General features: G+C 63.5%; 46 protein-coding genes and 2 pseudogenes (2 of these 48 cut by a window edge). 30 read left to right on the plus strand and 18 right to left on the minus strand.

Going from position 1 to position 57,671, the window contains the following annotated elements:
• The 11 genes from GWG65_RS01290 to GWG65_RS01340 form a co-directional block, all read left to right on the plus strand.
• Positions 1-466 carry the 3' portion of an altronate dehydratase family protein gene (locus tag GWG65_RS01290; protein WP_275193475.1) on the plus strand. 1,058 nt of this gene lie to the left of the window's left edge, so only the last 466 of its 1,524 coding nucleotides appear in the window; its start codon lies off the left edge, out of view; the stop codon is at positions 464-466.
• A gap of 225 nt (positions 467-691) precedes the next feature.
• On the plus strand, positions 692-1,213 hold the full coding sequence (locus GWG65_RS01295) for a PAS domain-containing protein (protein WP_275193476.1): 522 nt from the start codon (positions 692-694) through the stop codon (positions 1,211-1,213).
• Positions 1,191-2,495, plus strand: coding sequence for a methyl-accepting chemotaxis protein (locus tag GWG65_RS01300; RefSeq protein ID WP_275193477.1), 1,305 nt, complete (start codon positions 1,191-1,193; stop codon positions 2,493-2,495). The genes GWG65_RS01295 and GWG65_RS01300 overlap by 23 nt, the downstream gene beginning before the upstream one ends.
• Positions 2,496-2,781: 286 nt before the next feature.
• The gene (locus GWG65_RS01305) at positions 2,782-6,057 is read left to right on the plus strand and encodes a transglutaminase family protein (protein ID WP_275193478.1); all 3,276 of its coding nucleotides are present in this window, start codon (positions 2,782-2,784) and stop codon (positions 6,055-6,057) included.
• Positions 6,058-6,084: 27 nt separating this feature from the next.
• Positions 6,085-8,598, plus strand: coding sequence for a circularly permuted type 2 ATP-grasp protein (locus GWG65_RS01310; protein ID WP_275193479.1), 2,514 nt, complete (start codon positions 6,085-6,087; stop codon positions 8,596-8,598).
• Positions 8,595-9,473: a transglutaminase family protein gene (locus GWG65_RS01315; RefSeq protein ID WP_275193480.1), complete on the plus strand. Its 879-nt coding sequence runs from the start codon at positions 8,595-8,597 to the stop codon at positions 9,471-9,473. The genes GWG65_RS01310 and GWG65_RS01315 overlap by 4 nt, the downstream gene beginning before the upstream one ends.
• A 215-nt stretch (positions 9,474-9,688) precedes the next feature.
• Positions 9,689-10,516 carry a metal-dependent phosphohydrolase gene (locus GWG65_RS01320; RefSeq protein ID WP_275193481.1) on the plus strand — a complete coding sequence of 276 codons (828 nt, stop codon included), beginning with the start codon at positions 9,689-9,691 and terminating at the stop codon, positions 10,514-10,516.
• A 184-nt stretch (positions 10,517-10,700) separates the two neighbouring features.
• Positions 10,701-12,224, plus strand: coding sequence for an FAD-dependent oxidoreductase (locus tag GWG65_RS01325; RefSeq protein ID WP_275193482.1), 1,524 nt, complete (start codon positions 10,701-10,703; stop codon positions 12,222-12,224).
• A 121-nt stretch (positions 12,225-12,345) separates the two neighbouring features.
• Positions 12,346-12,921, plus strand: a complete 576-nt coding sequence (locus GWG65_RS01330; protein WP_275193483.1) for an HdeD family acid-resistance protein — start codon at positions 12,346-12,348, stop codon at positions 12,919-12,921.
• A 217-nt stretch (positions 12,922-13,138) separates the two neighbouring features.
• The gene (locus GWG65_RS01335; protein WP_275193484.1) at positions 13,139-14,350 is read left to right on the plus strand and encodes an ABC transporter substrate-binding protein; all 1,212 of its coding nucleotides are present in this window, start codon (positions 13,139-13,141) and stop codon (positions 14,348-14,350) included.
• 285 nt (positions 14,351-14,635) lie between these two features.
• Positions 14,636-15,868, plus strand: coding sequence for an acyl-CoA dehydrogenase family protein (locus GWG65_RS01340; protein ID WP_275193485.1), 1,233 nt, complete (start codon positions 14,636-14,638; stop codon positions 15,866-15,868).
• Here GWG65_RS01340 and GWG65_RS01345 read toward each other — a convergent pair.
• The gene (locus GWG65_RS01345) at positions 15,840-16,937 is read right to left on the minus strand and encodes an acyltransferase (RefSeq protein ID WP_275193563.1); all 1,098 of its coding nucleotides are present in this window, start codon (positions 16,935-16,937) and stop codon (positions 15,840-15,842) included. The two genes, GWG65_RS01340 and GWG65_RS01345, sit on opposite strands and share 29 nt — an antisense overlap.
• Before the next feature lie 429 nt (positions 16,938-17,366).
• On the opposite strand from GWG65_RS01345, the gene GWG65_RS01350 reads away from it, so the two are divergent.
• Positions 17,367-17,981: a TetR/AcrR family transcriptional regulator gene (locus tag GWG65_RS01350; protein WP_275193486.1), complete on the plus strand. Its 615-nt coding sequence runs from the start codon at positions 17,367-17,369 to the stop codon at positions 17,979-17,981.
• A gap of 71 nt (positions 17,982-18,052) precedes the next feature.
• Entirely contained in the window at positions 18,053-18,913 is an 861-nt protein-coding gene (locus tag GWG65_RS01355) for an EamA family transporter (RefSeq protein WP_275193487.1), read from the plus strand.
• Positions 18,914-19,589: 676 nt separating this feature from the next.
• Here the strand turns inward: GWG65_RS01355 and GWG65_RS01360 are convergent.
• Entirely contained in the window at positions 19,590-20,429 is an 840-nt protein-coding gene (locus GWG65_RS01360) for a Crp/Fnr family transcriptional regulator (RefSeq protein WP_275193488.1), read from the minus strand.
• A gap of 247 nt (positions 20,430-20,676) precedes the next feature.
• Here GWG65_RS01360 and GWG65_RS01365 point away from each other — a divergent pair.
• A pseudogene (locus GWG65_RS01365) lies at positions 20,677-21,138 on the plus strand (acyl-CoA dehydrogenase family protein); the annotation flags it as partial.
• 121 nt (positions 21,139-21,259) lie between these two features.
• Here the strand turns inward: GWG65_RS01365 and GWG65_RS01370 are convergent.
• Both GWG65_RS01370 and GWG65_RS01375 read right to left on the minus strand, forming a co-directional pair.
• Positions 21,260-21,541 carry a hypothetical protein gene (locus GWG65_RS01370; protein ID WP_275193489.1) on the minus strand — a complete coding sequence of 94 codons (282 nt, stop codon included), beginning with the start codon at positions 21,539-21,541 and terminating at the stop codon, positions 21,260-21,262.
• A gap of 126 nt (positions 21,542-21,667) precedes the next feature.
• Complete coding sequence (locus GWG65_RS01375) at positions 21,668-21,973, minus strand: hypothetical protein (protein ID WP_275193490.1); 306 nt, start codon at positions 21,971-21,973, stop codon at positions 21,668-21,670.
• 375 nt (positions 21,974-22,348) lie between these two features.
• On the opposite strand from GWG65_RS01375, the gene GWG65_RS01380 reads away from it, so the two are divergent.
• Both GWG65_RS01380 and GWG65_RS01385 read left to right on the plus strand, forming a co-directional pair.
• Positions 22,349-22,702 carry a hypothetical protein gene (locus tag GWG65_RS01380; RefSeq protein WP_275193491.1) on the plus strand — a complete coding sequence of 118 codons (354 nt, stop codon included), beginning with the start codon at positions 22,349-22,351 and terminating at the stop codon, positions 22,700-22,702.
• 763 nt (positions 22,703-23,465) lie between these two features.
• Positions 23,466-24,158, plus strand: a complete 693-nt coding sequence (locus tag GWG65_RS01385; RefSeq protein WP_275193492.1) for a Clp protease N-terminal domain-containing protein — start codon at positions 23,466-23,468, stop codon at positions 24,156-24,158.
• 95 nt (positions 24,159-24,253) lie between these two features.
• Here GWG65_RS01385 and GWG65_RS01390 read toward each other — a convergent pair.
• The 3 genes and pseudogenes from GWG65_RS01390 to GWG65_RS01400 form a co-directional block, all read right to left on the minus strand.
• Positions 24,254-24,532, minus strand: a pseudogene (locus tag GWG65_RS01390) (tyrosine-type recombinase/integrase); the annotation flags it as partial.
• Between the two features lie 160 nt (positions 24,533-24,692).
• Entirely contained in the window at positions 24,693-24,842 is a 150-nt protein-coding gene (locus tag GWG65_RS01395) for a hypothetical protein (RefSeq protein ID WP_275193493.1), read from the minus strand.
• A 263-nt stretch (positions 24,843-25,105) separates the two neighbouring features.
• A complete protein-coding gene (locus GWG65_RS01400; RefSeq protein ID WP_275193494.1) occupies positions 25,106-25,870 on the minus strand; it encodes a C13 family peptidase in 765 nt (254 codons plus the stop codon).
• Between the two features lie 802 nt (positions 25,871-26,672).
• On the opposite strand from GWG65_RS01400, the gene GWG65_RS01405 reads away from it, so the two are divergent.
• The gene (locus tag GWG65_RS01405; RefSeq protein ID WP_275193495.1) at positions 26,673-27,653 is read left to right on the plus strand and encodes an ABC transporter substrate-binding protein; all 981 of its coding nucleotides are present in this window, start codon (positions 26,673-26,675) and stop codon (positions 27,651-27,653) included.
• A 353-nt stretch (positions 27,654-28,006) separates the two neighbouring features.
• On the opposite strand, the gene GWG65_RS01410 is transcribed toward GWG65_RS01405, so the two are convergent.
• Entirely contained in the window at positions 28,007-29,737 is a 1,731-nt protein-coding gene (locus GWG65_RS01410; protein WP_275193496.1) for a methyl-accepting chemotaxis protein, read from the minus strand.
• A 317-nt stretch (positions 29,738-30,054) separates the two neighbouring features.
• Between GWG65_RS01410 and GWG65_RS01415 the strand changes: the two genes are divergently transcribed.
• The 4 genes from GWG65_RS01415 (at position 30,055) to GWG65_RS01430 (ending at position 36,561) form a co-directional block, all read left to right on the plus strand.
• On the plus strand, positions 30,055-31,437 hold the full coding sequence (locus tag GWG65_RS01415; RefSeq protein WP_275193497.1) for an ethanolamine ammonia-lyase subunit EutB: 1,383 nt from the start codon (positions 30,055-30,057) through the stop codon (positions 31,435-31,437).
• A 180-nt stretch (positions 31,438-31,617) separates the two neighbouring features.
• Positions 31,618-33,204, plus strand: coding sequence for a B12-binding domain-containing radical SAM protein (locus tag GWG65_RS01420; protein WP_275193498.1), 1,587 nt, complete (start codon positions 31,618-31,620; stop codon positions 33,202-33,204).
• On the plus strand, positions 33,201-33,986 hold the full coding sequence (eutC, locus tag GWG65_RS01425; protein WP_275193499.1) for an ethanolamine ammonia-lyase subunit EutC: 786 nt from the start codon (positions 33,201-33,203) through the stop codon (positions 33,984-33,986). Before GWG65_RS01420 ends, eutC begins: the two co-directional genes overlap by 4 nt.
• 208 nt (positions 33,987-34,194) lie before the next feature.
• On the plus strand, positions 34,195-36,561 hold the full coding sequence (locus GWG65_RS01430; protein ID WP_275193500.1) for an MMPL family transporter: 2,367 nt from the start codon (positions 34,195-34,197) through the stop codon (positions 36,559-36,561).
• Positions 36,562-36,661: 100 nt separating this feature from the next.
• On the opposite strand, the gene GWG65_RS01435 is transcribed toward GWG65_RS01430, so the two are convergent.
• Positions 36,662-37,159 carry a hypothetical protein gene (locus tag GWG65_RS01435; protein ID WP_275193501.1) on the minus strand — a complete coding sequence of 166 codons (498 nt, stop codon included), beginning with the start codon at positions 37,157-37,159 and terminating at the stop codon, positions 36,662-36,664.
• A 443-nt stretch (positions 37,160-37,602) separates the two neighbouring features.
• Here GWG65_RS01435 and GWG65_RS01440 point away from each other — a divergent pair, with 443 nt between their 5' ends.
• From GWG65_RS01440 to GWG65_RS01465, 6 genes are all read left to right on the plus strand, one after another.
• Positions 37,603-37,836, plus strand: a complete 234-nt coding sequence (locus GWG65_RS01440) for a hypothetical protein (RefSeq protein ID WP_275193502.1) — start codon at positions 37,603-37,605, stop codon at positions 37,834-37,836.
• Between the two features lie 183 nt (positions 37,837-38,019).
• On the plus strand, positions 38,020-38,904 hold the full coding sequence (hpnC, locus tag GWG65_RS01445; RefSeq protein ID WP_275193503.1) for a squalene synthase HpnC: 885 nt from the start codon (positions 38,020-38,022) through the stop codon (positions 38,902-38,904).
• Complete coding sequence (gene hpnD, locus GWG65_RS01450) at positions 38,894-39,733, plus strand: presqualene diphosphate synthase HpnD (protein WP_275193504.1); 840 nt, start codon at positions 38,894-38,896, stop codon at positions 39,731-39,733. Before hpnC ends, hpnD begins: the two co-directional genes overlap by 11 nt.
• On the plus strand, positions 39,733-41,001 hold the full coding sequence (gene hpnE / locus GWG65_RS01455) for a hydroxysqualene dehydroxylase HpnE (protein ID WP_275193505.1): 1,269 nt from the start codon (positions 39,733-39,735) through the stop codon (positions 40,999-41,001). The genes hpnD and hpnE overlap by 1 nt, the downstream gene beginning before the upstream one ends.
• A 65-nt stretch (positions 41,002-41,066) precedes the next feature.
• On the plus strand, positions 41,067-43,034 hold the full coding sequence (gene shc / locus GWG65_RS01460) for a squalene--hopene cyclase (RefSeq protein WP_275193506.1): 1,968 nt from the start codon (positions 41,067-41,069) through the stop codon (positions 43,032-43,034).
• The gene (locus tag GWG65_RS01465; RefSeq protein ID WP_275193507.1) at positions 43,031-43,780 is read left to right on the plus strand and encodes a phosphorylase; all 750 of its coding nucleotides are present in this window, start codon (positions 43,031-43,033) and stop codon (positions 43,778-43,780) included. The genes shc and GWG65_RS01465 overlap by 4 nt, the downstream gene beginning before the upstream one ends.
• A 76-nt stretch (positions 43,781-43,856) precedes the next feature.
• On the opposite strand, the gene hpnH is transcribed toward GWG65_RS01465, so the two are convergent.
• On the minus strand, positions 43,857-45,017 hold the full coding sequence (hpnH, locus tag GWG65_RS01470; protein WP_275193508.1) for an adenosyl-hopene transferase HpnH: 1,161 nt from the start codon (positions 45,015-45,017) through the stop codon (positions 43,857-43,859).
• A 35-nt stretch (positions 45,018-45,052) separates the two neighbouring features.
• A complete protein-coding gene (ispH, locus tag GWG65_RS01475) occupies positions 45,053-45,979 on the minus strand; it encodes a 4-hydroxy-3-methylbut-2-enyl diphosphate reductase (RefSeq protein ID WP_275193509.1) in 927 nt (308 codons plus the stop codon).
• Positions 45,980-46,441: 462 nt separating this feature from the next.
• Here ispH and GWG65_RS01480 point away from each other — a divergent pair, with 462 nt between their 5' ends.
• Positions 46,442-49,030: an MMPL family transporter gene (locus GWG65_RS01480; RefSeq protein ID WP_275193510.1), complete on the plus strand. Its 2,589-nt coding sequence runs from the start codon at positions 46,442-46,444 to the stop codon at positions 49,028-49,030.
• Here the strand turns inward: GWG65_RS01480 and GWG65_RS01485 are convergent.
• Positions 48,998-49,633 (minus strand): DUF2147 domain-containing protein, encoded by a 636-nt coding sequence (locus tag GWG65_RS01485; RefSeq protein WP_275193511.1) that lies wholly within the window; start codon positions 49,631-49,633, stop codon positions 48,998-49,000. The genes GWG65_RS01480 and GWG65_RS01485 overlap by 33 nt on opposite strands.
• Positions 49,634-49,775: 142 nt before the next feature.
• On the opposite strand from GWG65_RS01485, the gene hpnO reads away from it, so the two are divergent.
• The gene (hpnO, locus tag GWG65_RS01490) at positions 49,776-51,167 is read left to right on the plus strand and encodes an aminobacteriohopanetriol synthase HpnO (RefSeq protein WP_275193512.1); all 1,392 of its coding nucleotides are present in this window, start codon (positions 49,776-49,778) and stop codon (positions 51,165-51,167) included.
• A 152-nt stretch (positions 51,168-51,319) separates the two neighbouring features.
• Here hpnO and GWG65_RS01495 read toward each other — a convergent pair whose 3' ends face one another.
• The 5 genes from GWG65_RS01495 to GWG65_RS01515 all read right to left on the minus strand — a co-directional run bounded on the left by GWG65_RS01495 (position 51,320) and on the right by GWG65_RS01515 (position 55,848).
• Positions 51,320-52,084, minus strand: a complete 765-nt coding sequence (locus GWG65_RS01495) for an anti-sigma factor (protein ID WP_275193513.1) — start codon at positions 52,082-52,084, stop codon at positions 51,320-51,322.
• Positions 52,081-52,629, minus strand: coding sequence for a sigma-70 family RNA polymerase sigma factor (locus GWG65_RS01500; RefSeq protein WP_275193514.1), 549 nt, complete (start codon positions 52,627-52,629; stop codon positions 52,081-52,083). The genes GWG65_RS01495 and GWG65_RS01500 overlap by 4 nt, the downstream gene beginning before the upstream one ends.
• Before the next feature lie 115 nt (positions 52,630-52,744).
• Positions 52,745-53,071, minus strand: a complete 327-nt coding sequence (locus GWG65_RS01505; RefSeq protein ID WP_275193515.1) for a cupredoxin family copper-binding protein — start codon at positions 53,069-53,071, stop codon at positions 52,745-52,747.
• A gap of 24 nt (positions 53,072-53,095) precedes the next feature.
• Positions 53,096-54,040 carry a metallophosphoesterase gene (locus GWG65_RS01510; RefSeq protein WP_275193516.1) on the minus strand — a complete coding sequence of 315 codons (945 nt, stop codon included), beginning with the start codon at positions 54,038-54,040 and terminating at the stop codon, positions 53,096-53,098.
• A gap of 188 nt (positions 54,041-54,228) precedes the next feature.
• Positions 54,229-55,848 (minus strand): GMC family oxidoreductase N-terminal domain-containing protein, encoded by a 1,620-nt coding sequence (locus GWG65_RS01515; RefSeq protein ID WP_275193517.1) that lies wholly within the window; start codon positions 55,846-55,848, stop codon positions 54,229-54,231.
• A 177-nt stretch (positions 55,849-56,025) separates the two neighbouring features.
• Between GWG65_RS01515 and GWG65_RS01520 the strand changes: the two genes are divergently transcribed.
• Complete coding sequence (locus GWG65_RS01520) at positions 56,026-57,198, plus strand: M20 aminoacylase family protein (RefSeq protein WP_275193518.1); 1,173 nt, start codon at positions 56,026-56,028, stop codon at positions 57,196-57,198.
• Between the two features lie 72 nt (positions 57,199-57,270).
• On the opposite strand, the gene GWG65_RS01525 is transcribed toward GWG65_RS01520, so the two are convergent.
• On the minus strand, positions 57,271-57,671 hold the end of the coding sequence (locus GWG65_RS01525; RefSeq protein WP_275193519.1) for an inorganic phosphate transporter. It continues 1,228 nt past the right edge of the window; 401 of the gene's 1,629 nt are visible here — the last part of the coding sequence; its start codon lies off the right edge, out of view; the stop codon is at positions 57,271-57,273.

Genomic DNA, 57,671 nt, shown 5'->3' on the forward strand with positions numbered 1-57,671 from the left:
CGGCAACAAGGCCGGCGGTCTCACCACCATTCTCGAAAAGTCGCTCGGCGCGATGGCGAAGGCCGGCACCACCAATCTCGTCGACGTGCTGCGCTACGCCGAGCCGGTGACCAAGAAGGGTTTTGTCTTCATGGACACGCCCGGCTACGACCCGGTCGCTGCGACCGGGCAGGTCGCCGGCGGCGCCAACCTCGTCTGCTTCACCACAGGCCGCGGCAGCGTGTTCGGCTGCAAGCCGGCACCGTCGATCAAGCTCGCCACCAACACGCCCATGTACAAGCGCATGGAAGACGACATGGACGTAAATTGCGGCACCATCCTCGAAGGTGCGGAGAGCGTCGAGCAATGCGGCCAGCGCATCTTCGAGCTCATCCTGAAGACCGCCTCCGGCCAGCCGACCAAGAGCGAGAGCTTTGATTTCGGCGGCGCTGAGTTCGCGCCCTGGGTGCTTGGCGCGACCATGTGATCGCGCTTTCCGCGCGGCGGCGCATCGGTACAACCAGAGGCCGTCAAAAATCGGTAACCGAGGGATGCGCTGCTGCGGCGAATGCAGGCGACTACGTAATGTTACGGAGGCGAGATACTCCCACGAAAATTCCCTGGCTCATGCCTGATTAACAATGTTGCCCTAAGCAGGAGACGATGCGGCTCCACAGTGCGGTGGGGCCGAGCGTTGAAGGATCGGAGCAAGATGGTGCACGCGATACGTCCCACCGGGGTGGAAAGTCTCCTCGGTGAGGAAGAGTTGATCGTGTCGAAGACCGATCTCAAGGGCCGGATTACCTACGCCAACGACGTCTTCATTCGCATGGCGAAATACTCCTATGCCGAGCTGATGGGCGCGCCCCACAGCCTGATCCGCCATCCCGACATGCCGCGCTGTGTCTTCAAGCTGCTCTGGGACACCCTAGGGGCCGGGCAGGAGATCTTCGCCTATGTCGTCAACCTGGCGAAGGATGGCAGCCACTATTGGGTGTTCGCTCACGTCACGCCGACCATCGACGAAGTCGGCAAGGTCGTCGGTTATCACTCCAATCGCCGCAAGCCCGATCTCGCGCAGATCGAGCGCATCAAGCCGATCTACAAGACGCTGTGCGCCGAAGAGGCGCGCCACGCCAACGCCAAGGACGGCATGCGTGCGAGCTTCGAGATAATGGTCGGCCTGCTCAAGCAACAAGGTGTCGGTTACGATGAATTTGTGCTCTCTCTCTAAGGCGCAGGGAGCGACCGCACTTGCGTGCCTTCTCGCCACCATCGCGTTCGTCTTCTCCTTTGTCGGCCTGACCGGATTTCCTGCCGCTGCCCTGCCTGGCGCGACCGTGCTGCTGCTAGGCTACGCCGTGTGGTGCCAGCGCCGCACGGCCGTCGCCGTCGATGAGGTGGCCGAAGTGTGCCGCGGGGCTGCGCGTGGCGATCTCGAAGTGCGCATCCTCAGCGACCGGCAAGCCGGACGGATCGGGGCGGTTCAGAAGTCGGTCAACGATATGCTCGACATCACGGACGCCTTCGTCCGCGAGGCATCGGCGTCGATGGACTACGCCAGCCGGGGCAAGCATTTCCGCAAGATTCTTGCGCGGGGGCTTCCCGGCTCCTTTCGCCGTTCGGCGGGCGTCATCAATTCCGGCACCGAGAGCCTTGGTCATCGCGTCGTCGAGATCGGCGACCTTGCCAGGACATTCGGCACGCATCTGGACCAGATCGCAGGTGGCCTGATGAGCGCGGCGACGGATCTCGAGGGCGACGCCGGCCGGATGGCGGCGGCGGCCGAGAAGACCAGCCGCCAGACCTCCGGCGTGCGCAGCGCGTCCGACCAGGCATCGAGCAACGTTGCGACGGTCGCGAGCGCGGCCGAACAGCTCGCGGCCTCAATCGCCGAGATCAGCCGTCAGGTTGCCAGTTCGACCGAGAGCACGGGGCGTGCCGTGATCGAAGCCAATCGCGCCGGCAGCGAGATCCGCACGCTTGCCGATGCGGCGATGCGGATCGGCGACGCTGTCAAGCTGATCAGCGAAATCGCCGAGCAAACCAACCTTCTCGCGCTCAACGCCACCATCGAGGCGGCCCGCGCCGGCGAAGCCGGTCGCGGCTTCGCTGTAGTGGCTTCCGAGGTCAAGAGCCTCGCCAACCAGACTGCGAAGGCGACCGAGGAGATCAGCGCCAAGGTGGGCGAGATGCAGCAATCGACGACCACTTCGGTCACCGCCGTCGAGGCTATCGCGCAGACCATCGGCGAAATCGACGGGATCACCGCCTCGATTGCGGCCTCCATCGAGCAGCAGGGTGCCGCGACCCGCGAAATTGCCCGCAATGTGCAGGAGGCCTCGGCCGGCACCTCGCAGGTGTCCTCCAATGTCACGGGCATCAGCGAAGCCGCCGCCGATACGGGGCGCGTCGCGAGCCGCGTCAACTGCGCCTCCGAACGCGTCCATGGCGAAGTCGAGACGCTGCGGCGCGAGGTGACGCAGTTCCTGCAACGGCTGACGTCGGCGGCGTAATATTGCCCCACCCAACGCTGTCGTCCCGGACAAGTGCGCCTTAAGCGCGCGCCGATCCGGGACCGCAGCGCGAGCGCTTGCGCTCGTCGCGATAACCACAGGATTGAATTTGGCGAAGACAGGTTAACCCAGGTCTGGCGCCACAACTCATCCCGGTGGTTATGGATGCCGGCTTTCGCCCGGACGACGAAGTGATACTTCGTAGGCACGTGCTGCCCGTTGTTAGTGCTTGATCGCGATCACCAGCGGTGTTCTGCTCAAAAAAGCTGCTGGAGTACCGCAACCCGTGTCGATCTACGTCGCATTACACCACGTCACACACTACAAATACGACCGTCCGATCGATCTTGGCCCGCAGACCATCCGGCTGCGGCCGGCGCCGCACACGCGCACGCCGATCCTGAGCTATTCGCTCAAGGTCACGCCATCAAATCATTTCGTGAACTGGCAGCAGGATCCGCAAGGCAACTGGCTGGCGCGCTACGTCTTCCCGGAGAAGACCACCGAACTGAAAATCGAGGTCGATTTCACGGCGCAAATGACCGTGGTCAATCCGTTCGACTTCTTCGTCGAGCCCTATGCCGACAGCTTTCCGTTCGAATATCCGCAGGACCTGAAGACGGAGCTCGCGCCTTATCTCGAGACCATCAAGCCCGACCGCCTGTTCGCAAAATATCTTGACTCGCTCCCGCACGAAGCTCCGAACACCGTCAACTTCCTGGTCGATCTCAACAGGGAGCTACGCGAGAGAATTCGCTACGTCATCCGTATGGAGCCGGGCGTGCAGACGCCCGAGGAGACGCTGTCGTCCTCTGCCGGCTCATGCCGCGACTCCGCCTGGCTGCTGATCCAGGCCTTCCGCCATCTCGGGCTCGCTGCCCGTTTCGTCTCCGGCTACCTGATCCAGATCCGTCCCGACATCGATCCGATCGAGGGACCGCCGGAGGTCGAGAACGACTTCACCGATTTGCACGCCTGGGCCGAGGTCTACCTGCCCGGCGCAGGCTGGATCGGATTCGACGCCACCTCCGGCATGCTCGCGGGCGAGGGGCACATCCCGGTCGCCGCGACGCCGCACTACCGCTCCGCAGCCCCGATCTCGGGCGGCGCCGGCTTTGCCGAGGTCGAGTTTGCCTTCGACATGAGCGTCCGGCGCATCCGTGAGGCGCCACGCATCACAAAGCCGTTCTCCGACGAATCCTGGACCCGGCTCAACGATCTCGGCGAGCAGGTCGACGGCGATCTCGCCGCGCAGGATGTGCGGCTCACCATGGGCGGCGAGCCGACCTTCGTCTCGGTCGATGATCTGGAAGCGGCGGAATGGAACACCGAGGCGGTCGGTCCGACCAAGCGCGCGCTTGCCGATGATCTGATCCGCCGCCTGCGCACGCGCTTTGCGCCCGGCGGCCTGCTGCACTACGGCCAGGGCAAATGGTATCCCGGCGAAAGCCTGCCGCGCTGGGCGTTCGGTCTGTACTGGCGCAAGGACGGCGTGCCGATCTGGAAGAATGCCGATCTGATCGCCAAGATCGAAAATCCGCGGCGCGCCGGCGTCAAGGACGCCGAAGCGTTCATGCAAGGCACGGTGGCACGGCTCGGGCTCGATCCCGGCTACATCATGCCGGCCTATGAAGATCCAGCCTACTGGTTGCAGAAGGAGGGGGAGCTTCCGGTCAACGTCGATCCCTCCGACTCCAAGCTGTCCGATCCGGAAGCGCGCGCGCGTATGGCGCGAGTGTTCGACGAGGGGCTGAACACGCCAAAGGGCTTCGTGCTGCCGGTGCAGCGCTGGAACGCGGAGGCGCCGCGCTGGCGCAGCGAGCGCTGGAATCTGCGTCGCAACCATCTGTTCCTGATGCCCGGCGATTCCCCGCTCGGCCTGCGATTGCCGCTCGCCGCGCTCGAATATGTGCCGCCCAATCGCTATCCCTACATCGTCGAACAGGATCCGATGGAGCCGCGGACCAAGCTGCCGGTATTCGGCCGCATGCAGCGCCTGGAAGCGCCGGCATCACGGCTCGCGCCGGAAACTCCCGATGCGCCGGAGCCGGTCCGCACCGCGATATCGGTCGAAGTCCGCGACGGTGTGCTCTGCGCCTTCATGCCGCCGGTCGAGCGGATCGAGGATTATCTCGAGCTGGTCGCAGCCCTCGAAGCCACCGCCGAGGAGATGCAGCTCCAGGTCCATGTCGAAGGCTATCCACCGCCGTTTGATCCGCGCATCGACGTCATCAAGGTGACGCCTGACCCCGGCGTGATCGAGGTCAACGTCCAACCGGCAAAGAACTGGCACGAGGCGGTCGACATCACCGTTGGGCTCTACGAGGATGCCGCCAAAAATCGTCTCGGCGCCAACCGCTTCCTGGTAGACGGCCGCCACACCGGCACCGGCGGTGGCAATCACGTCGTGGTCGGCGGCTCCAGCCCGCAGGATTCTCCGTTCCTGCGCCGCCCTGATCTGCTCAAGAGCCTGGTCCTGTACTGGCAGCGTCATCCGTCGCTGTCCTATTTCTTCTCCGGCCTGTTCATCGGTCCGACCAGCCAGGCGCCGCGCATCGACGAAGCCCGCCACGACAGCATCTACGAGCTCGAGGTCGCGCTCTCGCACGTGCCGCCGCCGGGTTACCAGGCGCCACTGTGGCTGGTGGACCGGCTGTTCCGGCACCTGCTCGTCGACATCACCGGCAATACCCACCGCGCCGAGATCTGCATCGACAAGCTCTATTCGCCGGACGGCCCCACGGGGCGGCTCGGCCTCGTTGAATTCCGCGCGCTCGAAATGCCGCCCGATCCGCGGATGTCGCTGGCCCAGCAGCTCCTGATCCGCGCACTGATCGCAAAGCTGTGGCGCGAGCCGCAAGCCGGCAAGTTCGTGCGCTGGGGCACCGCGCTGCATGACCGCTTCATGCTGCCGCACTTCATCTGGGAAGACTTTCTGGACGTGCTGTCGGAGCTGCAGCAGTCCGGCTATCCGTTCGAGCCGGAATGGTATCTGGCCCAGCTCGAATTCCGCTTCCCCGCCTTCGGCCGCGTCCATCATGGCGGCGTGACGCTGGAATTGCGCCAGGCGCTGGAGCCCTGGCACGTGCTCGGCGAGGAGGGCTCGGCCGGCGGCACGGTGCGCTACGTCGATAGCTCGGTCGAACGGCTCCAGGTCAAGGCGGAAGGCTTCGTCGAGGGCCGCCATGTCATAACCTGCAATGGCCGGCGCCTGCCGATGGCCTCGACCGGCCGCTCGGGCGAAGCCGTCGCCGGCGTCCGTTTCAAGGCCTGGCAGCCGGCCTCCGGCCTGCACCCGACCATTCCGGTTCATGCGCCCTTGACCTTTGATCTGATCGACACCTGGAACGGCCGCTCGCTCGGCGGCTGCGTCTATCACGTCGCCCATCCCGGCGGCCGCAGCTACGACACCAAGCCCGTCAACACCTACGAGGCCGAGGCGCGGCGGCTGGCGCGCTTCCAGGACCATGGCCATACGCCGGGCCCAATCCGGCCGCCGCCGGAGGAACGCACAAATGAGTTTCCGCTGACCCTCGACTTGCGAACGCCGCTCCTGCAATGAGTATGGGGGTAGGGCAAGGAGACTCGCATGGGCGAGGGCGCAGCCGAAGAGAACGATCAGGCGGGCAGGGCGTCCGGCCAGCGCCGCGTCGCGCAATGGGTCCGCGACTATAGCCCTCTGCCCGGCATCCCCGACGAGTTCCTCGGCCCCGACGGGGCCCCGCGCGCGGTCTGGAGCCGCTTCCTCGATCCCTTCGGCGCGCTCGCGCCCGACGAGATCGAACGGCGCTTCGCCATGGCCGATCGGCATTTGCGCGAGGCGGGCGTTACTTACCGCGCACCGGGCGATACCGCCGACCGAATCTGGCCGCTCAGCCATCTGCCGCTGCTGATCGACGAGGCCGACTGGCGCCAGCTCACCGCCGGCATTAAGCAGCGCGCCGAGCTGCTTGAGCTGGTGCTGCGGGACATCTATGGCGAGGGACGGCTGGTTGCCGAAGGCGCGCTGCCCGCGGCCGCGATCGCCGGCAGTGCCGAATACCTGCGGCCCGTCTGCGGCGTCCCGCCGCCCGGCGGGCGTTATCTCTCGATCTATGCCGCCGATGTCGGCCGCGGGCCCGACGGCCGCTGGTGGGTGCTCGGCGACCGCACGCAGGCGCCGTCGGGTGCGGGCTATGCGCTGGAAAACCGCCTGGTGCTCTCGCGCGCCTTCTCCGATCTTTACAAGTCGATGAACGTGCCGCGCGTGGCGTCGTTCTTCGAGGCATTTCGCGACTCGCTTCGCGCCAGCGCGGACCGCGACGAGCCGCGCATCGGCGTGCTCTCGCCCGGCAGCTTCAGCGAGACCTATTTCGAGCATGCGACGCTGGCGCGCTATCTCGGCTTCCTGCTGGTCGAGGGCGACGATCTTGCCGTCAGCGACAACCGCGTTCACATCCGCACTGTCGCAGGGCTCAAGCGGCTCGACGTGCTCTTGCGCCGCGTCGATTCCAACTCGCTCGATCCGCTTGAGCTCGATGCCTCCTCGCGGCTGGGTGTGCCCGGCCTGATCGATGTGCTGCGCAAGGACGGGGTCGTCGTCGCCAACATGCCCGGCTCCGGTGTGCTGGAGGCCCGCGCGCTGCTCGGCTTCCTGCCGGCCCTGAGTCGCCGCCTGCTTGGCGAAGAGCTGAAGATGCCGCATATCGCGACCTGGTGGTGCGGCCAGCGCTCGGCGCGCGAGGAGGTGCTGTCGCGGCTCGACGAGGTCGCGATTGAAGGCGCCTATCGGCGCGGCGTTCCCGGCTTCGATACCAGCGGGCCGGTGCTTGCGAGTGAGCTCGATGCAAGCGGCCGCCGGCGCCTGGTCGATTCCATCAATGCGCGCGGCATGGACTATGTCGGCCAGGAGGTGGTGCGGCTCTCGACCATGCCGGTCTGGGAGCACGGGCAGCTCACGCCGCGCCCGTTCGTGCTGCGCGTGTTCGCGGCCGCGACGGCCGATGGCTGGACCATCATGCCCGGCGGCTTCTGCCGGATCGCCGAACAGGCCGATGCGCGCGCGGTGTCGATGGGCGACGGCGCGCGCGCCGCCGATGTCTGGGTCGTCTCTGATAAGCGGGTCTCGACCGCGACGCTGCTGCCGACGACCGACAAGGTCCGGATCCGCCGCATCGCGGGCGTGCTGCCGAGCCGGGCGGCCGACAATCTGTTCTGGCTCGGCCGCTATCTCGAACGCGCCGAGGCGACGCTGCGGCTGGTGCGCGCCTTGAGCTCGCCAAGCGGGCCCAACAAGGGCACCTCGGCCACGATGCAGTCGATCGAACGCATCCAGCGCATGCTGGTGCCGTGGGGCGCGATCTCGCAAGCCTCGCGCGCGGCAGCGGGGCGCATCGCCGCCGAAGCGCTGCAGAGCGCCGAGCGTCCCGGCTCGGCGTTGTCGCTGGTGCGCGCGGCACAGCGTACGGCGACTTCCTTGCGCGAGCGGCTGTCGCCGGATGCCTGGCAGGTCATTACCGAAATGGCCGAGCGGCTGGCTTACGAGGTCGAGGACGACGACAGCGTGCTGAGCGCCGCGGAGCTGACCTTGCAGGAGCTTGCGAGCTTTGCCGGCCTTGCGCAGGAGAACATGAACCGAGCCGCAGGCTGGCGCTTCCTCGATATCGGCCGCCGCGCCGAGCGCGCTATCAACACGACGCGCTTCGCCCGCCAGTTCGCCTATGACGAGGCCGGCGACGAGGATCTCGATATCCTGCTGACGCTGGTGGATTCACAGATCACTTACCGCTCGCGCTATCTGCTGGCACCGATCCTGGCTCCGGTGCGCGACCTTGCGGTGCTCGATGGCTACAACCCGCGTTCGGTCGCGTTCCAGGTGACGATGCTGAACGAGCACATCGCGGCGCTGCCGAGCCTGAAGGAACACGGCCTGATCGAGCGGCCGCAGCGGCTCGCGGTCGCGGTGCAGGCGATGCTGGCGACCGCCGAGGCCGAGAAGCTCGAGGTCAAGACGCTGTTCGCGCTGGAGCAGGACCTGCTCAGCCTTGCCGAGGCGATCGGGCTGCACTATTTCCCGCACGGTCCCAATGCCAGCCGTCCGGAAAAGCTGACGGGGCTGGCGTGATCTACGATATCCGTCACGTCACCACCTACGAATATGAGAATCCGGTCAGCTTCGCGCGCTGCACGTTGCGGCTGGAGCCGAGGAGCGGCGGCGGCCAGGAGCTGATCTCGCACAATGTCGAGATCCGGCCGCGCCCGGCGGAGCGCAACGTTCGGCGCGATTTCTTCGGCACGCTGACCGAGAGCGTGGTGATCGAGGCCGCGCATCGGACCTTGCGGATCGACTCGCGCTCGCGCGTCTCGGTGTCGCGCCAGACGCCGCCGCGTGACGCCGCGAGCCCGTCCTGGGAGAGCATCCGCGACCTGGCCTTCGAGGCGACGAGCCTCGGGCCGTCCTCGCCGGTCGGCTATGTCTTTGCGAGTCCCCTTGTGCCGGTGCTGCGGCCCGTCAGCGCCTATGCGGAGGCGAGCTTCGCGCCCGAGACGGGCATTCTCGCCGGCGCCGCCGATCTCATGCATCGCATCCGCACCGAGTTTCGCTACGATCCCAAGGCGACGGTGATCTCGACGCCGCTCGACGAGGTCTTCGACAAGCGCCACGGCGTCTGCCAGGACTTTGCCCACGTGATGATTGCGGGCTTGCGCGGGCTCGGCCTGCCCGCGGCCTATGTCAGCGGCTATTTGCGCACTATTCCGGCGCCGGGCCGGCCGCGCCTGCAAGGCGCCGACGCCACCCACGCCTGGGTGTCGCTGTGGTGCGGAGCGGAGCTCGGCTGGGTCAACTTCGATCCGACCAACGATCTGCTGGTCGCCAACGATCATATCGTGCTCGCCGTCGGCCGCGATTTCTCCGACGTCTCCCCGGTCGACGGCATCATCGTCGGCTCGCCGAAGCAGAAGCTCGGCGTGGCCGTCGACGTGCAGCTGGTGGAGTGACCGCGGTTCACCGTCCCCGGGGCGGGCCCACCGCAGGGTGTATTGAACTGTGACAGCAACCTTGATGTTGCGAAGCGGCACAGCAACATATTTCGGTATTTTCGTCCCCGGGTTTGGTCAGTTCCCCAAGATGGGCTATGCTGGCTCTTGCGTCGAGGACGCGAACGAGACGTCGGGAGTTGGCCTGCGACACGACCGACAACGGGGCTGCATCCATGATCACGTTGCCGAGACTAGCGGCCGAATCCCTGGAGAAGTTGCTGGGCACGTTCATGCGTCGCCGGTTCGATGAGACTTCCGCAAGTATCGTCGAGAGCGCGACCCGCACCGCGATGGAATGCATCGGCAACAGCGATGCGCTCTATCACAATATTGAGCATACCATGCTGGTGACGCTGGCCGGCCATTCCATCCTCAGCGGCCGCAGTCTCCACACCCACCTGTCGGCCGAGGACTACGTCCATGTCCTGATCGCCTGCCTCGCCCACGACATCGGCTATGTGCGTGGCCTGTTCGAAGAGGATGATGAAGACGGCTTCGTGATCGATGCGACCGACACCAAGATCTCATTGCCGCGCGGTGCATCGGACGCGAGCTTGATGATGTATCACGTCGATCGCTCGAAGCTCTACGTGACGCGACGGCTGCGACATATTCCTGGACTCGATCCGGAACGCATCGCTCGCGCCATCGAGGGCACGCGGTTTCCGGCCCGCGAGGGCCAGGACTATGACGACGATGCCTCGATCCTGCGCGCCGCCGACTTCATCGGACAGCTCGGCGATCCCAATTATCTGCGCAAGGCCAACGCGCTCTACTACGAATTCGAAGAGATCGGCATGAACCGCCAGCTCGGTTACGACTCGCCCGCCGACATCGTCAACCGCTATCCACAATTCTATTGGAACAGCGTCGCACCGCACATCCAGACCGAGATCGGCTATCTCAACAAGACCGAGATCGGCCGGCAATGGATCGCCAACCTCTACAGTAACGTGTTCCGCGCGGAACGCGAGATCTCGCTGTCAGGGCCGCAAAAATAGGTCGGGTCGTCTCGAACTTGTTCGGAGCCGGCCACAAACTGCCGCAGGAGCGTCCCCGCCGAGTGGGCGCAGGCCGTGCCTGATGTTCGCAACGCGGCCGGTTGACCTGATTTTTGGTGTCGTGCGGAACTTTTGGCAGAGAGCGCCGTCCAGATCCTGAGCGAGAGTTGCGAAGGAGGCGACCATGACCGAGGAAAGCAAGCCGAGCGGGCCCGACCTGACCAAGGGCGTCTCGCTGACCGAATTCAAGGACGGCAAGCTGCTCGGCCATGTCGGTGCGGAGGACGTCTTGCTGGTGCAGGCGGGCAGTGAGATCTTCGCGATCGAGCCGGCTTGCAGCCACTACCACGGGCCGCTCGCCGAAGGGCTCGTGGTCGACGACACTATCCGCTGTCCCTGGCATCACGCCTGCTTCTCCTTGCGCACCGGTGAGCCCACGCGCCCGCCGGCGCTGAACGCGCTGGCAGTGTGGGAGGTGATGCGCGACCGGGACCGGATCCTGGTTCAGCGCAAGCGTGAGATGCCGGCGCCCCCGGCGCCTCATCGTGCGGCGCCGATGCCGGAAAAATTCGTCATCGTCGGTGGCGGCGCGGCCGGATTCGCGGCGGCCGAGATGCTCCGGCGCGAAGGCTTTGCCGGCGCCATCACCATGCTGAGCGACGACGGCGCGATGCCGGTCGACCGGCCGAACCTCTCCAAGGACTATCTCGCCGGCAACGCGCCGGAAGATTGGCTGCCGTTGAGGGGCGAGGATTATTTTCGGGATGCAGGCATCGACCTCAGGCTCAACACCAACGTGTCCGCGATCGATCCGAAGGCAGGCCGCGTGATGCTGGGCAACGGCGACAGATTGCCGTTCGACCGGCTGTTGCTGGCGACCGGTGCCGAGCCTGTGAAATTGCAGAGTCCTGGCGCCGACCAGCCGCATGTCCATACCTTGCGCTCCGTCGCCGACAGCCGCGCCATCATCAAGGCGGCAGGCGGGGCGAGGCGCGCGCTCGTGATCGGCGCCAGCTTCATCGGCCTCGAAGTCGCAGCCTCCTTGCGGGCGCGAAAAGTCGAAGTCCACGTCGTCGCGCCCGAGGAGCGACCCATGCAGCGTGTGCTGGGGCCCGAGATGGGCGACTTCGTTCGTGCGCTGCATGAAGAGAATGGCGTCAACTTCCACCTCGAGGACACCGTGGAGAAGATCGACGGCACGCGCGCTACCTTGAAGAGCGGTGCGGTCATCGAGGCGGACCTCGTCGTGGTCGGAATCGGCGTCAAGCCGCGCCTTGCGCTGGCCGAGCAGGCGGGACTCGCGATCGATCGCGGCGTCAGCGTCAGCGAATATCTCGAAACCAGCGTATCTGGCATCTTCGCCGCCGGCGACATCGCGCGCTGGCCCGATCCACACTCGAAGCGAAACATCCGCGTCGAACACTGGGTGGTGGCGGAGCGGCAGGGCCAGACCGCGGCGCGCAACATGCTCGGCCGGCGCCAACGCTTCGATGCCGTGCCATTCTTCTGGAGCCAGCATTATGATGTGCCGATCAACTATGTCGGCCATGCCGAGAGCTTTGACGACATCGCGATCGACGGCAGCATCGCCGGCAAGGACTGCCTGCTGAAATACCGCAAGGGCGGCCGCGTGCTGGCGGTCGCTTCAATTTATCGCGATCTAGACAATCTCAAGGCTGAGCTCGCGATGGAGCGGTCGCGGGCGTGAGCCGATCTTGATTTGCGTCAATGTTGTCTCCGTCGGGCGCTGCTCTGCTGGCTGTCGTACAGGTCCGGACCGTGCTCCTCTGGCGCGTGTCTCCGGGCTTCGCATGCAAGGAGTAACCGCCATGACAAGCGCTTCGGATACGTCGCACCATTCCAGCCTCGGCTCGGGCATCGCGGCGCTGCATGCCAAATGGGGATGGATCGTCGCGCTCGGCGTGGTCTATCTCGTCGCCGGATTTGTCGCGCTCGGCAGCATGGTGATGGCGACGGTTGCGAGCGTGATCGTGGTCGGCGCGATGATGATCGTCGCCGGCGTGACAGAAGTCATCGGCGCGTTCCAGATGAAGAGCTGGGGCAAGTTCGTGGTCTGGGCCTTGCTCGGCGTGCTCTACGTCCTCGCAGGCTTGCTCACCTTCGAGAACCCGTTGTTCGCTGCGGCGTTGTTGACCCTGTTCCTCGGCGCCTCACTGCTCGCCTCCGGCGCCGTCAGGCTGTTTCTCGCCTTCAGCATGAAGCGCGAAAGTCCGTGGGTCTGGGTGGCGCTCTCGGCCGTCATTACGCTGTTGCTGGGTTGCCTGATCCTGGCGCGCTGGCCGGTCAACAGCGTCTACATTCTCGGACTGTTCCTCGGCATCGACCTGATCATGGCGGGCGCGGGCTGGGTCAGCCTGGGCTTCAGCCTGCGGCGGCGCCACTAGAGCATGATCCGGAAAAGTGCGGAGCGGTTTTCCGAAAAAGATCGTGCTCAGACAATGACCTAAAGCGCGATGGCGGTTCATCCGAACGTCATCGCGCTTTAGCTACCAGCAACTCGACGCAAGACCGTCTTGCCGAACTCCGCTGATCTGACGCGCTGACCAAAAGCAGCACGCCGTGCGTTCGCCTCGCGCGGACGATCATCATCGGGGAGAAACCATGAAAGCCGCTCTGGTCCTGGCCGCAGCGCTGGCTGCCGCCGGTCTGTCCACACCCGTCTCCGCGCAAAAATCCTACGGTCCCGGCGTCAGCGACACCGAGATCAAGATCGGCAACACCATGCCCTATAGCGGGCCGGCGTCGCCGCTCAGCATCACCGGCAAGGTGATCGCGGGCTATTTCGACGAGGTCAACGAGACGGGCGGCGTCAACGGGCGCAAGCTCAATTTGATCTCGCTGGACGACGCGTTCTCGCCGCCCAAGACCATGGAAGCGGCACGGCGGCTGGTCGAGAGCGATGGCGTTGCCTTCATCTTCGCGACCATGGGCACGGCGCCGAGCTCGGCGATCGCAAAGTATCTCAACAGCAGCAAGGTGCCGCAGCTGTTTTTGATCAGCTCGGCCTCGAAGTGGAACGATCCGGCCAACATGCCCTGGTCGATGGCGCTGCCCTGGGCGCCGAACTACACCAGCGAGGCCGCGATCGACGTTGCCTATGCCCGCGCCAAGAATCCGAATGCGCGCTTTGCAGTGCTCTACCAGAACGATGACGCCGGCAAGGAATATTTGCGCGGCGTCAAGGAGGCGCTCGGCCCTGATGCCGACAAGGCAATCGCGATGGCCTCGAGCTTCGAGGTTGCCGATCCGACCGTCGATTCCCAGGTGCTGACGCTCGCGAGCTCCAAGGCCGACGTCTTCATGATCTATTCGGTGACGCCGCGCGCCTGCGCGCAGGCGATCCGGAAAGCCCACGAGGTCGGCTGGCAGCCGCAGCGCTTCCTCGCCTCGGGCTGCGCCAACAAGGCCACCGTGATGGTGCCGGCGGGTCTCGATGCCGGCAAGGGCGTACTGTCGCTCGGCTCGCTCAAGCCGTTCACGGCCGAGCCGAAGGACGATCCGGCGATGTCGGCCTATATCGACTTCATGAAGCGGCGCCTGCCCAATGCCGACGTCAACAATGTCGCCGGCCTCTACGGCTACACCGTTGCCGAGGCGCTGGTCGTCGTGCTGAAGCAGTGCAAGGACAATCTGACGCGCGAGAACATCATGGCGCAGGCGGCGAGCCTGAAGAGCGTGCCGTTGTCGCTGCTGATGCCCGGCATCACCCTCAACACCACGTCGCAGGATTTCCGCCCGATCAAGGACGGCTATATGCTCCAGTTCGACGGCAACGACTGGATCGTGGCAAGCGAGCTGTTGCGGGGGACGTGACGTTAGGGCTGACGAACGGCCGCAGAGGCGGTGCACCCTCTCCCCTTGTGGGAGAGGGTGGCTTCGCGGCACGCGAAGCCGGGTGAGGGGTTTCTCTCCGCGAGTCACTCTTGCGCAGTCGTGTTGCTGATAGAGACCCCTCATCCGGCGCCATAGCCGAAGCTCCGCTTCGGCGTTCTTAAGAACGGCGGCCGAAGGCCGCCTATGCCACCTTCTCCCACAAGGGGAGAAGGGAAGAGGCACCTTCATTGCGCCCAGCTTTTTCGGCACGAACGGGAGGCTACAATGGACTTTCAACACTCCGCACGTTCGCTGGAGCTCCAGGATCGCGTTCGCCAGTTTATGCGGACGCATGTCGAGCCGGTCGAGGAGCTCTATTACGAGCAGGTCAAACCGGAAGCCACGCGCTACCGGACGCCGCCTGTGCTGCAGGACCTGAAGCGGCTGGCGCGCGAGCAGGGCCTCTGGAACCTGTTCCTGTCCGGCGAGCACGGCCCAGACCCTACCGGCCCAAGGCTGACCAATCTCGAATACGCCCCCGTGAAGGAGATCATGGGCCGCATCCTCTGGGCACCCGAGGTGTTCAACTGCTCGGCGCCCGACGTCGGCAACATGGAGGTGCTGGCCAATTACGGCACGCCGGCGCAGCAGCAGCGCTGGCTGAAGCCGCTGCTCGAGGGGCGCATCCGCTCCGGCTTCTCGATGACCGAGCCGCAGGTCGCCTCCAGCGACGCCACCAATATCCAGTGCGAGATCAGGCGCGACGGTGGCGACTACGTCATCAATGGCCGCAAATGGTTTACCTCCGGCGCGATGAACGAGGATTGCGAGATCCTGATCGTGATGGGCAAGACCGCGCCCGACCATCCCGACCGCCATAGCCAGCAATCCATGATCCTGGTGCCGAAGATGACGCCCGGCGTCCGCATCGTGCGCGACATGCTCACTTACGGCTATGACGACGCGCCGGCCGGCCATCCCGAGATCGTCTACGAGGATGTCCGCGTGCCCGCCGAGAACATTTTGCTCGGCGAGGGCCGCGGCTTCGAGATCGCGCAGGGGCGGCTCGGTCCGGGCCGCATCCACCATTGCATGCGGCTGATCGGCTGCGCCCAGCGCGCGCTGGAATTGATGTGCGCCCGCGCGGTGTCGCGCACGGCCTTCGGCAAGCCGCTCGCCGAGCAAGGCTCGGTACGCGAGGACATCGCAAACTCGTTCTGCGAGATCGCACAGGCGCGGCTATTGACGCTGCAAGCCGCCGACAAGATGGACCGCGAGGGCAACAAGGCCGCGCGCGACCTGATCGCAGCGGCCAAGATCGTGGTGCCGAGCATGGCCGCCCGCGTCATCGACCGCGCCATCCAGATCCACGGCGCTGCCGGCGTCTCGCAGGACACGTTCCTGGCCCGCGCTTACGTCTACGCCCGCTTCATTCGCATCGGCGACGGGCCGGACCAGGTGCATCTGGCAGCGGTCGGCAAGGAGTTGATCAAGCGCGGCGGGGTGATGGCGGGCTAGGCGGTGACATGCTCTGGGGGAACCCCGGCCGCGTGATCGATGGAATGGGCCGGCTTTTGTTCCAGTTTGCGCTGGCGAGGCGATGCCGAAGTCGGTCCAGCGGCCTCTCAAGACCAACGATAATGAGACAAGACACCAACAGGCTTACCCCGACGACGACGGCATAGCGGTCACTCAGAAACTGAATGATCGGGAAATGCACCAGGTAGATCGGATAGGAAAGATCACCGACAAATCGATCGATGCTGACGTCCTTGAAGGCTGCAAAGGCAACCGGAGCGACGGCCGCGGCCGCCGTAGCCACAACGAAGCCGTACTGAACCGGCACATTCACGGCAAACCACTGTCCCAGCACGATCAACCCGGCGATTGCGACGAGCGCTACGGCCTTGGATTTCGCGAATGGAAGCGTTTCGATCCGGCTGAACAATCGGAAGCTGAGCATTCCGAGCACAAACAGAGGAAGCTCGAACGGAAAGAAGCGATAGAACCACGGATCGTGATCCAATCCGGCAGCATACGCTGCAAGTCTCGCTCCGGTGAGTATGAGAGCGACCACACCCAAGCTCGAGCGACCAAGCCGAGCCAAAGACGGCGCCAACAGGTAAAAATACAGCTCCAGCGCCAGTGTCCACGATGGGCGCACAATCAGGTACGAGGACAGTTGGGGCGCGGTGGAGTGAAAATCTGCGGTGAAGAATAGCTCGCCGTGATCCACTCCGAGGAACAGCAAAGTGTCCTGAAGAAAAATCAAGATGCTGGACGCGAACACCAGAATGGCTGGCTGCCATCCCAGGCTGGCGATGTGGTGGAAACCGTTCGCGGGCCAAAGCGCCAAAGTAAGGGCCGCCACGATCCAATATGTCGGGAAAATCCGAACTGCTCGACTGAGGTAGAATGCTCCTGCGGACGCGTAGCGTTGCGACAAGACCATCTGCATGTAGAAGCCGGAAATAACAAAGAAGATTTCAACTGCCGTGATCCCCGTCGTGAGACGCAGCCAGGGGAATGGCGGCATCACGTGGTCGCCGACCACGGCGAGTGCCAGGAGTAATCTCAAGAGCCCCATCAATTCACACGATCAAACGCAGCACAGCTTCCGACATGATGGAATAATTGCGAACAGCACCCAGTTCAGCCGGAACAAACGTAGAGAGACTATTGGTCTTCCAACCCGCTTCTCTGGGGCGATTGTGACGGCCTCGAACAGAAATTCGAAGCCATTTGCGGCCACTCCTTGCACGACGGGAATGAAAATGCCGCAACAACTATTAAGAGTCTCACAATATTGACGTGTGTTTCGAGGTGGGAGCATGAAGCTTGTGGAACCTTGGCCAAAGTCGGTTCAGTGATGCACAGCCGCCAGCGTGCAGCTTGGGGAATGACGCCTTAGTCCGTTTGTGGGCGCGTAGCCGACGCACAAAATGCCTCCCGGCCAACCCCGCATCCGAGCCAAAGCGTCACTTGATATATAGACCAATCGGTCTATATATTACCTATGAGCCGTCAACCCCCAGCGCAGTTGCCCCGTGGCCGCCCCCGAAGTTTCGACACGGAAGCCGCTGTCGAACGCGCGATGGATGTGTTCTGGTCGCGCGGCTATCACGCCACGGCGCTGCCGGACCTTCTTCGTGCGACGAAGCTCTCGCGTGGCAGCCTTTACGCCGCTTTCGGCGACAAGCACTCGCTCTTCCTGCGTTCGCTTGATCGCTACATTGCCGATGCCATGACACGGATGGACATCGAACTCGATCCCCGCAGGGAGCCGGTCGACGCCCTACGGGCCTACCTTGCCGGTTACGTTGAGCGCACCAGCGGTGCCAATGGCCGGCGCGGATGCCTGCTCGTGGCCACAGCCATGGAGCTGGCTGGCCAGGATGCTGAAGTTAATCGCCGCATCGCGAGCTTTTTCAAAGCCATGGAGGCCATGGTGGCGGATGCACTGTCCCGTGCGAAGGCGGCGGGCAAGTTGGCCGAAGGTGTCGAGCCTGCAAGTGCCGCCCGCATTCTCATCTGTTTCCTTTGGGGGCTACGAGTGGTCGCCAAAACGGCACCGACACCGATCACGTTGCAAGCCACCGTTGACGCTCTTCTCGGCCGCTTCATCAGGTAGACAACCCATGGACGCCTCCGCTGTTAGCGCGCCTATATCTAGACCGAATGGTCTTGAAAGGAAAAGATGCCATGTCTCCTATCCAGATCGTCTGCGCGGTGGCCGTCCCCTTGCTCTGGGGTTACCAGTTCGTGGCTATCAAAGTGGGCGTTGCGGAGTTTCCGCCTCTATTCTTCCTCGCTCTGCGCTTTCTGGCGATCGCGCTGCTGCTTGTTCCGTTCGTCAAGAGGCCCACGCGTCAACAGCTCGGCCCCATCGCAGCTATTTCGCTCTTCCTGGGCGGGCTGAACTTCGGGCTGTTCTATGTCGGCCTTGGGCTCGGCTCGGGAAGCATGTCGGCCGTCGCATATCAACTCGCTCCGCCCTTCACCGTCCTGTTGGCCTGGCCGCTGCTCGCGGAGAGGCCGTCGCTAACTACGTCCGCCGGCGTGGTGCTTGCATTCGTCGGTGTGGTCGTGTTGGCAGCGGGGCCCGGCCTGTCGGCAAACGCGCTTCCGCTGCTGCTTGTGGTCGGAGCAGCCTTTGCCTTCGCGGTGTCCAACGTCTTGACGAAGCGCTACGGCCCTTTTGATCCCCTGATGTTGATGGGGTGGTTTTCGCTACTCACGGTGCCGCAGGTCATGTTGATGTCGTTGCTGCTCGAATATGGACAGCTGACGAGCCTCGTCACGGCGGATCAAAATGGCTGGCTGGCACTCGCCTACACCATCTTCATCGGAGGAATTGTCGGGTTCGGACTTTGGTTCTGGCTGATCGCCCGTTGCTCGATGGGCCGCGTTGCCCCCTTCGCTCTGCTGCTTCCGGTGTTCGCTTTGATTTCGAGCGTGCTGTTCCTTGGCGACCGCGTGACTCCAAGATTGATTGTCGGCGGGTTGCTCGCGATTTCCGGTGTGGCCATCACTCAGGCAAGACCGAGCGTTCGATCAATTTAAACCCGAGAACTTGCGTCGCAGCGACTTGCGGGTTTGGCCCGCAGGCTGTCTGCCAAGCGCTTCCCGGCCAAGGCTGCTTCTGATCCCAAAGCGGACATGCCGGGCGCGAAGGTCCTCGCATAGCGACCAGCCGATCATCCTCCGCCAAAAGGCCTGTCCCCGGGCTAAGTGGTATTCATGCAGATGACACGAATGGACCGAAAGCACCGGCCAGACGTTGAAAAACAATCAACCGAAATGGACGAGGGTCCTCCGTGGGAGACAACTTCTCGGGCATTCATTAGTGCGGGAGACGAGTATGACACTTATTTGGCTTGGTGTGCTCCTGGTTTTCGGCGGCGTGCTCCAGATGGCGTATCAGCCGATCTGGCGAGGCCGCCTAAGTGGCGGAAGGCGGCTTCGCTCCGGGCGATCCAGTGATACCCTTGAACCCGAAAGACCGGCCAGCGGCTTTGGGATCAGATCGAATTGGCCTGGACTTACACTGGTCGCGCTTGGCGCCGCGTCCTTGCTGGCCGGAGCTGCCATCTGAGTTGAACCTGACTTCGTGACGTTCTCGGGTTGCGGGGGCTCTCTGGCTGCTCGAAGCCATATTTCTTCCTGGCCCGTTCCGGACCTGCGCCAGCCTTCTCTCTAATGGCAGCTTCTGACCCCAAGGCGGTCATCGCAATGGTTTCTATTTTCCCGCCCGCGAAACGGCTCTGGATTCACCACTCGCTCCGCCGGAGGTGACGATGGCGCTTTCCCGGAACGGCGCATGGGTAGGCTGCGGCGCCGACAATTCCTGGCAATACATCCGATCGATCTTGCGCTGCATGAGCGCATAACAATCGCATGCGACCCTCTCGAGCCGCGCCCGATCGATCTCTACAAATCCGCGCCGGTCGGACGGGACGGCTCCGGCCTCGCGTAGCTTGCTCATCGTCAGAGTCACTGTCGTCCGCCGCACCCCAAGCAATTGTGCAAGCGCCTCCTGCGTCACCGGAAGGAGGTCATCGGGAACGCGGTCGTGAAGCTGCAGAAGCCACCGCGCCATGCGGCCATCCACCCTGTGCAGCGCGTTGCAAGCGGCTACGTGCTGGAGCTGCAATAATACCGCGCGGGCGTGGAGCTGAACGACATTCCTGATGGCTGCGCTTTGCGCATAGGCCTCCCGAAATTTGGCGGCGGAAATCAGCGATGCTGTGCCGGCCATGCGTGCAATCGCGGTTACGGATGAAAGCGACGGGCCGAGCACGGAGAAAGAGGCCAAAGCGCCTTCCCGTCCCATCAAGGTGGTTGCGACCGTTTGCCCGTCCGGCATATCGAGCATGAAGGCGATTGCGCCGCTATGGGGAAAATAAACCGGGTCCATCTCATCGCCCGACCGCACCAGGACGGCATCTGGCTCAAACGAGACCTTCTGGAAGTAGGGCGAGAGCAAGCCGAGATCCGCCGGCGGCAGCGCTGCCAGTAGCCGGTTCCCGATGCCGGTGCGGTGGACGGTCACGATGCTTTCTTGTGAACGAGCACGCATTGAACGGCGGTATCCATCTATTTCATTCACCATGATTATCCGAAATGCGAGTTGCCGAAAGACAACCATCCAAACAGAGCCATGAGTCGAGATCAAGCACGGACATTTGCGGAGACCTTGCCGGCGTCTCGCCGCGCAAGCAGGATCTTGCAATCATCATACTATTCACGCCCGTTGCCAGCGGGGCCTACGGGATGATCGACCAGTGATGGTTCCGGCAGCGCGTGGGTCCGCGCCCTAGCTGACGGCGCAAGGTAGGCTCGGCCCCAGCCGCATCCACCATTGCATGCGGCTGATCGGGTGCGCCCAGCGCGCACTGGAATTGATGTGCCAGCGTGCGGTCTCTCGCACAGCCTTCGGCAAGCCGCTCGCCGAGCAGGGCTCGGTGCGCGAGGACATCGCAAACTCGTTCTGCGAGATCGCGCAGGCGCGGCTCTTGACGCTGCAAGCCGCAGACAAGATGGACCGCGAGGGCAACAAGGCCGCGCGCGACTTGATCGCCGCGGCCAAGATCGTGGTACCCGGCATGGCCGCCCGCGTCATCGACCGCGCCGTCCAGATCCACGGCGCCGCCGGTGTCTCGCAGGACACGTTCCTCGCCCGCGCCTACGTCTACGCCCGCTTCATCCGCATCGGCGACGGGCCGGACCAGGTGCATCTCGCGGCCGCGGGCAAGGAGCTGATCAAGCGCGGCGGGGCGATGGAGTAGGTTCTACACTTGAGCGCGTGGTCATGAATGTGGGATGCCCGAGGTCGAAGCCGCCGGCTGAATAGTCGGGAAGCAGCTGGAGCGACCAACCAGCGGGTTCGGCTATGCGCGGGCTCGTCATTCAAGGCGCCCGGCGAACGATCTTCTGCAAGGCATGGAATACGAGAAACAATGCAAGGGTGAGAAAGGCAACACTCGGCCAGAAGTAGAGAGCGTGCGATTCATAGTAGCGGCCAGGCACATACGGGAATTCGCCTTGCAGCAGAAAGGTGCCGAGCATGGCGATTGGAAACGTGTAGATAGCAATCCAGATATTGGCAAGGCCATCGGGATTCGATCTCAGAAAATCCAGCCAGATCACTATCGCTCCCGCGACATAGACGGCGGGCACGACGAGTTTCATGACCGTCAGCAATCTTGACGAGAACATCCTCATGTTATCGCCCGACGGAGTTGAGCGGCCGGCCACCACCGCCGTGCCGCGATCCTGCGCGGCGGGCGATGCGCCACGGCTGGCTCGAAGGCGTTCCTAGAAGGCCGCACCTTTCCTCCTCAGCAGTCGTGTCCCTGCCGGCACTGCAAGAACAGCACCCCAAAGAATGCTGTTTCCAAGAACGGCGGCCCACTGGAGCGCGGACGACGATCCCTTGATCTGTACGTGCGAGACGGGCGAAAGCAGCGTGTCCGAAAGCGCCGTGGCCAGACTTTCGAGCTGGTCCACATCGCCACCCGACTCGAAGCGCCCCATTCCCAGGGAAAAACCAACCAGAAGAGAGCTCAACGCCAACAACAGATGAGCCGTCGCCAAAACCGCGGCTATCGTGAGATATCTCATGCGATTGATGCCGGGTTGTGACGCCGTGGTTGACCGCATCCCAGGCCGCCAGTGTCCAACCGCAAATCAAGGGCGCATGAGTATCTGACCTTTCCTGCTTGCGGCAGTTGATGGGCATCATACATTTTGTTTCCGCCGATCACACATCTCTGGAGAGCGTCTTTATCCCATTGCTCGACTAGATTTGTCGATCAGACTGTTGCCGAGCGCTGTCAAAATCTGCGCCCTTTCGATGAAAATCTTCAATGGCGCGCTAACCATCAGGTTCGCCTCGGGGCAAGCCCATAATTCCGGACGAAAATTTGGATGCCCAGAAGCGGAGCAACATATTCAGACTGAAGTTTGATGCGCCGCTAGGCACGATCGAACACTACGATGCAGCTTGAACCTCTCTTCGTGCAAGGGGGAATAGCGCGCAGCCCCGCTGTATCCAGCGATGGTCCGCTGATCGCTTTCCTGAGAAGTCGTATCACCGGAAACTACCGATATGAGCTCGTCGTGAGAGACGAACGGGCGAACACCGAAAGGATCGTTCCTTCGCTCAGTTTGGGCTACTCACGCCCAGTCGTCGTTGGGAGGATGGCATACGCCAACAGCCTCGACACTGGCCGGGATCTGATCGTTGCTACGAACCCTGACGCGTCGGATTTGGATTTTGAGCGATTGCTGGACATCACAGACACCGAGGTTGGCAAACTTGAACTTCGCATCGTTTCTGTCGAGCGATAACGCTCCCGCAGGCAGAGCAAGCGAGAGACGTCGACCAGAGAACTTTGCGGAAGTCGGAACAACGTCGAAACGGATCGACAGCCGCTTCACACCGTCGCCTAGCCGCATGCTTGAGGTTGTCTGCTGACCCATCGCGTCGGTTGGCGTAGTGCAGCGACATGGCCGGGGCCGGAGGTGTTCGATGTTGATGTTTGGACACGCATCGCCGCGCCACTCTACCTCTTCTGTTTTACGGACCCATAAATCGAGAGCTTGTGCAGAATGCGGTCGCTTCGGTCGACAAAATTTTGCGGGGCTCTAGTCCGGGCGACCTGCCGATCCAGCGGCCTCGCCGATTTGAACTAATCGTCAACCTAAAGACCGCGAAAGCAATTGGCCTCGATCTTCCACCCCTCCTTGTCGCGCGGGCGGACCGGGTGGTCGAATAGGGCTCTTCGTTGCGTGCACGAGTCTGAAATTGGCCCCATGCTGCCTAGCTCAATGCTCGTCCAAGCGTCGGCTGTCGGGTGTAGACGGGAAGCGGCTTGTAGCGGCCTAGATCGCCGATTTTGTGACAACTCGGACATGATCCGTCGCGTGATCGCAATTGACACCGTTTTGCATCCGGATCATTCTATCTTGAGGTAGATACGACCTGCTGCTTGCACCCCAATGGGGATGGTGAACGTATCATAGGTCTTTCACAGCCCTTTGCCCGAACGAACGGGTCAGCAACGCAAGCTCCTGGCACCTCTGTTTCGTTCAAAGCAAAGGATGAAAGATCATGCGCGACTATCGCGACGCAAAAGCTATGGCACAAGCGGTCCGGGGCTTCCTAGCCGACCACAGTGTTAAGATCACCAACAGCCAAAGCCTTGAACTGATAGCCAAGGCATTTGGCGTTTCCGACTGGAACACGCTTGCAGCGGCGGTTCGCGGAGAGGTCACTGCGCCGCGGACCAAGATTGCGACCTCATCAGCCACGATTGATGCAGGGATTAGGCCTCGGACGCCTCGGTTTTCTACGGAACTTGAACTCACTCTGCAGCGCGCCCTCGGCTACGCTGATGCGCGAAAACATCAATACACGACGCTAGAACACCTGCTGCTCGCGCTGACACATGATGCGAATGCTTCGAAGGTGATGCGGGCGTGCGGTGTTGATCTTGCGGCGCTCCAGAAAAGTCTGACCGACTACATTGACAATGAGTTGCGTACCCTCGTGGTCGAGGCCGGCGCATCTCCCGGCGAGTCCCGTCCCACGGCGGCGTTTCAGCGTGTAATGCAGCGCGCTGAGTCGCACGCCGAGCAAATGGGCCAGCAGGAGATCACCGGCGCTAACATGACGGTCGTTATCTTCACCGAGCGACTAAGCCCGGCCGTACGGCGGCTCTATAGCCAGAACATGACTGCTGAGGATGCCGCGAACTTCGTAGAGCGCGGCATCATAAAACGGAGTGGTACCGCTGCGCCGTGATCAGTGCAGCGTCACGCCCAATGTGGGGACTTCCGTAGTTGGCCCGAAGGCGCCTGCAACCGAGGGGCAGAGCATGTCCGCTCTGCCCAGTCAGTTCAGACGTCCACCTGTTCTGCTATTGCGAGCGCGTCATCGACCTCTATTCCGAGGTAGCGGAGCGTGCTCTCGATTTTTGTATGCCCTAGCAGAAGCTGCACGGCTCGCATGTTACCGGTGCGACGATAAATGAGCGTCGCCTTGGTTCGACGAAGTGAATGCGTTCCGAACAAATGAGGGTCCAGTCCTATACCGGCCAGCCAATGCGATAGCAGGCGCGCATACTGCCGTGTCGTCAGGCTACGGTCCGGTCCTCTGCGGCCAGTGAATAGACGATCCCTTGGCGTTTTGCCGGCTGCCCTGACCTAGTAATCGATGGCCTGGCGAGTCGACTCGGTAAGTTCGAACTAGGCCGGTCGCGGTGCGGTCTCAGGTCTTGGCTTTGGTTTGCTCGGACGTCCACATCAGGGACTGACGCGGTTGCCCCTAACGCCTGCCCTACCGGGCTTGATCGTAGGCCTGCAGGATCCGGACAAAATCAGCCATGCTGGATCGATCTCGGTTTTCCGCCATAGCCGCGACCTGAATATTGGACGCGGGTTGGCTTCCCTGCCAGAACCGCATCAGGAGATCGGCGATGTTTCTCATGGCGTACTCTCCGCAGCCAACTGTGGCAGTAGACACCTTGAGCGGCAAAACGCCGCTAGATCGTGAGAAAGGCCGGCGGGGGTTACGCCGCCGACCTTGTCCTGCAACTGCCGGCTCGCAGGGCCGGTTCCGTTGCGTTGTATCCGAATTTATAGGTAGCACCGAGCACTCGGTTAGGTCCATTGCGCGTCGGTATGAAGTGATCATACTTAGGTAGGCTTGGACTCGTGAATTGGGATCAGTCGACCAAGTGTTTAATGACGTCAAGGTTGGCGGCTTCCGTTGATGCGTGCGACAAGCAATGGCTGCACGTTTTCACCGCCCGCCATGAGTGGGTTCGATGGCTCGAACTGCTCCCGCAGTTCTCGCTTACGGACAAGCAGGCGCGCATCGAGAAACGCATCCTTCAGACTTACGGCTCGCCGGAGCGCGACGTTAAAAAAAGCATCACCGAAATAGGTCCACTTCGCCTTATCCTGACAGCCGAACGACGGATGATTGGCATCGGCCGCGGTGATGACCAGCACATCGGGGTTCGCGAGACGTGGGATGAAGACCCCGGAATAGCAAGCCGAGATGACCACCACCTTGTGTCGCACGCCAGTCTTCGCGAGTATGCCAGCGAGACGAGACGGCGTCAGCGTTTGCGTGAGCCGCCCCGCCTTGATTGCAAGCCCGTCGGGAGAGCCATGGGAGGTGAGAATCAGAAAGAGAATATCTTTCTCGGCATCCAGACGGTTGGCGGCAACCTGCAACGACCTGGTCAGGGCTTCGATCGTTGCACTTCCGCCTCCCTTCGAATTGTATTGTACGTCGATCGCGCCAGTCTCGAAACGGCCCGCTACGACCTGAGCTGCGCCAGTTGCCTCCGCTCTAAACACGCCTTGATCGCCGAAAAGGCCAAAGGACACCACGCCAACCTTTCGAGCATCCTCAATAGCGCGTACCGACGAAACCAACGGCCCGACGATCAAAATTAAAGCGACGAGCGGTGCGCAGAGCCGCCTGATCCAAGACTGAGAGGTCATGCAAAACCTCGTTTCGAGATCGCCGCTATAGAATTGCGGCTCAATACAAAATAGTGGAGATACAGTGAATTTCCATCAGTCGGAACCGTATCTCTCCCGCCATGCTCGCGGCGTTGCATTGTCCTATCCGATGGTGGCTTCGAGCCTTACAGATTCCGCAGAATCGACCCTAGCCCGAATTTATCGAAGTGGTGCCCAGCTTGCACACGCGGGAGTTGGAGATGCCCACTAAGGGCGTGTACCTCATTAAGGCGTGGATGTCCTTCTGACGGCCGAACCCGGAAGACGTGAGGATTTGGGAATGGAATCCTTGGCGGCGTGGATCGCGGGGCTTTTGATCGACCGCTCCTCTGACTACGCTTGCCCCGGACGCTACTTGGCTGGACAACGGTTGGGCTCCTTGCGGGTCTGATCGTGCAAATCGTTTACCTGATCCACACATGCATCGCGTTGTCAGTTCCAAGTTTCCCTTGGTTTAGCATCCTTGCAAATGTTGTAGCGTTGGTTGCCGTCCGTCGCGCTCTGAGATGGCCGTACGCCATATAGGATGAAGGCAGTGTCAATTGGTGGGGCGATGTCGACTGTTGGCCCGATGCTGCCTAGCTCAATGCTCGTCCAAGCGTCGGCTGTCAGGTGTAGACCGGAAGCGGCTTGCAGCGGCCTAGATCGCCGATTTTGACCCAGAGCGGCCCTCACGGTTGATCACCTCTCTCGCTGCGACCTTGTTTCGCGGGTCACGGACGGGGACAAGCGTGTATCGTGCCTTTGCACAGGCGTAACGCACCTTCAGGAGGAGCGTCGCATGATCGATAGACGAGGCCTCGTTGCAAGCGGGATTATTATCACTGTGCTTGCGCCGCGATCGGTTAAGGCGCAGAGACCAGGAAAAGTATGGCGAGTGGTTTTCTTTTCGGTTGCGGCTGGTCCGAACCCTCTTGCTGATTCCTTCAGGCGAGGATTGAAGGAGTTAGGTTATAGTGAGGGGCGGGACATCTCGATCCAGTACCGCTGGATGGCTGGTCATGAGAGCCAATATGACGATGTAACGCGGGAGTTGGTCCAGAGTGAGCCGGACGTGATTGTCACGGCTGGCCATCCGCCAGCTGTTGCTATCAAGAAGGCTACAGCACAGATACCAATCGTCGCGCTTGCCGTCGTTAATCCCGTAGGAGGTGGCCTAGCTGCCAGCATCTCTCATCCCGGTGGCAACTTGACTGGATTTTCTCTGGAAGTCACGCCGGAAACAAACGCCAAAATGCTCGAGCTTCTGCACGAAGCAGCCCCTAAACTCACTCGAATTGGCGCACTTTGGAATTCTGCGAATCCTGGCAGCCGTTTCTACCTTGATGCGGTGAAGCAGGCAGCACAATCGCAAAAGCTTACTCTCAACGCGTACGATGTGCGCCGAGCCGAGGACATCGACACTGTGTTCCGTTCACTTCGCGGAAACGTCGAGGGGCTCGTTGTTTTTCCAGAGGGGCTCCTATGGACGTATCGGCGTAATATCGTTGATGCTGCGCGGGAGGCACAACTAGCGACGATTTTTGGTTATCGCGATGCGACCGAAATGGGAGCACTGATGAGCTACGGCCCCGATCTCGTCGATCTCTTCAGGAGAGGCGCAGCATACGTCGACAAGATCATCAAAGGCGTCAAACCTGCCGAGCTTCCTATTCAACAGCCGGCAAAGTTCGAGTTGGTGATTAATGTCAAGACGGCCACTGCCTTGAACATCGGGATACCGCCAACGTTGCTCGCCCGCGCGGATCAGGTGATTGAATAAACGTAGTCGTCCCGGCGCACTAGTCCGCTTGTGGCCATCTGCCGACTTGCTAGTGCGGGCAGGCCTTATCCGCTCACAAGGGCGGAGCGGACAAGGCATGCGTTCGCCGATCGAATCCATGCGTGCACCGCTGCTCAGGAAGATGTTCACGGAGGGAGGGGAGGGCGCGCCACCGCCATGATGCAATACTGCCGGTGTTTTGCCCGACGAGTCAAACCGCTTCGTAAAATCCGAGAGGCATCGCGCCGGCCGGCATGCCATTGATAAGGCTGCCGCCGGCTACTGTGCATGGGGTTGTTTTCGCGCTTTTGGTTCGAGGTGCCACTGCCGGCTTCGCAGCGCACGACCCCCCGCTAGCCTGCCTTGGCAGTGCGTCTATCCGACCGCAAGTTCTGGAAGAACGTCTCCACCTCGCGTGACAGCGTCTCCGCAGTGGCTGTGAGGCTGCTCGCCGCCGTCAGCACCGAGGACGCCGCGGTGTCGGTCTCGCCGATCGCGTCGCGCAGCGAGGTGATGTTGGCGACCAGGGTCTCGTTGCCCTGCGCGGCCGATTGCGCGTTGGAGGAGATCTCGCGCGTCGCGGCGTCCTGCTGGCCGATGGCCCCGGCAATCGCCGAGGTGACGTCGTTGATCTCGCGCACCGCGCCGCCGATCTCGCGGACGGCGTCGACCGCGCTGCGGGTGGAAGCCTGGATCATGGAGACGTTCTCGCCGATCTCGGCGGTGGCCTTGGCAGTCTGCCCCGCCAGTGCCTTGACTTCATGGGCGACGACGGCAAAGCCGCGGCCGGCGTCGCCGGCACGCGCGGCCTCGATGGTGGCGTTGAGCGCCAGCAGATTGGTCTGCTCGGCGATCGCCTGGATCAGATTGAGCACGCCATCGATGCGCTGGGTCGCGGCGGCAAGGCTCTCGATCTCGGCGATCGATTTCTCGGTACGCTGGCCGGTCTGCCCGACCGCGCTGGCGCTCTGCCGCACCTGGCGGCCGATCTCCACCACCGACGCCGACAGTTCCTCGGCGGCGCCTGCCACCGCGGTGACGTTATGGGACGCCTGCTCGGTGGCGTTCGCCGCCGTGCCGGCGCGGCTGCTCGCATCCGCGGTGACGCGCGTGATGGTCTGCGCAGTCTCGCGCATGACGGTGGCATTGTCGGTGAGGCCGCGCATGACGGCCCCGATCGCTTCGCGAAATGCCTCGACGGATTGTTCGATGTGGCGGGCGCGCTGCTCGCGCGCGGCGGAGTCCTGCGAGACCTGCGAGGCGAGGTTGCGGTTGCGTCCCATCGCGTCCTGGAACACCTGGATGGCGCGGGCCAGCGCGCCGATCTCGTCGGCGCGGCCGCTGTAGGGCACCACGACGCTATCAGCCCCGTCCGCGACCTGCTTGATGGTTTCGGTGATCGTCGCCAGCGGCCGCGCGATCGAGCGGGCGATGATGACGATGCCGATCACGACCAGCGCCAGCGCCACGCCGCCAAGGCAGGTCAAGACCAGCGACAGAATGCGGTTGGTCTCGGTCTGCTGCGCGATCTGCCTGGCGCGCTCGGCATAGACCTTGGACAGCGCCTCGAGATCCTTGTTCAGCGCGGAGCGCACGGAGCGGTTGGCGTCGTTGTCGCCCCATTCGCGCCCCGCGGCCGCATTGATCTCGATGCCGCGGCGCACCAGCTCCTTGCGGAAGTCGACGAACTGCTCGATGCGCTTCTTGAAGGTGGCGAACTGCGCGGCATCGTCGTCCCTGACGATGGTTTCCCAGCGCTTCACGACGTCGAGGATCTGGCCATTGAACTTGAGCAGGCCATCGCCGTATTTCTTCACCACGACGGGGTCGGTCGACATGTAGACGCCGCGCGACTCCATCACGACCGCATAGACCAGCGAGTTGACGCGCTCGACGTTCAGTGCGGCGGCGTTCGCCGTCTCGATCGCCCCGGCCAGCTCGGCGCCGCGGCGGCTGTTGTAGTCGGACAGCATCGCGATCGCCGCCGTGAGCAGGGCGAACAGCGCGAAGATCGCGTAGAGCCTGGCGGCAAGCGTGAAGCGGCCGGCCAGGCTGGCGGCATTCCCAGATCGGTCGATTGTCATGATGTTCAGGGGCCCGGATGGCCTGGAGCGGCCGGTGAGCACGGTCGTGTCAAAATCTATGCAAACTATGCAGAATGAAGATGGATGCAGCGTTAACGCCGCCGCTGCAGGCATTGGTCCTTGGTCGAACGAAACGCTTGTCATTTCAGTTGTTTGGCGTGACGCTATCGGTTCTCGGCAGATCGACCCTGCGGGAAGGGACGGCGTGCCGGCAACATCGGCATGCGCAGCGGTCGCCAAGCGCATATCCCTGAGGCTGGGACCGCCTGCACGATCGATTTGGACTCGGCCATTGGCCGACGAACTCGGAGGGGCCTTTGGTCTATCGCCACGCCATCGACGCCACGACCTACACCTTCCCCGACCTGCGCGACCTCCTCGCCAAGGCGACGCCGCCGCGTTCGGGTGACCGGCTGGCCGGGATTGCCGCTGGCAGCGCCGAGCAGATGATCGCGGCGCGAATGGCGCTCGCGGATCTTCCGCTCGGACAGTTCTTGCAGGAGGCCGTGATCCCCTATGAGGCCGACGAGGTCACCCGCCTCGTCGTCGATGGCCACGACGCAAAGGCCTTCGCGCCGGTGTCTTCGCTGACGGTCGGCGGCTTCCGCGACTGGCTGCTGTCCGACGCCGCGACGCCCGAGATCCTGCGCAAGCTGGCGCCCGGCATCACGCCGGAAATGGCGGCCGCGGTCTCCAAATTGATGCGCAACCAGGACCTGATCCTGGCCGCGCGAAAATGCGAGGTTACCACGGCTTTCCGCAATACCATCGGACTGAAAGGGCGGATGAGCACGCGGCTCCAGCCCAACCATCCCTTCGACGATGCCAAGGGCATCACCGCATCGATCCTCGACGGCCTCCTGCTCGGGGCCGGCGATGCCTGCATCGGCATCAATCCGGCCAGCGACGATCCGGCCGTGATCGCGCAATTGCTGCGGCTGCTCGATGAAATCATCGCGCGGCTGAAGATCCCGACCCAAGCTTGCGTGCTGACCCATGTCACGACGACGCTGTCGCTGGTCGGGCAGGGCGTGCCCGTCGACCTCGTCTTCCAGTCGGTCGCAGGCACCGAGGCCGCCAACCGCAGTTTTGGCATCGACCTCGCATTGCTCCGGGAAGCGCAGCAGGCCGGGCTGTCGCAGAAGCGCGGCACGGTCGGGCAGAACGTGATGTATTTCGAGACCGGCCAGGGCTCGGCGCTGTCGGCCAATGCCCATCACGGTGTCGACCAGCAGACTTGCGAGGCGCGCGCCTATGCGGTCGCCCGCGCTTTTGCTCCGCTGCTGGTCAACAGCGTGGTCGGCTTCATCGGTCCGGAATATCTCTACGACGGCAAGGAGATCATCCGGGCCGGGCTCGAGGACCATTTTTGCGGCAAGCTGCTCGGCCTGCCGCTCGGAATCGACATCTGCTACACCAACCATGCCGAGGCGGACCAGGACGACATGGATAATCTGCTGACGCTGCTCGCTGCCGCCGGCGTCACCTTCATCATGGGGGTGCCGGGCGCCGACGACGTCATGCTGAACTACCAGTCGACCTCGTTTCACGACGCGCTCTATGTCCGCGACGTCTTCGGCCTGCGACGGGCGCCGGAATTCGACGATTGGCTGGTGCAGTCAGGCATTGCGGGCGCCGATTTTCGCCTTGCCGGCGATGCAGGCCTGCTGCCCGATTTTGCCTCGCGGCTGATTGCGTGAGGGTGGATCGGGAAAAGCCCCCGAAAATCTTTCACCTGCCGGCATGAACCGGGGAAACCATTGGCGCGTCTCACGAATTAGTTCGCTGCCACAATATTGAGGAAATTCGGTCCCAGCGTTACGTTATGTCTCTGGTGGCCTCGTCAGTACCGTTCGTAGAATGTGGTTGGGGAAATTTCGATGCGTGCTGAAAGCAACGGAACGATCCGGCGTATTCTCTGCGTTTTCCCGCGCTACACCTCGTCCTTCGGCACTTTCGAGCACGCCTACCCTCTGACCGACGGCGTGCGTGCCTTCATGCCGCCGCAGGGGCTTTTGCTGCTCGCCGCCTATCTGCCGAAGGAATGGCAGGTCAGGTTCGTCGACGAGAACCTCCGTCGCACCACCGCGGAGGAGTTCGAATGGGCGGAAGCGGTCTTCGTCAGCGGCATGCACATCCAGCGTCAGCAGATGAACGACATCTGCCGCCGCGCCCATGAATTCGATCTGCCGGTCGCACTCGGCGGGCCCTCGGTCAGCGCGTGTCCCGACTATTATCCGTCGTTCGACTATCTCCATGTCGGCGAGCTCGGCGACGCCACCAATCAGCTGATCGAAATCCTGTCGCGCGACACCTCGCGTCCCGACCATCAGGTGGTTCTGACCATCAAAGACCGAATTCCGATGACGGAGTTCCCGATCCCGGCCTACGAGCTTGCCGACGTGAAGAAATACTTTCTCGGCAGCATCCAGTATTCCAGCGGCTGCCCATATCAGTGCGAGTTCTGCGACATCCCCGGTCTCTATGGCCGTAACCCGCGCATCAAGTCGCCCGAGCAGATCATCGCCGAGCTCGACCGCTTGCGCGAATGCGGCATGACCGACACGATCTATTTCGTCGACGACAATTTCATCGGCAACCGCAAGGCGGCGATGGACTTGCTGCCGCACTTGATCGAATGGCAGAAGAAGACCGGCTATGTGATGCGGCTCGCCTGCGAGGCCACGCTGAACATCGCCAAGCGGCCCGAGATTCTGGAGAAGATGCGTGAGGCCTATTTCACCACCATCTTCTGCGGCATCGAGACGCCGGATCCCGATGCGCTGAAGGCGATGCACAAGGACCACAACATGATGGTCCCGATCCTGGAGGGGGTGCGTACCATCAACTCCTACGGCATGGAGGTCGTCTCCGGCATCATCATGGGGCTGGACAGCGACAAGCCGAATACATCCGATGTGCTGCTCGGCTTCATCGAGGAATCCCAGATCCCGCTGCTCACCATCAACCTGCTTCAGGCGCTGCCGAAGACGCCGCTGTGGGACCGGCTGGAGCGTGAGGGACGCCTGATCAACGACGACGGCCGAGATTCCAACGTCGACTTCCTGCTGCCTTATGACGACGTCGTCGCATCCTGGAAGCACTGCATGGAAGTCGCCTACGAGCCCGCGAAGGTCTATGCGCGCTTCCAGTATCAGTGCGACCACACCTATTCAAACCGCCTCAAGGTGCCGGTGTCCGATGAGATGAAGACCTGGCCCAACATCAGGCGCGCGCTCGTCATGCTAAGAAACATCTTCTGGAAGGTCGGCGTGCTCGGCGACTACAGGCGCGTGTTCTGGAAGTTCGCGCTGGGACGCATCCGGTGCGGCGATCTCGAAGGCCTGATCGGCAGCACATTGGTCGCGCATCATCTCATCACCTTTGCGCGCGCGGCCTCCAGCGGCAAGCAGAACGCATCGAACTATTCGGTGCGGCTGCGCGAGGCCGCCGTTCCCGCCGAATGAGCGACAAGCCCGCTCCGATTCGCCGGACCCTTGATCTGCGGTCATTGACGCCCGCGCGCGTCGCGCTCGGGCGCAGCGGCGCGAGCCTGCCGACGAAACCGCTGCTGGATTTCACGCTGGACCACGCCCGCGCCCGCGATGCCGTGCATGCCGCCTTCGACATGCCGCGGCTGGTCGCCGGGCTCGGCGAGCTCGGCCTTGCCGTGACCGAGGTGAGGAGCCGGGCGGCCGATCGCCGGGATTATCTGCGGCGGCCGGATCTCGGGCGGCAGCTCGACGCCAACTCGGCCGGGGCGCTGGCGCAGTGTGCCACCACGCCGTGCCCGCTTGCGATCGTGATCGGCGATGGCCTGTCGGCGGCGGCCGTGAATGCCCATGCGGCCGCGCTGCTGGAGAGCCTGCTGCCCCAGCTCGCGGCCGAGCCGGCTGTCGCGATCGGCCGTGTCGTTGTCGCCTCAGGCGCGCGCGTCGCGCTTGGCGACGAGATCGGCGCCATTCTCGGCGCGCGCATGGCCCTGATGCTGATCGGCGAGCGACCGGGCCTGTCGGCGCCCGACAGCCTCGGCGCCTATCTGACCTTTGCGCCGAAGCCCGGGCGTACCGATGCCGAACGCAACTGCGTCTCGAACATCCACCACGCCGGGCTGAGCTATGACGAAGCCGCCTTCAAGATCGCCTGGCTGGTGCGCGAGGGGCTGGCCCGACAGGTCACCGGCGTGGCGCTGAAAGACGAGAGCGCAGACCGCGCGCCGCGTCGAATTGGCACAGCGTCGGAAAGATGACCGAAATCGAGGGCCCAGATCGCCGCATCTTGATCGGTTTGGCCATACTTCGCCTGCTTGCAGGTCGGGGTATTGACCTGCTAAACCCCCCACGGCGATTTTCCGCGCATTTTCAAAGGGCAAGCCTCCCCATTGGTATGGCGTTTTCAAGCCGTTCGCGGGGCGCAATAAGCTCACAGACCGAGCCGATTTAGGAACTGGACAAGGCATGCTCGAAAAGCACAGCGAGAGTGAGGTTCATGTCGACAAGGTCGAGCAGGGACCGGGGTCCTCCATTGCCTTCGGGCTGGAGCGCATCGGGCTGATCGCCGTCCGGGCCCCGATCATCTCCTGCATCGTGCTGCTGGTGCTGATCGTCGGCGCCGTGTTCGGCATCTATCGGATCAAGATCGACGATTCGCTGTCGCAGCTATTCCGCTCCAATTCCCGCGAATTCCACCAATATGAAGAGGTGACGAAGAAGTTCCCGGCCGAGGAATTCGACGTCCTGGTCGTGATCGAGGGCAAGACCCTCCTGGCCCGAAACAACCTCGAGAAGCTGCGCGACTTCGTCACCGACCTGCAACTGGTCGAGGGTACGCGCGGCCTGGTCTCGCTGTTCTCCGCGCGTCAGGCGCCGGCGCCGGGCAAGCTGCCGGCGGCGCTGTTTCCGGGCGAACTGCCCGAGGGCGCGGCCTATGACAAGTTCATCGAAACCGTCAAATCCAACGAGATCATCCGCGGCAAGCTGTTGTCGGAGGACGGCACGCTCGCGCTGATCGTGCTCTCGCTGGATCCGGAGGTGGTTGCCTCCAACAAGCTGACCAAGACCGTCGGCGACATCCGCGCGCTGACGAAAGAGGACCTCGGCGACACCGGACTCAACGTGCAGCTCTCCGGCGTGCCGGTGATGCAGCTCGAGATCCGCAACGCGGTCGAACGCGACGGCCTCACCTACAACATCCTCGGCATTCTCGCCGGCTGCGTTATCGCCATCATCTTCTTCCGAAAAATCTCTTTCATGGTGGCGGCGGCCTTCCCGCCGATGATCGCGATCCTGCTGGCGCTGGGCGCGCTCGGCTGGGCCAATTTCAATCTCAACATGTTCCTGAACGTGATGACGCCGCTCATCATGGTCATCAGCTTCTCGGACTCGATGCAGCTCACCTTCGCCGCGCGCGACCGGCTGATCGCGGGCCAGGACAAGTTCACCGCGTTCAAGAATGCGGTGTTGGTGGTCGGACCTGCCTGCGTGCTGACGCACGGCACCGCCGGAATTTCCTTCATCGCGCTGCAGTTCTCGAACTCCGATTTGATCCGCAAGTTCGGCGAAGCCGGCCTGGCCGCCACCATCATCGCGCTGGTCGCGGTGCTGTCGCTGGTGCCGGTATTCGGCGTGCTGCTCGTGCGCAACGAGAACGTCTTTGCGACCAAGTTCCAGAGCGCGGACGCCGGCGTCCAGGCGCTGCGCAATTTCTGCTACTGGATCGCGGTGCGCATGGTGGGCCGGCCCGGCCTGTTCAGTCTGATCGCGCTGCTGTTCGTCGCCAGCCTCGGCGTGATCTACGCCAATCTGGAGCCGCGCTACCGGCTCGCCGACCAGGTACCGGACAAGCGCCAGGCAGTGGCCGCCAGCGACCGGCTAGACGCCAAGCTCACCGGCGCCAATCCGGTCAACGTGCTGATCCAGTTCCCCAAGGGTGAATCGCTGTATTCGCCGGAGACGCTGCAGACGATTGGGGACGTGCATGCGGTCGTGGAAAAGACGGCCGGTGTCGGCAACGTCTGGTCGGTCGAAACCCTGCGCCGCTGGCTTGCGGAAAAGGCCGGCAGCGCCGACGTCGCGACACTGAAGGAATATGTGAACCTCATCCCCGAGCATCTGGTGCGCCGCTTCATCGATGCGGAGCAGGACGCCGTCGTGGTCGCGGGCCGCGTGCCGGACAAGGATTCCAGCCAGCTCCTGCCGATCGTCGACAAGCTCGACACCGAGCTTGATGCGGTGCGCAAGAAGCATCCGGGCTACGAAGTGGCGGTGACGGGTCTCGCCGCCATCGCGGCGCGCAACTCGGCCGGCATGATCGAGAAGCTGAATCGCGGGCTCACCGTGGAGTTCGCGCTGGTCGCGATCTTCATCGGCCTCGCCTTTCGCTCCTGGGTGGTGATGTTCGCCTGCATCCTGCCGGGCATCTTCCCGGTGGTGATGTCGGGCACGGTGCTGTGGGCGATGGGCGAGGGGCTGCAATTCGCCAGCGTCGTCGCGCTCACCGTCTCGTTCGGCCTGGGGCTGAGTGCGACCATCCACTTCCTCAACCGCCTCAGGCTGGAGAGCAAGCCGAGTGTCGGCTCGGGGCTCGCCGTCGAACGCGCAACCGTGCTGGTCGGCCCGGCGCTGATCCTCACCACGGTGGTGCTGGCCTGCGGCCTCGTCGTTACTGTGTTTTCCGACCTGCCGTCGCTGCGGCTGTTCGGCTGGCTCAGCGCCTTCTCGATGGTCATGGCGCTGGTCGCCGATCTCTTCATCCTGCGGCCGACGGCGATGTGGCTGATCAACCTGCACGCCAAGCTGCAGGGTGCGGACAAGCGTGCGATCTGAATCGATCGCGACGGGCGATCATACATTAAGACAGGAAAAACCCCTGGCTCGCGAAAGCCAGGGGTCTGTTTTGATCTGAGGCGTTGGCGCGCGCAGCGCGTCAGCTCTTCGTCATCGTGATGTTGACGCCGCGGATCTCGCCCTTGGAGCTGATCTGCACCGTCTGCTTGGTGCCGTTGGTGCGCAACGACAGGTTGGCGGCAAAGCCGTTGGCCTCGACGAACACCTCGATCTGGCCGCCGCCGGCGGTGCCCTGCAGATTGCCGAAGATGTTGCGGCTGGCCTCGCTCCAGTTGCCGGAGATGCGGTCACCCTGGCTCGTCACGTCGCTGGTGAGGTCGAACTTGTAGCTATCGCTGGCGCAGTGCAGGGCCTGCTTCAGGCTGAGGCCGCTGCCCGCAACCTTGTAGTCCGCCTTGCAGCGGATGCGCTCGGTGGAGCCGTCGGACAACGACACCGTGCCGGTGCCCGTCCACGCCCCGTCGAAGCCGGCAAACGGTCCGGACGACTGTGCTTGGCCGGCAGTGACCGAGAAGAGCAACGTTGCGCCAATTCCGGCTGCCTTGATCGCCAGTCCAGATCGCCCAAAGAATTTCATCTTAAATATCCCGTTTTGGAACGACGTCCGCTCAAGCACAGGACGTCTCGCCACATCGAAAGTTTAGTGTTCCGAGCCAGTGTCAGGTTCAAAGCCTGACCGGCAGAGACGCGCGCCGCGATCGGGTATCGAGATGTCCCATGTTTCGCAGTGCTTCTGGCGGGAAAAACGCCAACGACAGATGCAGGTCTGCAACAGGTGCCCGGCAAAACGCGGAGTGCCAGAATTATGACGTAGTATCAACCCCTTACATCTGCCAAGGAAGGTCTGGGGAAGACCTGATCTGGCCGGCGTGGCGAAAATTTGGCCGCATTTGCCAGCGCTTGTGCCTTCTCCGATGTCGCAGTCTCCGCGGCAACTCGCCACCAGAACGATCCGCTCCCGCCGTCCGCCCTGTGCTGTCCGGGACCGGTGCGATTCTGCCGTCAGAATGAAGGAATACAATGCGTAAGCTTCTTGTCGCTCTCACCCTGCTGTCGGCATCCCTTTCCACGACGGCGTTCGCCCAGCAAGGCCGCGGCACGGATTCCGAGCAGAAGGCCTGCACGCGCGACGTGCAGAAATTCTGCCGTCCGGTCATCGATCAGGGCGATTTCACCGTCCTGGCCTGCCTCAAGGAGAACCGGGCCAAGATCTCGCAGGCCTGCGATCAGGTCCTGAAGAACCACAACCAGTAAGTTCGGCCGCTGGCCCACAAAAGGCGGCCCCGGGGCTGCCTTTTCGAGCCCGATCCGCAAGGGCAGCCATCGCGAGACAGGATTGGTTTTGCTGCCGTATTCCCCTATATGGGGGCCGCGGCGGCATCGCTGGCGCGAGCGAAAAAAAGCCTTCCTGTCCAAACGATTGTTGATCAGCCCTCGATGACCTCTGCGAACGAATTGCGATCCGGCAAGGGTGACCGCGACGAGAATTTTCCCGTCGCGTCCTGGATCATTCATCCGCGTCATCGCGCCCTGATCCTGGCGTACTACAATTTCGTCCGGACCGCCGACGACATCGCCGACCATGCGACGCTGCCGGCCGACGAGAAGCTCGCTTATCTCGACCTGCTCGAAGCTGAATTGCTCGGCAAGGGCGATACCCAGGCCGAGGCCGTCAGCCTCCGCGGCGCGCTGGCCGAACGCGGCATGGCCCCGCGCCATGCGCTCGACGTGCTGATCGCGTTCCGCATGGACGTGACCAAGCTTCGCTACGAGACCTGGGACGAGGTCGTCCACTATTGCCGCTATTCGGCGATGCCGGTCGGCCGCTTCATGCTCGACGTCCATGGCGAGAGCACCTCGACCTGGGCCGCATCGGACGCGCTTTGCGCGGCGCTCCAGATCAACAACCACCTCCAGGATTGCGGCAAGGATTTTCGCGAGCTCAATCGCGTCTATCTGCCGCGCGATGCGCTGGCCGCGAGCGGCGCCTCGGTCGAGCAGCTCGCCCTGACGCGGTCGCCGCCGGCGATGCTGGCCTGCCTGCAGGCGCTCGCTGTGCGCAACGAAACGCTTCTCAACCAGAGCAAGTCACTCAGCGCAGAGGTCAGGGACTTCCGCCTCGGCGTCGACATCTCCGTCATCCAGGCCTATGCCGACCGCATCGTGCGCCTGCTCAAGGTGCGCGATCCCCTGCGCGAGCGGGTGCATCTGAACAAGCTCGAGCTTCTCACCTTCAGCCTCGCAGGCATGATCGGCGAAGTCGGCCGCCGCGCGATGGGGCGCAGGGCCATGACCAAACCGGGGACTGCTCATGACGCTTGAGGCGGCCTCGCCCGGCGCCAATTATGGCTCGACCGCATCCGGCAGCTCTTTCTACGCCGCGATGCGGATCCTGCCGCGCGACCAGCGCGAGGCGATGTTCCAGATCTACAGCTTCTGCCGCCAGGTCGATGACATCGCCGATTCCGACGGCCCGCGCGACGAACGGCTCGCGGCGCTCCAGGCGTGGCGAGGCGACATCGACGCGCTTTATCAGGGGCATCCGCCGGAGCGCCTGAAAGACTACGTCACTTCGGTGAAGACGTTCGGGCTGAAGCGCGAGGATTTTCTTGCCATCGTCGACGGCATGGAGATGGACGTCCCGCAGGACATCCGCGCGCCCGACATGGCGACGCTGGACCTGTATTGCGATCGTGTCGCGAGCGCAGTGGGGCGGCTGTCGGTGCGGGTATTCGGCCTGCCCGAGGAAGACGGCATCCTGCTCGCCCATCATCTCGGCCGCGCGCTCCAGCTCACCAACATCCTGCGCGACATCGACGAGGACGCGACGCTCGGGCGGCTCTATCTGCCGCGCGAAGCCCTGCTGCATGCCGGCATCACCTCAAGCGATCCGGACCGCGTGATCGCCGAGCGCGCGCTGCCAAAGGTTTGCCTGCCGCTGGCGCAGCGCGCGAAGGCGCATTTCGAGACATCGGACGAGATCATGAACCGCAATCGGCGCCGCGCGGTGCGCGCGCCGCGGATCATGTCGAAATACTATCACGCCATTCTGGACCTCCTGATCGCGCGCGGGTTCAACGCGCCGCGCGAGCCCGTGCGTGTGTCGAAGATCACACGCATTGCCATCCTGCTCCGTTACGCTTTTCTCTGATGCAAAACACAGCTCATATCATCGGCGCTGGAATTTCCGGCCTCTCCGCCGCTGTGCGGCTCGCCAATGCCGGCTTCAATGTCGCCGTGCACGAGGCGACGCACCAGGCCGGCGGGCGCTGCCGCTCCTATTTCGACGGCGCAACCAACCTCACCATCGACAACGGCAATCATTTGCTGCTGTCGGGCAACAGTCACGCGCGGGCCTACGCACGTTCGATCGGCACCGAGGCGGGCCTGGTCGGGCCGGAGCGAGCGCAGTTTCCGTTCGTCGATCTTGCGACCGGGCAGCGCTGGCAGATCGATCTCGGTGACGGCCGCCTGCCGACCTGGGTGCTCGACGAAAGCCGCCGCGTTCCCGACACCGGGCTCACCGACTATTTGAAGCTTGCGCCGCTGATCTGGGCTTCGGAGCAGACGCTGGTCGGCAACTCCATTCCCTGCGAGGGCGTGCTTTATCAGCGCCTGGTGCAGCCGCTGCTGCTCGCAGCCCTCAACGTCGATCCGCCCGAGGGCTCGGCCGGACTTGCCGGTGCGATCGTGCGCGAGACCCTGCTCGCCGGCGGGCAGGCCTGCCGTCCGCTGATCGCGCGCGACGGCCTCAGTGCCGTGCTGATCGAGCCGGCCGTGACGTTCTTGACCGAGCGCGGACACACCGTGCAACTCGGTCACGAGCTGCGTTCCTTCGCGAGCAACGACGGCAAGGTCGGCGCGTTGAATTTCGGCGGCGAGGATGTGATCCAGCTCAGCGACGGCGACGTCGTCGTGATGGCGGTGCCGCCGCGCGCGGCCTCGAACCTGCTGCCGGGCATCAAGACGCCCACCGAATTCCGCGCCATCGTCAACGCGCATTTTCGCATTGAGCCGCCGCCGGGTTCAGCGCCGATCCTGGGTGTGATCGGCGGAACCGTCGAGTGGCTGTTCGCATTCCCCAACCGGCTCTCCGTGACCATCAGCAATGGCGACCGCTTGGTCGACATGCCGCGCGAGGAACTGGCGCAGGCGGTCTGGAACGACGTCTGCAAGGCCGCCGGCCTTTCCGGCGAGCTCTTGCTTCAATTGCCTCCCTGGCAGATCGTGCGCGAGCGCCGCGCCACATTTGCAGCGACGCCGGCGCAGAATTCCTTACGTCCCGGGCCGGTCACCGCGCTGAAAAACCTGTTTCTTGCCGGGGATTGGACTGCTACGGGGTTGCCTGCAACCATCGAGGGATCGGTCCGATCTGGCGATCGCGCCGCCGATCTGGTTCTGGCCGCCAAAGGATCCTGAAAAGCGGCCCTGACGGGTTATTTGTCCCGGTCAATTCAAGCTAACTATCGGAGTAATCGAGCAAGATGGATTCCGTGAACGCGACCGCCCGCGAAGTCCAAAAATCCAGAACGTTGGAATCGAGCATTGCGTCGGCCACGCAAGGCGTCCTCCGCTTCCAGCAATCCGACGGCCACTGGGTCTTCGAGCTCGAAGCCGATTGCACGATTCCGGCCGAGTACATCTTGCTGCGCCATTATCTCGCAGAGCCCGTCGACACGGTGCTCGAGGCCAAGATCGGCAACTACCTGCGACGCGTCCAGGGCGCCCATGGCGGCTGGCCGCTGGTGCATGACGGCGAGTTCGACATGAGCGCCAGCGTGAAATCCTACTTCGCGCTGAAGATGATCGGTGATTCCATCGACGCGCCGCATATGGTACGCGCGCGCGAGGCGATCCACGCCCGCGGCGGCGCCATCCACAGCAACGTCTTCACGCGCTTCATGCTGGCAATGTTCGGCGTCGTGACGTGGCGCGCGGCGCCGGTGCTGCCGATCGAGATCGTGCTGCTGCCGTTCTGGTCGCCGTTCCACATCAACAAGATCTCCTACTGGGCGCGCACCACCATGGTGCCCCTGATGGTGCTCGCTGCGCTCAAGCCGCGCGCGAAGAATTCGAAAGGCGTCGGCATCGACGAGTTGTTCCTGCAGGATCCGCGCTCGATCGGGATGACCGCCAAGGCGCCGCACCAGAGCATGGCCTGGTTCGTGCTGTTTCGCGCGCTCGACGGCATCCTGCGCGTGGTCGAACCGATGTTTCCGAACAGCCTGCGCAAGCGCGCCATCGATGCGGCGCTCGCCTTCATCGAGGAGCGGCTGAACGGCGAGGACGGCATGGGCGCGATCTATCCGCCGATGGCCAACATCGTCATGATGTACGACGCGCTCGGCAAGGACGAGAATTATCCGCCGCGCGCGGTCACGCGCCGGGGCATCGACAAGCTCCTCGTCATCCGCGAGGAGGAGGCCTATTGCCAGCCCTGCGTCTCGCCGGTGTGGGATACGACGCTGACGGCGCACGCGCTGCTCGAGGCCGGCAACGCAGAGGCCGTGCCGGCTGCCAAACGCGGCCTCGACTGGCTGATCCCGAAGCAGGAGCTCGAGGTCAAGGGCGACTGGGCCGTGAAGCGGCCCGACGTGCGTCCGGGCGGCTGGGCCTTCCAGTACAACAACGCCTATTATCCCGATCTCGACGACACCGCGGTGGTGGTGATGTCGATGGACCGCATGCGGCGCGAGCACGGCGCCACCGGCTATGATGCTGCCATCGATCGCGGCCGGGAATGGATCGAGGGGATGCAGAGCGACGACGGCGGCTGGGCCGCCTTCGACGTCAACAATCTCGAATATTATCTGAACAACATCCCGTTCTCCGACCACGGCGCGCTGCTCGATCCGCCGACCGAGGACGTCACCGCCCGCTGCATCTCCATGCTGGCCCAGCTCGGCGAGACCGCGCAGACCAGCAAGCACGTGGCCGATGGGGTCGCCTACCTCAGGAAGACCCAGCATCCCGAGGGCTCCTGGTACGGCCGTTGGGGGATGAACTTCATCTACGGCACCTGGTCGGTGCTCTGCGCCCTGAACATGGCCGGCGTCCGCCACGACGACCCGATGATCCGGAAGGCCGCTGGCTGGCTGGCCTCAATCCAGAACGCGGACGGCGGCTGGGGCGAGGACGCCGTCAGCTACCGGCTCGACTACAAGGGGTGGGAGGCGGCGCCCTCGACCGCCTCGCAAACGGCATGGGCCTTGCTTGCCTTGATGGCCGCAGGCGAGGTTGATCACCCGGCCGTCGCCCGCGGGGTGGAGTACCTGATTGCAACACAGAACGAAAAAGGACTGTGGGACGAGCAGCGGTATACGGCCACAGGCTTCCCCCGTGTATTCTATCTACGGTACCATGGGTACGCGAAGTTCTTCCCGCTGTGGGCGTTGGCGCGGTATCGGAACTTGCGGGACACCAACAGCAGGGTGGTAGGGGTCGGAATGTGACTTTGGGGACGGGGGACTATGTTACCGCGGGCAATGCCATTGATCCGCGGCCAATATTGATTGTGACTGGACTGGTTCAGGAGGCCCGCATCGCGGCAGGGCCCGGAATGGCTGTCATCTGCTCGTCCAGCAGCCCGACCCAGTTGCGCGCGCTCCTGACGGTGCTGGATCCCGAGACGATTCGCGGCGTCATTTCCTTCGGCGTGGCCGGCGGGCTCGACCCGGCGCTGCGCTCCGGCGACGTCGTGGTGGCGACCGAGGTGCTGGCGGGCGATGCACGCTGGGCTGCCGGGCTGTCGCTTGGCGACGACCTCATCGAGCGTCTGACGTCAGGACGCCGCCGCGTGGTGCGGCGCAGCCTCGCCGGCGCGGAAGAAGTGGTCACCGGCCGGTCCTGCAAGGCGGCGCTGCATTCGGAGACTGGAGCGGCAGCCGTCGACATGGAGAGCCATATCGCGGCCGCCTACGCCGCCGAGGCCGGGCTGCCCTTTGCCGCGGTCCGGGTCATCAGCGATCCCGCCCACCGCGCGCTACCGGCGCTGGCCCGCGCTGCCATCAAGCCGAACGGCCAGATCGACCTTTTCGCCGTGCTGCGCGGCATCGTGCGCAATCCGGCAGCGCTGCACGGACTGGTCTCGACCGGCCTCGACTTCAACCGCGCGCTGCGTAGCTTGCGCGGCTGCCGCGACTTCCTGATCGGCACCGAACTCGCCGACAGCGCGGATTTGGTGCCCGAGACGGTTTGAGCTTTTCGATCTGACAACAGAAAAGGCCCGGTCGCGCTGGCGACCGGGCCTTTTTCGTTCGTGCCGACTCGCGCGCCTACGCCGCCGTCGAAGCCTTCCGGGCAGCCTTCTCTTGCGCGGCGGCGGCCTCGTCCTTGCGGATCTCCGACAGGCGCTTCTGCACTTCGGCCGAGAAGATGTACTGAGCCGGGCGCTGCCTGGACATGTCGATCTCCGGCGCCATCGGGCCCGTGGTCCTGATGCCGCGCAGCGACACCCACATTGCCTTGAGCGGGTTGTTCAGCGCGGCGGTCGCCGCCGTCGGTTCGTAGCCGCAATGGGCCATGCAGTCGGCGCACTTTTCGTACTTGCCGGTGCCGTAGGTCTCCCAGTCGGTGGTGTCCATCAGCTCCTTGAAGGTCTTCGCATAGCCTTCGCCGAGCAGGTAGCAGGGCTTCTGCCAGCCGAAGATGTTGCGGGCGGGCATGCCCCAGGGCGTGCACTCGTATTCCTGGTTGCCGGCGAGGAAGTCCAGGAACAGGCCGGAATGCATGAAGTTCCACTTCTTGCCCTTGCCCAACGCAAAGACGTCGCGGAACAGCTTCTTGGTCTTGGTGCGGTTGAGGAAGTGCTCCTGGTCCGGTGCACGCTCATAGGCGTAGCCCGGCGACATCGACACGCCGACGCCGAGCTCGACGGTGAAGTCGAGGAATTTTGCGATCTCCTCGGCCGGATGGCCGTCGAAGATGGTGGCGTTGACGTTGACGGTGAAGCCGCGCGCCTTGGCGGCCTTGATCGCGGAGACGGCGCGGTCGAACACGCCCTTCTGCGACACCGCCTTGTCGTGGTGGTCCTTCAGACCGTCCAGATGCACGGAGAAGAACAGGTAGGGCGAGGGCTCGAACAGATCGAGCTTCTTCTCGAGCAGCAGCGCATTGGTGCAGAGCGAGACGAACTTCTTGCGCGCCACGAGGCCACGCACGATCTCGCCGATCTCCTTGTGGATCAGCGGCTCGCCGCCGGGAATGGCGACCATCGGCGCACCGCACTCGTCGGCCGCATCCCAGCACTCTTGCGCCGTCATGCGGCGGTTGAGGATCGCATCCGGATAATCGATCTTGCCGCAGCCGACGCAGGCGAGGTTGCAGCGAAACAGCGGCTCCAGCATCAGCACGAGCGGATAGCGCTTGCGGCCAAGCAGTTTCTGCTTGAGCAAATAGCCGCCGATACGCATTTCCTTGAAGAAGGGTATAGCCATTACAAGTTTCTTTCTGGGCTTGGAATTCGGGTAGGTCAGCTCGCGGCCAGTTCGGCCGGAAGCCGGAATTCGATGTTTTCCTCGCGGCCCGGGAGCACCGAGACCGTCACGGGTCCGATCCGCCGCAGAGCTTCGATCACGTCATCCACCAATACCTCGGGCGCCGAGGCGCCGGCCGTGAGGCCGACGGTCCTGGCACCTTTCAACCACTCCGGATCGAGCTTGCTGCCATCGGCGATCAGATAACTCGCGACGCCGGCCTCGGTGCCGATTTCGCGGAGCCGATTCGAGTTCGAGCTATTGGCGGCGCCCACCACCAAGATCACGTCGACCAGCTTGCTCAGGTCCCTTACCGCAGATTGGCGGTTCTGTGTCGCATAGCAGATATCCCGGATGTCGGGGCCTTGAATGTCTGTAAATCTGGCCTGAAGGGCCGCGATAATGTCCCTGGTGTCGTCGACCGACAGCGTGGTCTGGGTGATGTAGGCCACTGGCGTATCTGCAGGCAGTGTCAGCGCCTTAACCTCTTCAACGCTCTGGACCAGCAGCACCGGCCCCGGAACCTGGCCCATCGTGCCCTCGACCTCGGGATGGCCGGCATGGCCGATCAGGATCAGGGTGCGACCCTTGCTGATGTAGCGCTTCCCCTGATTGTGAACTTTCGTGACCAGGGGGCAGGTGGCATTCAGCACCGGAAGGTCGCGTGCGGCGGCCTCTTCCTCGACGCTGCGGGCGACGCCATGGGCGCTGAACACGGTCACGGCCTTGGGCGGCACCTCGGACAGCTCCTCGACGAAGATCGCGCCTTTGTTCTTCAGGCTCTCGACGACGTATTTATTGTGCACGATCTCATGCCGCACGTAGACGGGCGGGCCGTACTTCTGCAGGGCCCGTTCCACGATCTCGATCGCACGCACCACGCCCGCGCAGAAGCCGCGCGGTTGCGCCAGATAAACTTCCATTGGCTGCCCATCACGCAAGTTGCACCAATCCGCTCAATCGTCCCCAGCGGCAATCCGATAGCTACCAATGAGTTGCAATATCCGCACCATTGGTTCGCGTAGGCGGTAGCTGCCCACCCGCTTGGGGTTCCGAGCGGAGGAGGGCACAGCACTTTGTGTCAAAAAATCGGCAGCAAGGAAAGGTGCAAGCACGCGGGGTTCCATATCAGGGCAAGTTTCCGGTATTATAGTAGTCGAGGACCAACCAAGCCATGGCGGCATTTTGTGCTCGCCCCTCCGTCACTTTCCCGCCTCAAGTCCCCGTCTATACCGGCCACCCGCATGATTTTGCCTCGCTCTCCAAGCCGTTTACTTCGAACCTTGTTCCGGCGACTGCCACTCAAAACAGCAATAGGTTTCGCCTGGGAACTCCGATAAACAGCGGGCGTTTCCGGCAAGCTGTTAACCGCAGAAAGAAAAGAAGTGCTGCAAAGCGTCGTCGTTGCCATCGTCAGGGCCTGCACCCGGTTTGCCTCCCTCGTCGTCGTCCTCGGGCTCCTGCTGGCGGTGGGAGCGGGCTACTACACGTCGCGGCACTTCGCCATCAACACCGACATCAATTCGCTGATTGCCCAAAATCTGGACTGGCGCCAGCGCGACCAGCAGTTCGACCGCTCCTTCGACCGGGATGCGACGATCACGGCTGTCGTCGAGGCCAGGACGCCGGAGATGGCGAGCGCGGCGGCGGATGCGCTCTTTGCCAAGCTGAAGGACGACAAGACCAACTTCCAGTCGGTGCAGCAGCTCGGCTCCGGTGAGTTCTTCGAGAAGAACGGCCTGTTGTTCCTGCCGACCGAGGAGGTCGGCAAGATCACCGGCCAGTTTGAATCCGCGGCACCCCTGATCGAGATCATGGCCGGCGATCCCTCGATCCGCGGCCTGACCGGCGCGCTGGAAACGGGACTTGCCGGCGTCAAGCGCGGCCAGGTCAAGCTCGACAACACTGGGCGTCCCTTCAATCTGATCGCGCAGACGGTCGAGACCGTGCTCAACAAGGGCAATGCCAGCTTCTCCTGGCGTGAGCTCGTCAGCGACGAGCCGCTGTCGGATTCGGACAAGCGCACCTTCATCGAGTTCAAGCCGGTCCTCGACTACAACGCGCTGGAGCCCGGCAAGGACGCCACCGACGCGATCCGCAAGACTGCGGCCGAGCTGAATTTCCCGACGAAATATCAGGCGCGTGTGCGGCTGACCGGCCCGGTGCCGATCGCCAATGAGGAATATGCCACCGTACAGGAGGGCGCCGTCGTCAACGGCATCGGCACCGTGCTCGTCGTGCTGCTCATCCTATGGCTGGCACTGCACTCGGCGAAGATCATCTTCGCGGTGTTCATCAATCTCTTCGTCGGCCTTGCGCTGACGACTGCCGCCGGCCTGATGATGGTCGGCTCGCTCAATTTGCTGTCGATCGCGTTCGCGGTGCTGTTCGTCGGGCTCGGCGTCGACTTCGGCATCCAGTACAGCGTCCGCTACCGCTCCGAGCGCTACAAGCACAACGATCTCACCGGCGCGCTGGTGCTGGCGGCGAAGCGCTCGGCGGTGCCGCTGTCGCTCGCGGCGATGGCGACCGCGGCCGGGTTTCTCTGCTTCATCCCCACCGACTACAAGGGCATTGCCGAACTAGGCCAGATCGCGGGCGTCGGCATGCTGGTGGCCTTCATCTCCTCGATCACCGTACTGCCGGCGCTCTTGAAGCTTCTGAATCCGCCCGGCGAGCAGGAGCCGGTCGGCTACGCCTTCCTGGCGCCGCTCGATCATTTCCTGGAGAGGCATCGTGTGCTGATTGTCGGCGGCACGTTGCTCCTGGCGCTCGGCGGCCTGCCGTTGCTCTACTTCATGAAGTTCGACTTCAACCCCATGAACCTGCGCAACCCGAGGGCCGAGTCGATCGCGACTTTCCTCGACCTGCGCAACGATCCCAACACCGGCGCCAACGCCATCAACGTGATGACGACGTCCGAGGAGCAGGCCAAACAGGTCGAGGCGAAGCTGGAGAAGGTGCCCGAGGTGCTGCGGGTGATGTCGCTCAACAGCTTCGTGCCGGAGGACCAGCCGCCGAAGCTGAAGCTGCTCGCGCAGGGCGCCAAGGTGCTGAACCCAGCGCTCAATCCGGACCAGATCGACGCGGCGCCCTCGGACCAGGAGAACGTCGAGTCGCTGAGATCCGCCGTCGACAATCTGCGCAGGACTGCCGGCGACGCGAAGGGCCCCGGCGCAGTTGCCTCGCGCCGGCTTGCGGATGGGCTCGAGAAGCTCGCCAATGCGGATGAGGCCATGCGCAACAAGGCGCAGGACGTATTCGTGACGCCGATGAAGATCGTGTTCGATCAGCTCCGGAACGCAATGCAGGCCGAACCGGTTACTCTGAACTCGCTGCCGCCCGATCTCATCAGCGCCTGGAAGAGCAAGGACGGCATCATCCGCGTCGAAGCACTGCCGAAGGGCGATCCCAACGACAACGACACGCTGCGTAAGTTCGCGGCAGCCGTGCTCGTCGCCGAGCCGACCGCGATTGGCGGGCCGGTCTCGATCCTGAAATCCGGCGACACAGTGGTGAGGGCGTTCATCCACGCCGGCATCTACGCGCTGCTGGTGATCGGCTTGCTGTTGTGGATCACGCTGCGCCGGTTCGTCGACGTGCTGATGACGCTGGTGCCGCTTCTGGTTGCGGGCGCGGTGACACTTGAGATCTGCGTGTTGATCGGACTGCCGCTCAACTTCGCCAACATCGTCGCGTTCCCGCTGCTGCTCGGCGTCGGCGTCGCCTTCAAGATCTATTATGTCGTGGCCTGGCGCTCAGGTAGAACAAACCTGCTCCAGACCAGCCTGACGCGTGCGATCTTTTTCAGCGCGCTGACGACGGCGACCGCGTTCGGCAGCCTGTGGCTGTCGAGCCATCCCGGTACGTCCAGCATGGGCAAGCTGCTGGCGCTCTCGCTGGTGACGACGCTCGCCGCCGTGCTGCTGTTCCAGCCGGCCCTAATGGGCAAACCCCGTAATCTCAGGGAGTAGGCAGATGTCGCCGACGGCGTCGGCGGCGCCTTTCTGACCCGGCTTGGCTGCAGCGGTGCTCTTCGGGGCTGCGGTCGTCGGGGCAGGTGCGGCGGCCATCGCCGTTCCTGCGGCTTTGGGCGCCGCGCCGGTGGTCTTCGGCGCGCCGCCCTTGGCGGCGGTGTTGGTGGGGCTCAAAGGGATCGGTGGGCCGACCCGCGTCCAGGTCTCGCCGCCGCAGAGGAACCCCATCACGCAGCCCTTGATTTCGAGCTGGTCGCTACCGACCGGCGTGATGGTTGCGCTGTAGAGCTGGCCATCGTTCGCGTTGTAGACCTGTCCTTCCCACTGATCGGCGCCGGCCTTCTTCCTCATGTCGATCAGGGTGGCCATGCCCAGCGTCGGCCTGTTCTTTTTTGACACATCCGGATTGTTCTCGTCGCGGCCGCCAGGCTGCTTTTCCCAAGAGACTGCGCCCCACATGCTGCCATTGCACTGGGCAACACGAATGTTGGCGACGCCGTCGGCGACCCGCCAGTCGCCGGTCGGGTCCGCGGCCAGCGCGGGGCTCAGGCAAGTGAAACCGCCAGCCAGCAATATTCCGGTGTAAATGGTCAAACGCATGAGTGTTCCTTGGCAGTGCAACATGGTCTAAAGCTGTGCTTGCGAAGATGGTCCGAAAAAGGGCAAAAGGCCGCACAGGCCCTTTTCCGTTTGCTGACCGTTTTCAGTTGACGAAGCGGCCCTCAATCGAAGTATGTAGCGGATGAACAGTCCAAATCCAGACATGTCTCAGCTGTTCGCGGACCGTCAGGCCCAGCGGAGCTCCCTGCATAACCGGTACCTGAACGAGCAGTTCGTTCGGGTCCTGAAGACGATCGGCTACGACGTCGGCTTCCAGAAGGGGCAGGGACAGTATCTCTACGATCGCGACGGCGCGCGCTATCTCGACCTGTTGTCCGGCTTCGGCGTGTTCGCGATCGGGCGCAATCATCCGGTCATGCGCGAGGCGCTCAAGAGCGTGCTCGATGCCGACCTGCCCAATCTGGTCCAATTCGACGTCTCGGTGCTCGCCGGTGTGCTCGCCGAGCGGCTTTTGAAATACGTTCCCTATCTCGACAAGGCGTTCTTCGCCAATTCCGGCGCCGAATGCGTCGAGGCGGCGATCAAGTTCGCCCGCGGCGCCACCGGGCGGCCCGGGATCGTCTATTGCGCCCATGCCTATCACGGCCTGACCTATGGCGCGCTGTCGCTGACCGGTGATTCGAACTTCCGCGGCGGTTTCGAGCCGCTGCTGCCGGGCTGCACCTCGGTCCCCTTCAACGATCTGGCCGCGCTCGAAAAGGCGCTGGCCTCGCGCGAAGTGGCCGCTTTCATCGTCGAGCCGATCCAGGGCAAGGGCGTCAACATGCCCTCCGACGAGTTCCTGCCGGGCGCGGCCGCGCTCTGCAAGAAATACGGCACGCTGTTTGTCGCCGACGAGATCCAGACCGGCATGGGCCGCACCGGCCGCTTCCTTGCGGTCGAGCACTGGAACGTCGAGCCCGACATGGTGCTGCTGTCGAAGTCGCTGTCGGGCGGCCATGTGCCGGTCGGCGCGGTGCTGACGCGCAAGAGCATCTTCGACAAGATCTTCAACCAGATGGACCGTGCGGTGGTGCACGGCTCCACCTTCTCCAAGAACGACCTCGCAATGGCCGCGGGCATCGCCACGCTCGATGTCATGGAATCCGAGAAGCTGATCGAGTCCGCCGCCAAGCGCGGCGCCGAGCTGCGGCTGGCCCTGACGCGGATGGTGCCCGGCTACGAGCTGATGAAGGAAGTGCGCGGCAAGGGCCTGATGATCGGCATCGAGTTCGGCCCACCGAAATCGCTGCGCCTGAAGGCCTCATGGAACGTGCTGGAGGCGGCCAACAAGGGCTTGTTCTGCCAGCTCATCACGGTGCCGCTGTTCAAGGATCACAAGATCCTGACCCAGGTCGCCGGTCACGGCAGCCATACCATCAAGCTGTTGCCGCCGCTCACGATCACCGAAGAAGACTGTAGTTGGATCGAGCGCGCCTTCGACGACGTCATCGCCGGCAGCCACAAGGTCCCCGGCGCGATCTGGTCGCTCGGCAAGACACTGGTGGACAACGCGGTGAGAAGGTCGGCCTGATTTCCTGCCGAGTCTTTTCGACGATCGTCATTGCGAGCGTAGCGAAGCAATCCAGACTACCTCCGAAGAGACAGTCTGGATTGCTTCGTCGCATCAGCGCAAAATTGCTTCGCAATTTTGTCGCGAGCTCCTCGCAATGACGGTGGAGGCCGCTAGCCCTCCACATTCCCCTTCATCGCCGCCTCGAACCTGTCCACGAACTCCGCGAGCTCGTCGGCGCCGAGATCGCTGACGGCCCAGAAGTTCAGGCCGCGATTGCCCCAGCGGCGGCAGTTGAAGCCCTGCATGGTCTCGGTTTTCGGCGCGCGGTACACCGCGCTGGCGGTCTGCGACACGAACAGGTTGATCAAATGTTGCCGCCGCCGGTAGACGACAGCGCCGATGGCGCGCGCGTCGATATAGTCGAGCCGGCCGCCGACCAGCGTAAAACCCTGCGCGGTAAGATCGATCACGGGCGGGGCGACGTCGAGCTTGCCGTTGAACCACGGCTTGACGGTGTGCTGGTCGGTCGAGATCACGTCCGTAAGGTGGCCGGCCTGAAGCGAGCGCAGATGGGCGGAAACGACCTCCGAGAGGATGCGCTGCTGGTCGTCCTGGCGCAGCACGACGGCGACGACGCCGGAGGCGGCGAGCGCTGAGACCGCGGAGCCCATGGCAAAACCGCGCAGCACGGAGCGGCGGGTCGGCTGGCGCTGGGGTTGCGGCATCGACGCCTCGATCCGGGCGCGCAAGTTTGCCGGCGCAGCGTAGCGCAAGCTGGTATCGGCGAGCACGCGCTGCATCTCGCGTTGCGCCGCAATCTCCGCGGCGCAGGCCGGGCAGCCTGCGATATGTGCTTCGACCTCGCGCGCATGGCCGGCATCGAGCTCGTTGTCGAGCAGCGCGTGAAGCAGGATCTTTGCTTCGTCGCAGGTCATTTCGAGTGCTCCTCTTCCGCCATCCAGGCCGCGCGCAGCATGGCGCGGGCGCGTGCGAGGCGGGACATCACGGTGCCGACGGGCGCGCCGACGGCTTCGGCGATTTCACGATAGGACAGATTGCTGATCTCGCGCAGCACGAAGGTTTCCTTGAACGGTTCGGCAAGCGCATCGATCAGCTTGCGAATGGCGCCGGCGTCGCGGCTGCGCAGCACTTCCGTCTCCGGGCTCGCCTCGGTCTCCTGCCATATTGGCGTCTGCTCGGCGACTTCAGGCGTATCCTCGATCGCGGTATGCGAATGCGCACGCCTTGCGTATTCTGCGTTGCAGACGTTGCGCAGGATCGCGAACAGCCAGGGCTTCATCGCCGGGCCGCGGTAGCTGTCAAAATGCTTGAGCGCGCGCAGATAGCATTCCTGTACGGCGTCCTCGGCATCGGAGGCATCGCGCAGCAAATAGCGCGCAAGCGTGTAGACGTCGTCGAGATAAGGCAGCGCCATCTCGCGGAAGCGCTGCGCCTTCTGCAAATCGTCGCTGACGGGCATCGCCTCTCGCCTTGCCTGTTGTCTTGTTTCTTCCCTGGACACGGCTGAAGATGCGCTAGCCCGGCCGGCGTGGGACCACCGGCCGGGTAAGACAGAGATGCCTTGGTTCGAGATGTTACTCAACCTTGATCATCCCCGTCATGTGCGGGTGCAGCGAACAAAAATATTTGTAGTCGCCCGCATTGGTGAAGGTGAAGGAGAACTTGTCGTCGGTGTCCATGGTTTTTGACCTGAACTTGCCGGCCGACACCACGGTGTGGGGGATGTCGTCCCGGTTGGTCCAGGTCACGGTGGTACCGGTCTTGATCTTGAGCTCGGCCGGCTGGAACACGAAATTGTCGATATGCACCTCCATGTCGTCGGCGGCGCGGGCGGTTGTGGCGGGCAGCAGCATGGCCGCGATCACGGCGACACCGAAGTCGCGGCGATTGAGTGTCTTCATTGTCAGCTTCCGTTCAAGCTTGGATCAGCCTTGGAGCGGCGTGTCGATGATGGCGAGCCGCTGCTCGTTCTGCTTGAAGTTGACGCTGGCAACCCCGAGCATCGAGCGAAGCTTGGCGTCCTCGACCTTCATTGGTCCGGGTGAGGGGGCGGCTCCCGGCGCCGGCTGCGGGAAGGCGGTCGAGCGCGCCGTGTGGAAGGTGACGTTGCCCTCGACCTTCTGCATCACCTGGTGAATGTGGCCGTTCAGCACAGTGACCGAACCAAAGCCCTTGACGTATTCGAGCGCACGGCCGCCGTCCTCGGTACCCCAGCCCCATTCCGGATAGACGGTCCAGAGCGGGATGTGCGCGAACAGCACGATCGGCGTCGACTGCGATTTACCGCGGAGATCGTCCTCGAGCCAGGCGAGCTGCTCGGCGCCGAGATTGCCGAGGCCGCCGGCCTTGAGGTCGACGACGTTGACGAGCCCGATGAAGTGCACGCCGCCGGCGTCGAACGAATACCAACCCTGACCCTTGGTGCCGCGGCCATAGCGCTCGCGGTAGAACTTCACTTCCTCGTCGAGGAAGTCATGCTCGCCCGGCACGTAATGCACATCCAGCTTGCTCTGCGAGATGATGCGATCGGCATTGTCGAACTCGGCCGCCTTCGACAGATGCGTGATGTCGCCGGTGTGGATCATGAATGAGGGTTTTGCCGGCATCGCGTTGATCTTGTTGACGGCTTCCTCCAGCGTGCCCAGCGCATTGGGATTGGCCGGCTTGTCGAAACCGACATGGCTGTCGCTGATCTGGAGGAAGGTCATGCCGGGCGCGGCCGCGGTCGCGGCCTGCGCAGAGTCGATGATGCCGAGCGAACGCGGCACACCGCCCGTGACGGTCCAGAGCACGCCGGTGCCGGCCCAGGTCATGCATTCCAGCACCTTGCGGCGGCTGACGCCGTCGTCTCCGTGATCGTGTCCGCTCATCGCGCATCTCCTCGCGCCCGGAATTGGGCTTCGGGGAGGTGATTGGGAGAGGGGTGGATTTATTCGCGGGGGACGATGACGTTTTCGTGAGGTGACGAGTATCGTAGCCCGTATGAAGCGAAGCGGAATGCGGGACCCAGGTACCCGGCAATCCCCGGATTTCGCTGCGCTCCATCCAGGCTACGCAGTTACTTCGTATCCTCCAGGATCATAGTTGCGCCCTTCTCGGCGATCATCGCGGTCGGCGTGTTGGTATTGCCCGAGGTGATGGTCGGCATGATCGAGGCATCGACGACGCGCAAGCCGCCAAGGCCGTAGAAGCGCAGGCGCTCGTCGACGACGGCCATGGGATCATTGGCCGCCCCCATCTTCGCGGTGCCGACCGGGTGAAAGATGGTGGTGCCGATATCGCCGGCGGCCTTCGCGAGCGACGCATCGTCGTCGCCGACGGAGGGGCCGGGCAGATACTCGCTCGGGCGGTATTTGGCCAGCGCCTTCTGCTGCATCAGGCGGCGCGTGGTGCGGATGGCGTCGGCGGCGACCTGGCGGTCGTCGTCCGTCGACAGATAATTCGGCGCGATGATCGGCTTCTCGTCCGGCGTCGCTGAACGCAGGCGCACGCTGCCGCGCGAGGTCGGCTGCAGGTTGCAGGCGCTGACCGTGATGGCAGGGAAGCGGTGCAGGGGATCGCCAAACTTGTCGAGCGACAGTGGCTGCACATGGAACTGGATGTTGGCGCGTGCGCGACTGGAGTCAGAGCGCGTGAAGATGCCGAGCTGCGACGGCGCCATGGTCAGTGGGCCGCGGCGGCGAAAGGCGTAGTCGAGCCCCATCAGGCCGCGGCGGACCAGGTTGTAATAGGTCTCGTTGAGCGTGCGCACGCCCTCGACCTTGTAGATTGCGCGTTGCTGGAGATGGTCCTGGAGATTGCGGCCGACGCCGGGCTTGTCCATGACGATGTCGATCCCAAGCGGCGAGAGCCAGTCGGCAGGCCCGATGCCGGAGCGGTGCAGCACCTGCACCGAGCCGATCGCGCCTGCCGAGAGGATCACCTCGCGCTTGGCCCGTGCCTCGATGACCTCGCCGTTCTGGATGAAGCGCACGCCGACGGCGCGGCCCTGCTCGATGATCAGGCGATCGACCAGCACGTGCTTCTCAAGCCGCAGATTGGGGCGGTTCAGCGCGGGCTTGAGAAAGCCGCGCGCCGCCGACCAGCGCCGGCCGCGCTTCTGGTTGACGTGGAAATAGCTGGTGCCTTCGTTGTCGCCGGTGTTGAAATCCGGGATGCGTTTGATGCCCATCTCTTCGGCGGCATCGCCCACCGCATCGAGAACGGCCCATGACAGCCGCGGCGCCTCGATGCGCCAGCCGCCGCCCGCGCCATGATGCTCGCTGGGCCCAAGGAAGTGATCCTCGAGCCGCTTGAACAGCGGAAGCACGTCGTCATAGCCCCAGCCGGTCATGCCGAGCTGGCGCCAATGGTCGTAGTCGGCGGCCTGTCCGCGCATCGAGATCATGGCATTGATCGCCGAAGAGCCGCCGATCACCTTGCCGCGGGGATAGGCAAGCGAACGGCCGTTGAGGCCCGGTTCTGGCTCGGTCTTGAACATCCAGTCCGAGCGCGGATTGCCGATCGCGAACAGATAGCCGACGGGAATGTGGAACCAGATCCAGTTGTCGTCGCCGCCGGCCTCCAGGATCAGCACGCGGTTCTTCAGGTCGGCCGACAGCCGGTTAGCGACGATGCAGCCGGCCGTGCCGGCTCCGACGACGATATAGTCAAATTCACCTTCGAGCCGCCTTGGCATTCTGCTTCCACCCGGATGATCACTTAACGTTCCGCCCTAATAGGCAGACGCGGCGGACCGGGACAAGCCCGGCTATGCCGGGCAGGCAGGGCCAGACCCCGGTCCGCGGCCGTTGGGTGGACTGGCGCTTGCATGGTAGACAATCCTGTATTCCCAACAGAGCTTGAGACCCCATCCATGCCCATCGTGAACCGCGTCGCCGACCTTCAACCCGATATCCAGGCCTGGCGGCGGGACATCCACCAGCACCCTGAGCTCCTGTACGACGTCCACCGCACCGCAGCATTCGTTGCTGACCGCTTGCGTGAGTTCGGCTGCGATGAGGTCGTGACGGGCCTCGGCCAGACCGGCGTGGTCGGCGTGATCAAGGGCAACAAGCCGGCCGGCGAGGGGCTCAAGGCGATCGGCTTGCGCGCCGACATGGACGCGCTGCCGGTCGAGGAGGAGACCAACCTGCCTTACGCCTCCAAGATTCCGGGCAAGATGCATGCCTGCGGTCATGATGGCCACACCGCGATGCTGCTCGGAGCCGCGCGCTACCTCGCCGAGACCCGCAATTTTGCCGGCGATGCGGTGGTGATCTTTCAGCCGGCCGAGGAGGGCGGCGCCGGCGGCGCGGCCATGGTCAAGGACGGGTTGATGGAGCGCTTCGGCATCGAGCAGGTCTACGGCATGCACAATGGCCCCGGCATTCCGGTCGGCTCGTTCGCGATCCGGCCGGGCCCGATCATGGCGGCGACCGACGAGGTCGACATCAAGATCGAGGGCCTCGGCGGCCATGCCGCGCGTCCACACAAATGCGTCGATTCCGTCCTCGTCGGCGCGCAACTGATCACCGCGTTGCAGTCGATCGTTGCACGCAGCGTCGATCCGCTGGAATCGGCCGTTATCTCGATCTGCGAGTTCCACGCCGGCAACGCCCGCAACGTCATTCCTCAGTCCGCGGAGCTGCGGGGTACCATCCGCACGTTGTCGCCGGACGTGCGCAAGCTGGTCGAGAAGCGCGTGCGCGAAGTGGTTGCAGGCGTTGCACAGGTCACCGGTGCTACGATCAACCTGCACTACAAGCGCAACTATCCCGTCGTGAATAACCACGCGGCGGAGACCGAAGTGGCCAAGCGCATCGCCCAGCAGGTCGCGGGCGAGACGAACGTGCTCGAGATGTCGCCGATGATGGGTGGTGAGGATTTTGCCTACATGCTGGAAGCGCGGCCCGGCGCTTTCATCTTCTGCGGCAACGGCGACAGCGCCGGCCTGCACAATCCCGCCTACAATTTCAACGACGAGGCGATCGTCTTTGGCACGTCCTACTGGGTCAAGCTGGTCGAGGAATCGCTCGCGGCTTCATAAATTCGACGTCGTGACGGAACGGAAAAGGGCCCGTGCATCGCACGGGCCCTTGGTCTTTGAGGGTGTGATAACTCAGAAGATCCGCGAGAAGATCACGTAGAGGGTGGCCGACAACGCGATGGCGCAGGGCAGCGTCAGTACCCAGGCCATCAGCAGGTTGCGGATGGTCGACCATTGCAGGCCGGAGCCGTTCGCCGCCATGGTACCGGCAACGCCCGACGACAGCACATGGGTGGTCGAGACCGGCAGACCGAAGACATCGGCGGCGCCGATCGTTGCGGCGGCGACGAGCTCGGCCGAAGCGCCCTGCGCATAGGTGAGATGGGTCTTGCCGATCTTCTCGCCGACGGTGACCACGATGCGCTTCCAGCCGATCATGGTGCCGAGGCCGAGCGCGATCGCCACCGCAATCTTCACCCAGGTCGGGATGAACTTGGTGGCGGCATCGAGCGAGCCCTTGTAGGCGTTCAAAG

The sequence above is a fragment of the Bradyrhizobium sp. CSA207 genome (assembly GCF_029051685.1).
Classification (GTDB): domain Bacteria; phylum Pseudomonadota; class Alphaproteobacteria; order Rhizobiales; family Xanthobacteraceae; genus Bradyrhizobium.

What these genes read in the sequence shown, in the direction of transcription:
- GWG65_RS01520 (WP_275193518.1), top strand. Translation starts at nt 56,026, where the DNA reads ATGCCCATCGTGAACCGCGTCGCCGACCTTCAACCCGATATCCAGGCC.
- GWG65_RS01500 (WP_275193514.1), bottom strand. Translation starts at nt 52,629, where the DNA reads ATGCCCGTCAGCGACGATTTGCAGAAGGCGCAGCGCTTCCGCGAGATG.
- GWG65_RS01350 (WP_275193486.1), top strand. Translation starts at nt 17,367, where the DNA reads ATGAGCCGTCAACCCCCAGCGCAGTTGCCCCGTGGCCGCCCCCGAAGT.
- GWG65_RS01355 (WP_275193487.1), top strand. Translation starts at nt 18,053, where the DNA reads ATGTCTCCTATCCAGATCGTCTGCGCGGTGGCCGTCCCCTTGCTCTGG.
- GWG65_RS01380 (WP_275193491.1), top strand. Translation starts at nt 22,349, where the DNA reads ATGCAGCTTGAACCTCTCTTCGTGCAAGGGGGAATAGCGCGCAGCCCC.
- GWG65_RS01310 (WP_275193479.1), top strand. Translation starts at nt 6,085, where the DNA reads ATGGGCGAGGGCGCAGCCGAAGAGAACGATCAGGCGGGCAGGGCGTCC.
- GWG65_RS01295 (WP_275193476.1), top strand. Translation starts at nt 692, where the DNA reads ATGGTGCACGCGATACGTCCCACCGGGGTGGAAAGTCTCCTCGGTGAG.
- GWG65_RS01360 (WP_275193488.1), bottom strand. Translation starts at nt 20,429, where the DNA reads ATGCGTGCTCGTTCACAAGAAAGCATCGTGACCGTCCACCGCACCGGC.
- GWG65_RS01340 (WP_275193485.1), top strand. Translation starts at nt 14,636, where the DNA reads ATGGACTTTCAACACTCCGCACGTTCGCTGGAGCTCCAGGATCGCGTT.
- GWG65_RS01385 (WP_275193492.1), top strand. Translation starts at nt 23,466, where the DNA reads ATGCGCGACTATCGCGACGCAAAAGCTATGGCACAAGCGGTCCGGGGC.
- hpnH (WP_275193508.1), bottom strand. Translation starts at nt 45,017, where the DNA reads ATGGCTATACCCTTCTTCAAGGAAATGCGTATCGGCGGCTATTTGCTC.
- GWG65_RS01395 (WP_275193493.1), bottom strand. Translation starts at nt 24,842, where the DNA reads ATGAGAAACATCGCCGATCTCCTGATGCGGTTCTGGCAGGGAAGCCAA.
- GWG65_RS01410 (WP_275193496.1), bottom strand. Translation starts at nt 29,737, where the DNA reads ATGACAATCGACCGATCTGGGAATGCCGCCAGCCTGGCCGGCCGCTTC.
- GWG65_RS01300 (WP_275193477.1), top strand. Translation starts at nt 1,191, where the DNA reads ATGAATTTGTGCTCTCTCTCTAAGGCGCAGGGAGCGACCGCACTTGCG.
- GWG65_RS01440 (WP_275193502.1), top strand. Translation starts at nt 37,603, where the DNA reads ATGCGTAAGCTTCTTGTCGCTCTCACCCTGCTGTCGGCATCCCTTTCC.
- GWG65_RS01375 (WP_275193490.1), bottom strand. Translation starts at nt 21,973, where the DNA reads ATGAGATATCTCACGATAGCCGCGGTTTTGGCGACGGCTCATCTGTTG.
- GWG65_RS01515 (WP_275193517.1), bottom strand. Translation starts at nt 55,848, where the DNA reads ATGCCAAGGCGGCTCGAAGGTGAATTTGACTATATCGTCGTCGGAGCC.
- hpnC (WP_275193503.1), top strand. Translation starts at nt 38,020, where the DNA reads ATGACCTCTGCGAACGAATTGCGATCCGGCAAGGGTGACCGCGACGAG.
- hpnD (WP_275193504.1), top strand. Translation starts at nt 38,894, where the DNA reads ATGACGCTTGAGGCGGCCTCGCCCGGCGCCAATTATGGCTCGACCGCA.
- hpnO (WP_275193512.1), top strand. Translation starts at nt 49,776, where the DNA reads ATGAACAGTCCAAATCCAGACATGTCTCAGCTGTTCGCGGACCGTCAG.
- GWG65_RS01485 (WP_275193511.1), bottom strand. Translation starts at nt 49,633, where the DNA reads ATGCGTTTGACCATTTACACCGGAATATTGCTGGCTGGCGGTTTCACT.
- GWG65_RS01430 (WP_275193500.1), top strand. Translation starts at nt 34,195, where the DNA reads ATGCTCGAAAAGCACAGCGAGAGTGAGGTTCATGTCGACAAGGTCGAG.
- shc (WP_275193506.1), top strand. Translation starts at nt 41,067, where the DNA reads ATGGATTCCGTGAACGCGACCGCCCGCGAAGTCCAAAAATCCAGAACG.
- eutC (WP_275193499.1), top strand. Translation starts at nt 33,201, where the DNA reads ATGAGCGACAAGCCCGCTCCGATTCGCCGGACCCTTGATCTGCGGTCA.
- GWG65_RS01320 (WP_275193481.1), top strand. Translation starts at nt 9,689, where the DNA reads ATGATCACGTTGCCGAGACTAGCGGCCGAATCCCTGGAGAAGTTGCTG.
- GWG65_RS01435 (WP_275193501.1), bottom strand. Translation starts at nt 37,159, where the DNA reads ATGAAATTCTTTGGGCGATCTGGACTGGCGATCAAGGCAGCCGGAATT.
- GWG65_RS01370 (WP_275193489.1), bottom strand. Translation starts at nt 21,541, where the DNA reads ATGAAACTCGTCGTGCCCGCCGTCTATGTCGCGGGAGCGATAGTGATC.
- GWG65_RS01400 (WP_275193494.1), bottom strand. Translation starts at nt 25,870, where the DNA reads ATGACCTCTCAGTCTTGGATCAGGCGGCTCTGCGCACCGCTCGTCGCT.
- ispH (WP_275193509.1), bottom strand. Translation starts at nt 45,979, where the DNA reads ATGGAAGTTTATCTGGCGCAACCGCGCGGCTTCTGCGCGGGCGTGGTG.
- GWG65_RS01335 (WP_275193484.1), top strand. Translation starts at nt 13,139, where the DNA reads ATGAAAGCCGCTCTGGTCCTGGCCGCAGCGCTGGCTGCCGCCGGTCTG.
- GWG65_RS01420 (WP_275193498.1), top strand. Translation starts at nt 31,618, where the DNA reads ATGCGTGCTGAAAGCAACGGAACGATCCGGCGTATTCTCTGCGTTTTC.
- GWG65_RS01505 (WP_275193515.1), bottom strand. Translation starts at nt 53,071, where the DNA reads ATGAAGACACTCAATCGCCGCGACTTCGGTGTCGCCGTGATCGCGGCC.
- GWG65_RS01345 (WP_275193563.1), bottom strand. Translation starts at nt 16,937, where the DNA reads ATGGGGCTCTTGAGATTACTCCTGGCACTCGCCGTGGTCGGCGACCAC.
- GWG65_RS01510 (WP_275193516.1), bottom strand. Translation starts at nt 54,040, where the DNA reads ATGAGCGGACACGATCACGGAGACGACGGCGTCAGCCGCCGCAAGGTG.
- GWG65_RS01405 (WP_275193495.1), top strand. Translation starts at nt 26,673, where the DNA reads ATGATCGATAGACGAGGCCTCGTTGCAAGCGGGATTATTATCACTGTG.
- GWG65_RS01330 (WP_275193483.1), top strand. Translation starts at nt 12,346, where the DNA reads ATGACAAGCGCTTCGGATACGTCGCACCATTCCAGCCTCGGCTCGGGC.
- GWG65_RS01325 (WP_275193482.1), top strand. Translation starts at nt 10,701, where the DNA reads ATGACCGAGGAAAGCAAGCCGAGCGGGCCCGACCTGACCAAGGGCGTC.
- hpnE (WP_275193505.1), top strand. Translation starts at nt 39,733, where the DNA reads ATGCAAAACACAGCTCATATCATCGGCGCTGGAATTTCCGGCCTCTCC.
- GWG65_RS01495 (WP_275193513.1), bottom strand. Translation starts at nt 52,084, where the DNA reads ATGACCTGCGACGAAGCAAAGATCCTGCTTCACGCGCTGCTCGACAAC.